Raw genomic sequence first — 56,492 nt, 5'->3', positions numbered from 1 at the left:
GCTACTGCCCTGGCTGCCAGTGCGCTGCTCACCACGCTGTGGCAACGGCGCTTGCGCACGGTGACACTTTCGGTGTCGTTGCTCTTGGTGCTGTACGTCGGGCACGCGGAGACCGTGGTTGGTTTCCTGGGCGCGCTGATCGGCTTGGCCGCCGGGTGGTGGATGCAGAGCAGCCAAGGACATCTCCATCTCCATCGGTCCACGGGGAGGGAAGTACGCAATCTCCTGTCCTTAACGATGGCCATCTTCGCTGTGGGTCCTATCGTGACCGCCGCAGCAAAAAGCCCATCAGGGCCCCTTGCCTTGCTGCGGGATGTCATTCTGAATCCTCTGCCCACGCTCAGCCAGTTGGAAAGCACCTGCGGCGGAACCATTGATGTGGCCTGCTTGGAGGTGGGCCGGCAGGCCTACACAGGCCCGTTCGGTTTGGCCTTGGCAGTGGTGCCCGTGGTCTTGCTTTTGATTTGTGCTGACGGCATGCGGCGCGGACGCAGGCTGGCGTTGGGGATCGCGATCGCAGTCCAACTGGTGGTAGTGGCGTTGTCGGCCATCTACCTTGGCCTGTTTGCCGGGATGCCCAGACTCCAGGGACGTCCCCACGTGCCCATGTTGAACTCTGCTGTGGTTCATCTCCTTCCCCTCGTCCTCGTGCCGCTGGCATTGGCTGTGCTCCTTTTCGCCTACCGTGGGCACTTTCGGGTGATGTCCTCGGATCGCCTCCGGCGCAGGATCTTCTGGCTCGTCGGCCTGACGGGGGCCGGGCTCAGCCTCACCTACACCGGTGTGTGGCTGGCCTCTGGAGGCATGGACCGCGACGGCGGGTTGTTGGGCTTGGCTGCCGAACTTGCCAGGCAGTATCTCCCCGTCCCCCTTCCGGGCGTGTACCGAAAAGTCTTCGCCGAGCGTGACGTCGTGGAGGTTTTCCTCTTCTCCTACTCCGGCACGGTCTTCTGGCTCGTGGCCTTGGTGGCCGTATGGATCTTGCTCGTCCGTGGACACCACGCCGGAGGACTCGACCATCAAGCCCGCGAGAGAGCCCGCAGCCTGGTGAAGGCAGGGGGCGACTCCCTGTCCTGGATGGCGCTGTGGGAGCCGAACAAGTACTGGTTCACCGCGGACGGAACCGGGGGAGTGGCCTACCAGCTGCATGGTCACGTGGCGTTGACGTTGGCGGGCCCGTTTGGTTCAGTCGGGCACCACCTGGAAACAGCCCGGGGTTTCCTGGAGTACTGCTCACAGCAGGCGCTGATACCGTGCTTGTACTCCTGCACCGATGAATTGTGGCCGATGCTGCAGGGGCGTGGGTTCCGCCGCGTGGCCGTGGCACAGGAAACCCGCCTGCGGATCAGGGGCCTGGAATTTCGCGGCAAGGAATGGCAGAACGTCAGGACGTCCTTGAACCGGGCAGCCAAGCTGGGGATCACAGCCAAGTGGGGCCGCTACTCCGAGCTTTCCCACGGTGTCCGGGCCCAGGTTACTGAGGTCTCAGAGGAGTGGGCAGCCCAGAAGAAGATTCCTGAAATGGGCTTCACCTTGGGTGGTCTGGACGAGCTGGAGGACGATGACGTCCTGTGCTGCGTTGCAGTGGATGACGCAGGATTCGTCTATGGGGTCACCAGTTGGCTGCCGGTTTACGAGGAAGGCGAGGTTGTCAGCTGGACGCTGGACTTCATGAGGCGGCGCGGGGACACCTTCCCGGGGGTCATGGAATTCCTGATTGCCTCGGCCATCCTGCACCTGCGTGGCTCTGTGGAGGTCATCTCCCTGTCAGGTTCGCCCTTGGCCCGGGAGAAGGGCGAAATCGAACAGCAAGCGGAAGGGCTGGCCGGAATTCTTGACGTTGTGGGGCAAGCATTGGAACCGGTTTATGGATTCAGGTCGCTGGCTTCTTTTAAGTCGCGGTTCCAACCCGAGTACCGAACGTTGTACATGTATTACCAAGACCCGCTGCACCTTCCTGCAATGGGCCGGGCTCTCAGCCGCGCCTATCTTCCGGGATTGTCGGTACGTCATTCCGCGAGGCTGCTCCGTACCCTCGTTGGTTGAATAGTCAACGCACATTCACAACGACGTTTTGGTGTTTCTTCATGGTTAGTAACAGTCGTTGTTGAAATATCAGACATTATCGGCCTTAAACACGTTGACCCCGGCATAAAAGCCGGGGTCAACGTGTTTGTTGAATCTGCAACAAGCAGGATTCAACAGGTAAGGCTAGACGACGGTAACGCCGGTTGCCTGGGGGCCCTTGGCGCCCTGACCGATCTCGAACTGAACGCGCTGGTTCTCGTCGAGGGTCTTGAAGCCGCCGGTCTGGATCTCGGAGTAGTGAACGAAAACGTCCCCATCCGAGTCATCCGGGGTGATGAAGCCGAAGCCCTTTTCAGCGTTGAACCACTTGACGGTTCCCAGTGCCATGTATTTCTCCTCATTGTGGAACATCAGTCCGATACACCTCGTACCGGCTTTGTTACTCCGCGAGAAGACCTTGGATTCCGGCCGGGCCGGGGCCCGGTTGGTTTCGCAGGAGCTTCACGCTCGCAACTCGTCTTGCGAGCATGAAAACCACCTACACAAAGACTGCTACAACACTTTCATGTGCCCTGCCGGAGGTCAACGGTCTTTTGGGCAATTCGGGAAAATTTTCGGTAAAAAGAAGGTAACGCAGGTGCTTTCAATTCACGCTATGACAACCACGCGCCGTTGCGCATGACGCCGGTGAGTTCCAGATCTTCGTTAGTAACAACGACGTCGGCGCGCAGGCCGCGGCGAAGTCCGCCTATTTCGTCGGAAAGTCCCAGGACAGCCGCGGGCACCGCAGTTGCGGAACAAATGGCGTCAGGAAGTCCGACGCCGGCCGCGACTGTTTTGCGGACAACCTCCAGGAGGGTGGCGGTGCCACCAGCGATGGAACCCGTGGAGTCCAACGTGGCGACACCGTCGCTGACGGTCACCGGGGAGGGGCCCAGCATGTAGCTGCCATCCGAAAGGCCCGCAGCGGCCATGGAGTCCGTTACCAGGACGATGTTGGCGGCGCCAACCAACTGGAAGACGGTGGCAACGGTGCTGGGGTCCAGGTGTGTGCCATCGGCGATCAGTTCCACCACGGCCTTTCCTTCCTGCGCCATCCGAAGGCATGCCGCAACTGGTCCCGGCGCGCGGTGGTGCAGGGGAGGCATCCCATTAAAAAGGTGCGTCACGGTGGGAAGCGAGCTGACGCCGTCGAACCCGGCTGATTCCAGCCCCTCGCGGGCGGCGGCCAGCGAGGCCGCGGCCGTGGCGTCGTCGCAATCCGTGTGGCCCAACGAGGGAGTGACGCCGTGGGAGGTCATCAGGTCAACCAAGGCAGCGGCGCCCGGAAGCTCAGGGGCGTAGGTCATGGTGGCCAGCTTGCCGGCGGCGGCTCCGACGAGCTCTTCCATGAGGTCGAGGTCCGGCTCCAGCAAGTAGTCGGGATTCTGGGCTCCGCAGCGGGCATGGGACAGGAACGGACCTTCGAGGTGTATTCCGGCCACCAGGCCTTCGTCGGCGAGCTTGACGTACAGCTGGATGCCGCGGAGGAGGTCTTCCGGGGGAGCGGTCACCATGCTGGCGAGGAAGGTAGTTGTTCCCGAACGGTGCAGGAAGTCGACGGCTTTACGCGCCGAGGACTCTTCCCCGCCAGGGAAGTCCCCGCCGTTTCCTCCGTGGCAGTGCACGTCCACCAAGCCCGGGATCAGGTAGCTGCCGCTGGGGACGCCCAGGCGCACGGCGCTCTGGAAACCTTCAAAAGCGGCGGGATCAAAGTCGTCCGCCGGGCCGGCGTAAGCGATCCGGTCCCCTTCTATGGCAACGAGGCCGTCCTCCACCACCTCGCCGTCGCTGACAAGCGTTCCTTTGATGATCTGGTGGCTTGGCGCGGAAGATGTGGGCAAACGATCTGCGGCAGTCATGTTCTTGATTCTAGTGGCCTGCAGCACACGCGCCCGGGGAAGGGCTTAGAAGAGCCGCGACTCGCTGTCATCCACGCCCCGCATGGCGTCATAATCAAGCGTGACGCAGGCGATTCCACGGTCATTGGCCAGGACCTTGGCTTGGGGCTTGATCTGCTGGGCCGCGAAAATCCCGCGGACCGGAGCCAGCAGGGGATCGCGGTTAAGCAGTTCCAGATACCGCGTGAGCTGTTCCACGCCGTCGATGTCACCGCGCCGCTTCAGTTCAACGGCCACCGTCGCGCCGTTGGCATCCCTGGCCAGGATGTCCACCGGACCGATTGCCGTGAAGTATTCGCGGCGGATGAGGGAGTAGCCTGCTCCGAGTGTCTCGATCTGTTCTGCCAGGAGTCGTTGGAGGTCCGCTTCGACGCCGTCCTTGATGAGGCCGGGGTCGGTGCCGAGTTCGTGCGAGGTGTCGTGCAGGTGCTCGTAGATATTGATGATGAGGCGGTCATCGGTCTTGGCGGACTGGACGGTCCACTGTTCCACCACCCCTTCTTCGACCTCGGTCTCCTCGGGCGTGGTTACCCTCAGGGTGGCCGGCGGGCTCATCCAGTTCAGCGGCTTGTAGGAGCCGCCATCGGAGTGCACCAGCACAGAGCCATCGGCCTTGACCAGCAGCAGCCGGGTGGCGAGGGGGAGGTGGGCCTTGAGGCGGCCAACGTAATCAACAGAACAACGGGCTATGACGAGTCGCACCCGCCCCACATTACCGTCTCACCATCTGCAACAGCGTGGCTGGGGCAGAATGGAAGCATGCCCCGCTCCAACCGCCCTCGTCGCAACGCGCCCAGCAGACGCTCCGGCAGTGCCGGTGGCAAATGGGCGGAGCCGGCGCCTGAGCTGGACCTTGAAAGGGCCAGGGGTGGAATTGCCCGTCGCGAAAGTGCCCCCGATGGGGACTGGATAGTGCGCACCATGACCGCCAGGAAGGCGGAAAAGCAGTACATCTGCCCGGGCTGCTCGACGCCCATCCTGCCGGGCATCGAGCACCTGGTGGTGTGGTCGGACAGCCACCTGTTCGGACAGGCCGCTGGGCTGGCCGAACGCAGGCACTGGCACAGCAACTGCTGGACTGGCCGGACGTATCGCTACCGCTGATTCGCTAGGCTTGGAAGCATGACTTTCGACCCCGCCTCGTTCGTGTTCGCCCCGCAGGATGCGCCCTCGGAGATCCGTGCTTCAACGGTCCTCCCTGCCCGACGCGAGAATGTGGAGTTCACCACCGAGGACGGCAAGGTGCTGCTGGGGGAGTTGGCGTTGCCGGAATCGGGAGAAATCACCGCGACGCTGATCACCCTCCACCCGCTGCCCACGCACGGAGGGTTCATGGATTCCCATGTCTACCGCAAGGCTTCGTACAGGCTCCCGGCGCTGGCTGGAGTGGCGGTGCTCAGGTTCAACACCCGCGGGACCCAGTCCCCGCGCGGGACCAGCGATGGCCAGTTCGAAGAAGGCCTGGGCGAGCGCTACGACGTGGAGGCGGCCGTCCGGTTTGCGGTGGAACGCGGTCTGCCGAACCGCTGGCTGGTGGGATGGTCTTTCGGTACTGAACTTGCCTTGATGTATGGCGCTGTGGAGCCCGTGGCTTCGGAGATCGAAGGTGCTGTGTTGCTGTCCCCGCCCTTGCACCGCGCCACGGATGTCCACCTCAAGGAGTGGGCCGCGTCCGGCAAGCCGCTCACGGTCCTGGTGCCCGAACACGATGACTACCTGCAGCCGGCCGAAGCAGTTCAGCGGTTCAATCTGGTTCCGCAGGCGCGGCTGGTCGGCGTCGACGGCGCCAAGCACCTTTGGGTAGGCGAGAAGTACGCTGCGCGGGTCCTGAATGAAATCGTCGACGACGTCACTCCGGCAGGTGCGGGCGTTGCCGGCCTGCCCCGCGAGTGGGCGGGGCCGGTTGCAAGCGCCTAGCCCGGTTGCAGCGCCTAGCCCGGTTGCAGCGCCTAGCCCGGTTGCAAGGGCCTAGCCCGCTTGCAAGCGCCTAGCCCGGTCGGTCCGGTTCGTCTAAAGATCATGCCCCTCAACCATGTGGTTAAGGGGCATGATCTGTTCAGAAGGCCAAGGGGGTTAGTGCCGGTCCTGGCGGACGATGAAGACTTCCTTGATCAGCAGCATGATGGCCGCCGCCGTTGGAATGGCGATCAGTGCGCCCAGGACGCCGAGCAAGCTGCCGCCGGCAATCACCGAGATCACGGCCACCGCTCCGGGGACTGCCACCGCGCGCTGCATGATGCGCGGGGAGATGAAGTACGCCTCGAACTGCAGGTAGGCAAAGTAGGCGATCGCGTAGATGACGGCGGTCTGCCAGCCGGCGGTGAGGGCCACCAGGATGACCACGACGGCGGCGATCATGCCGCCCACCAGGGGAATGAAGGCGAGCAGGGCCACGACAAAGGCAAGCAGGACGCTGAAGGGGATTCCGAGGATCGTCATGACAATGAAAGCGAAGATCGCGTTCAGCAAGGCGACACAGGCCTGGCCGATTACGTAGTTGCCCACAGAATCGGTGATTGCCTCAGAGAGCGCCTCAACCCGGGGCCGGCGGGACCGGGGAGCGAGACGGTAGGCCCATTTCTTCATGGAAGGCAACGCCGCCAGGAAGTAGAGGCTGAGGACCAGCACGATCAGGGAGCCGAACAGGCCGTTGGCCACCGTGGATCCGAAACCCACGACACCGCCGAAGATGCCGCCCATGGCCTCGGGGTCCTTGACGAACTTATCCAGTTCGGTGGTGATCCGGTCGCGGACACCGAATTGGCTGTCGGCGTTGCGGAAGAAGTCCGAGTCGAGGAAGCCCCGGATCCATTCCGGGGCCTGGCGGACAATTTCCGATACCTGTTCAACGATGGTCGGAATCAGTGTGGCGAAGAAGCCGGCGACCGCCAGGACCAGGGCTGAAACGGAGATCAGGATGCCGGCCGGCCGGGGGACCCTGCGGGACTCAAGCCAGCGGACCACCGGGTCAAGCCCGAGGGCAATGAAGAGGGCGGCGACGATCCACAGGATGAGCTGGGTGGTGTTGCTGGCGATATAGAACACAGCCAGCGCGATGCCGACGCCCGCGGTCCCCATGAAGCCGACATACAGCGGGTGCTGGGATGACATTCGGGGCCCCGGGGAGCCGAAGCCATGGTCGTCCTCGGGCCGGAGGCTGCCTGCCCCCTCATCTGTTTCGTCTTCGGGAGGCATTTCGAAGCGAACGCGGTTGCGGGCTCCAGGGATGGGCTGCCTCAACCTGCGTCCAAGGGCGGCAAGTCGTCCAGTGCGAACTGGAACTGTTGCGGCGGTGCCATCCGAGGGAGCATCCACCGCACTTGACCCGGGCTCATCGGTGGGACGGGGCTCCAAGTGGTCTTTCACGCGGTTTTGCTGCCTTTTCGGTAGAGGTAAAGGGCTGAATCAGGCGCCAAAAGGCCCGGATATCATGATCATCGCCACACTATCAGGAGCGCGGAATGGCGCGAGGGCGGCGCGATGGCGGGGTTTTCCGGATGTCGGGGAGATCACCTCGATCTGACTCTCTGATAACAAAACGGTTACCCTTGAAGTTCAACGACCGCTGATGATAGGTGATCCTGTGCGTTTGAAGACTGCAGCCTTGCTGGTGCTGCTGGGCCTGCTGACGATGCTGGCCGGCATTGGCCAGCTGACATTCTGGGCCCCCGCCGAGACCGTGACTGCCTCGGTTCCCAGCGATACCAAAGCTGCCCCGCTGACCGTGATCGACCAAAAGTTGATTGCCCTCCATGACGGGCCGGTGAAGATCAAGATCCAAGGTGAGGGCAACTTCATGGTTGCTACCGGACGCCCCGATGACGTGGAAGCCTGGGTGGGTGAAACTGCCCACACTACGCTGACCGGCGTGTCCGCAGACCAGAAGTCCCTTGAAGCTTCATCCGTCGACGGGGAAGCCACGGCGCCCTCCCCGGCCGGCTCCGATCTTTGGGTCAGCACAGAAGACGCCAGCGGCGAGCTGGACTACACCTGGAATCCTCCGGCCGATGGCGAGTGGTCCCTGCTGGTAGCCAGCGACGGAACCAAGCCGGCGCCGTCGTCGATTTCCATGACGTTCCCGAACAACGCCACTACGCCTTGGGCAGTGCCGCTGATTGTTCTGGGCATCATCATCATCCTGGTGGGAGCAGCCCTTCCGTTCATCGCGAAAGCGCTCAGCAACCGCCGCAAGGACGGCCAGGGCGATGGGCCGCATGATGGTGGGGAAACCACCACCCTGCCCGTCCAGTCGCCTTCAGGTGACGCCGGACGCAGCCGCAGTTCCGAAACCGAGGGTCCGGCGCTCCGCGTAACAGCCCTTGCTGCCGCCCTGGCAGCAGTGTTGGTGGGTGGCACGGCCGTGTCGGCTCAGGCAACCACGACGCCGGAGCCAACGGCTTCCTCGTCGTCCGCGGCAGCTTCCGAAGATGAGGGCACACCCGTCCTGCTGGAGTCGCAGCTGCAGCGGATCCTTGAACAAGTCGCCAGCACGGTGGATGCCGCCGATGCTGCCAAGGATGCCGCCAAACTGGCTCCCCGCGTAGACAAGATGGAACTGCAGGTCCGTACGCAGAACTACAAGATCCGCACTGCCGTATCTGCCTACGAGGCACGTATGCCCGTCCGGGCCACGAAGCTGCAGAGCAGCGTTATCAGCACCAAGCGCGAGTGGCCCCGTACGGTCTTCGCCCTGACGCAGGGTGACGGCAACGTCGTGCCGCAGGTCCTGACGCTGGTTCAGTTGTCTCCTCGTGAAAACTACAAGCTCTGGGGCACTGCCCCGCTGCAGCCGGGTACCAACTTCCCGTCCTTCCCGGTTCCCCGCGAAGGAACCGAGTCTGTACCCGCCGGTGACAACACCGGACTGGCATACAGCGGAAACGAGGCTTTGGGCATCCTTGCAGAAATGCTGACCACGCCTGATTCCCCGAACCGGAGCAAGCTGGCCGACGGCCAGGCGTCGCCGTACATCGCAGGCGCCTTGGCCTACCAGGCGGACACCGTGAAGAACGGGACCAGCGCCAACTTCAAGTTCACGCACACCCCCGTCACCAACCAGACCGTCGTGCTGCGCACAGCCGACGGCGGCGCACTGGTAGTGGGTCGCTTGGACTTTGCCTTCGAGGGTACGCCCAAGGCTGCTGGCGACAAGCTCCTGCTCGAGGACGATTCCGCTGTCTTCGCCGGGGGCAAGGAGACGACCACCGGCATGGTCCTGAACTTCGCTGAGTCGGTTGCCGTCTACATTCCGCCGGCAGGTTCTGCTGATCCCATGAAGCTCGTGGCAGCTACCCGCGGGCTGGTGGGAGCCAGCTTCAAGTAGGCATTGCCGTGGCAGGGCAGCGGCTAGAGTGGACGGTATGAGTTCGCCCGGATACCGACCCACTCCAGCCGCTGCCAGCCAGCTCAACCTTCGCGGCGCCGTAGACCTCTCGTCGCTGCGCCGCCCGGCCACGCCCCCGGCACCCCCCGCTTCCGCGGACGGTGGTGCGCCCACCGGTGGTGCCGCCGGCGGGGCCCCCACCGGCGAGGCCGGCAGGGCACCCCTTCGCGTGGATGCCACTGAAACCAACTTCCAGGATCTGGTGCAGCTTTCTGCGCAGATTCCGGTGCTGTTCCTCCTTTGGTCGCGTTACGCGGCGGAATCGCCGGCAGTGCTGGACGCCGCCGAACGCGTGGTGGAAAGCTACGGAGGCCGTCTGGTTCTTGCCGCGGCCGATGTTGATGCCTTCCCCCAACTGGCACAGGCCTTCCAGGTCCAGGCTGTCCCCACGGCTGTTGCAGTGGTGAAGGGCCAGCCCGTTCCCCTGTTCCAGGGTCCGGCAGATGATGCCCAGATCAGGGACCTGGTGGAGGAGCTCCTGAAGGTGGCCGCCGCCAACGGGGTTACCGGGAGCATTGGTGACGCCGCCCAGGACCAGGAAACCGAACCTGAACCCCTCCCGCCGCTCCACCAAGCGGCCCTTGACGCCATCGAGGCAGGCGACTATGCCGCTGCCGTGGCGTCGTACAAGCAAGCCCTCCTCGAACAACCGGCCGACGCTGACGCCAAAGCCGGCCTCGCCCAGGTGGAGCTGATGGCCAGGCTGGAGAGTCTCTCCGCTCCCGATGCGGAAAACCTCCGTGATCTTGCCGCCCAGGAGCCGGACAATCTCGAGGCCCAGCTGGGTGTTGCCGACCTCGACGTTTCCGGTGGTCACATCGAGGACGCCTTCAACCGCATCATCACCTTCATTGGCAGGAACTTCGGCCCGGAGCGCGAGACTGCGCGCGTAAGGCTTCTTGAGCTTTTTGAGGTCGTGGGCACCCGGGACGAGAGGGTAGCCAAAGCCCGCCAGGGGCTCGCGAGGGTTCTTTTCTAGTGCCGTCCGCGCTGTTCTCCCCACTGCAGCTGCGTTCACTCACCATCCCGCACCGCGGGTGGGTCTCGCCGATGTGCCAGTACAGCTGCCATCCCGGGACCGGAGAGGGCGTCCCCAACGACTGGCACCTGATGCACCTGGGTTCTTTCGCAACCGGCGGAGCAGCCCTGATCATGAGCGAGGCAGCAGCGGTCAACCCTGCGGGCAGAATCAGCCCCTTGGACGCGGGCCTGTACACGGATGAGCAGGCCGCCGGCTGGCAACGCGTTGTTGATTTTGTCCACCGGCATGGTGCGGTCGACTGCAAGATCGGGGCCCAGCTGGCCCACGCAGGGCGTAAGGCGTCGACGTATTGGCCCTTTTCCGATCGCTCCGGGTCCGTCCCGGCGTCGGACGGTGGCTGGCCCACCGCAGGGCCTACCACCCAGCCGTTCGATGGCTACGCAGCACCGGAAGCCATGAGCGAGGAAGACATCCGCGGTGTGATCGCCGACTTTGCCTCTGCAGCCGCGCGTGCCGTTGCCGCGGGCTTCGACACTGTGGAGATCCACGGAGCCCATGGATATTTGCTGCATCAATTCCAAAGCCCCCTCATCAATACCCGGACTGACAGTTGGGGTGGAAGCGAGGAGGGGCGGAACAGACTCATGCTCGGGGTGGTGGACGCCGTGCGCGGGGCCATTCCCGACTCCATGCCGCTCCTGTTGCGGATCTCCGCGTCGGATTGGGCCGATGGGGGAGTGGATGTCAAGGCGTCAGTCCGGCTGGCCCGTTCTGCCGCCGAGCGCGGCGTGGACCTGGTGGATGTCTCGTCCGGTGGCGCTGTGGCCCACCAGAAGATCAGGGCCGTTCCCGGCTACCAGGCCGGGTTTGCCGAGCAAGTAAAGCGCGACGCCGGTGTTCCCACCGGCGCGGTGGGGCTGCTCACGAGCGCTGCCCAGGCTGAAGACATCGTTGCCAATGGGCGGGCGGACGCTGTGTTCATGGCGCGGGCGGCCTTGCGCGATCCCCACTGGTGGCTCAGGGCAGCCTACGAGCTCGGCCACGACATCCCGTGGGTTCCGCAGTATCAACGCGCTGTTCCCCGCCACGGCTTCTAGAACCGGCTCCACCTTCCGTGCGCGAGGTTAGGCTGGACACATGACGGAATCACGCCATGAACCCACGCCCATTTCCCCGCCACCGCCGGTTGCCGCGCCACCACAAGGTCCCGCAGAACCCGCACCGGCATCCCCGGCAGCACAGCCCGACGCTGCGGTATTTCCGCACGGAGGCTCGTCTGCGGATGCGCCGCTGTCTGCCCTGTCGATCCGGGGCCTGGCCAAGCGCTTCGGGGACAAGATCGCGGTAGACGGCGTGAGCCTGGAGGTTCCCGCGGGTTCCTTTTACGGCATGGTCGGTCCCAACGGCGCCGGCAAGACCACGACGCTGTCCATGGCGACCGGGCTCCTGCGTCCGGACTTTGGCACAGCATTGATCCATGGCGTCGATGTCTGGGCGCGGCCGCTGGAGGCCAAGAAGCTCATGGGCGTCCTTCCCGATGGGGTACGCCTTTTCGACAGGTTGACGGGCGAGCAACTGGTGACTTACTCCGGACTCCTCCGTGGCATGGACCGCGAGGTTGTCGGATCACGGGTTCACGAGTTGCTGGCTGCCCTTGACCTGGAGGCCGATGCCGGATCTTTGGTGGTGGACTACTCCGCTGGAATGACCAAGAAGATCGCCTTGGCCTCTGCACTGATCCATGCACCGCGCCTCCTTGTCCTCGACGAGCCTTTTGAGTCGGTAGACCCGGTTTCGGCCGCCAATATCCGGGGCATCCTGGAGGGCTATGTTTCCTCGGGAGGAACCGTCATCGTCTCCAGCCACGTCATGGACCTGGTGCAGCGCATGTGCAGCCACGTTGCCGTGGTTGCCGGGGGTCGCGTTTTGGCGGCGGGCTCCGTGGACGAGGTCCGGGATGGTTCGTCGTTGGAAGAACGCTTCGTCCAATTGGTGGGCGGCGGACACCGGACGGAGGGGCTGGAATGGTTGCGCACCTTCTAAACCTGAAGTGGCGTCTGCTCCTTAACGGGTTCAAGCGCAGCCCATGGCAGTTGGTTGGCATGGCGCTGGGACTTCTTTATGCCTTGGGAATGCTGGTGCTCCTGATTGGAGGCCTCATAGCGCTGCGGTGGGCTGATCCGGAGATCGCCCACACCGTGGTGGTATTGGGTGGAGCGGCCACTGTTCTTGGATGGGCCATCATCCCGCTGGTTGCCTCTGCGGTCGATATGACCCTGGATCCGGCCCGCTTCACCACGTTCGCGATTCCTTCGCGCCAACTACTGACCGGGTTGGCCCTCGCTGGATTCATCGGTATTCCAGGCCTGGCCACGCTGCTTGCTGCTTTGGGCACGGTAGGGACATGGTGGCGCAGCGTTCCAGCGGTCACCGGCGCGGTCCTGGGCGCCGTCCTGGGTGCCCTGACCTGCATTGTGTTGTCCAAAGTCGTGACGACGGCGACCGCCGGCCTCGCAGCGTCACGGCGCTTCAAGGACGTCAGCAGCATCATTGTCTTCATACCCCTGGTGCTGATGGGCCCCATCATGGTTGGTGTGGTGGACGGCGTCCGCGATAGTGCCGACTATTTGGCAACGCTCGCCCGAACAGTGTCGTGGACGCCGCTTGGTGCGGCCTGGTCCCTTGGTGGTGACGCCGAATCCGGTAATTTTGCGGCAGCGGGATTGAAGTTCCTGATCTCCGCGGCCACTATTGCCGTCCTCCTCGTATGCTGGCATCTCCTCCTTAAACGCGCCCTGGTGACGCCCCCGTACTCTGGTGGGGCGGCCAGGAAAGGCGGGAAGCTGGGGCTGTTCGGCCGGCTTCCCGGGACGCCGGCAGGGGCTGTTGCTGCCAGGGCGTTGATTTACTGGTTGAAGGATCCGCGATACGCAGCGTCCTTGGTGATTGTTCCGTTGTTCCCTGTGCTCTTCTTTTTCAGCGGGTCGCAGAGCGGCAGTTATGGGCTGCTCATGATCCTGGGGCCTTTGACGGCCTTCGTCATGGCGTGGTCCATTTGCGCTGATGTTTCCTATGACAACACCGCCTTTGCCCTCCACCTGGCGGCGGGGGTCCGCGGCGTTGACGACAGGCTGGGGCGGGCGTTGGCATGCCTGGCAATCTCTCTTCCCATCGTGTTGATCTTCACCATCGGGCCGCTCTACGTGACGGGGGATTGGCAGTGGCTGCCCAACCTCCTGGGATTGTCGCTCGGGACGCTCTTTACGGGGCTCGGGCTTTCCTCGGTCATTTCGGCCCGGTACAACATCGCAGTGCCCCTGCCCGGCGACAGCCCGTTCAAGAAACCGCCGGGAAACGTCGCCCAGACGCTGGCCGTCCAGGCGGTGGGCATGGGCGTCCTGGCTCTCCTGTTGGTGCCGGAACTTGCATTGGTGGCAGTCCAGGCTTTCACGGGTGGCCCGGAGGCTGGCTGGATCAACCTGGTGGCTGGTCCGTTGCTGGGTGCCATCCTGTTCGTTGCAGGTGTGCGCCTCGGTGGAAAATGGTTGGACGCACGAGGTCCGGAAATGTTCGCCCAACTCAGCGTTAATCGTTAGCTGCGTAACAACCATGCTCATAGGTGGGACATGGGATAACGTCTGTGTCAGATAGCTCGAAGCCCCTTACGAAGAAAGGCCGTGACGATGGAAGTTGTCATTCTCCCTGGCACCAAGCAGATCGGCGCGCTTGCGGCCGATGCCATTGAAGCTCTGGTGCGCCGCAAGCCGAATGCTGTGCTGGGCCTGGCCACGGGATCGTCTCCGCTGCCCGTCTATGACGAGCTGGCCCGGCGCTTCGATGCCGGTGGTTTGGACTTCAGCCAGGCACATGGCTTCGCCTTGGACGAGTACGTTGGCCTCGAAGCGGGACATCCGGAGTCCTACCGTGAGGTGATCCGACGTGAATTCACCAACCGGGTGAACATCAAGCCGGAAAACGTCCATGGTCCGGACGGTGCGGCCAAGGACCTGGAGGCTGCCTGCCAGGCCTATGAGGACGCCATTAAGGCTGTTGGCGGCGTGGACTTGCAGATCCTTGGCGTCGGCACTGACGGCCACATCGGATTCAACGAGCCAGGATCCTCCCTGGCTTCCCGGACGCGGATCAAGACATTGATCGAGCAGACCCGCAAGGACAACGCCCGCTTCTTCGACAGCATCGATGATGTCCCCCACCACGTGGTGACGCAGGGGCTGGGGACCATCATGGATGCCCGGCATGTGGTTCTGGTCGCAACGGGTGCCCAAAAGGCGCAGGCAGTGCGCGATTTCGTGGAAGGACCCGTGGCCGCCATCTGCGCAGCATCAATCCTTCAGATGCACCCCCACGCCACGATTCTGGTGGATGAGGCAGCCGCATCATCGCTGAAATTGGCTGACTACTATCGCCACACGTACGACAACAAGCCGGAGTGGCAGGGCATCTAGACGGTAAGATGTTTGGCATGACTACGCTTCCTCCGGATCCATTCGAAAACGACCCCATGCGCGAGCTTTCCGGAGCCGGAACGTCCACTGCCACCATTGAGCGCGAGGAAACGCGCCAGGAAGTGGAACCCGGCGACCGCGAGCGTTTTTCCCACTATGTCCGCAAGGAAAAGATCATGGAGTCGGCTCTGACCGGCGAACCGGTCATTGCCTTGTGCGGCAAGGTCTGGACGCCGGGGCGGGACCCTCAGAAGTTCCCGGTGTGCCCGGAGTGCAAGGAGATTTATGAAGGCCTCCGCCCCGGCAACGACGGTGGAAAAAACGGCGGCCCGGGCAACTCCAAGTAGTGGGTGGGAAGAGAACACAGGTCCCTTCTGATCGTCACCGTTTTGACCTCCATCCCGGCGTTACCGCCGGGCTGGAGGTCATAGCCGCTGCCATCAGGCCGGGGGAGTCAGCATGACAGAGACACTTTTTGGTGGCCCGTCCCTGCCTCCGGCGTATCCCGAACGGGCCGCCTGGGGTACTGCGCCTAAGCTTCGTGCCTGGCAGCAGGAGGCCCTGGACGTTTACATGACCCGCAACCCGAAGGACTTCCTCGCCGTGGCTACGCCGGGCGCTGGTAAGACGACCTTCGCACTGCGCATCGCCACCACGCTGCTGGACAGCGGCGTGGTCAACCGGGTCACGATTGTTGCGCCGACCGACCACTTGAAGCGGCAGTGGGCAGACGCCGCGGCCAAGGTCGGCATCGCCATCGATCCGAACTTCAAGAACTCCGATGGCCAGCACGGTCGCGGTTTCGTCGGCGTGGCCGTCACGTACGCGCAGGTAGCGAGCAAGCCCATGCTGCATCGCGCCAAGACTGAAGCGGCGCGCACCTTGGTGATCCTTGACGAAATCCATCACGGCGGAGAAGCGCTCTCCTGGGGCGACGGCCTGCGTGAAGCTTTTGATCCCGCTGCACGGCGCTTGTCCCTGACGGGTACTCCGTTCCGTTCCGATACCTCGCCCATTCCTTTCGTTGAGTACGCGGAGGACCGGGACGGCATCCGGCGATCCAAGGCCGATTACACCTACGGCTATGGCAATGCGCTGCGGGATCACGTGGTCCGCCCCGTGCTCTTCATGGCTTATTCGGGCCAGATGCGCTGGCGGACCAGTGCCGGGGACGAAATGGCCGCGTCGCTGGGTGAAGCAGCCGTCACCAAGGACATCACGTCGCAGGCATGGCGTACGGCGTTGAACCCTACCGGTGAGTGGATCCCCGCGGTTCTGGCTGCTGCTGACAAACGCCTCAGCGAAGTCAGGCGGACGGTGCCGGACGCCGGTGGCCTGGTCATCGCCACGGACCACGACGACGCACGCGCCTACGCGGGCCAACTCAAGAAAATCACAGGTCAGTCGCCCACGGTGATTCTCTCGGATGACTCCAAGGCCTCGAGCAAGATCGAGGAATTCTCCGCAGGAGAACAACGCTGGATGGTGGCTGTCCGCATGGTGTCCGAAGGCGTTGACGTTCCACGCCTGTCGGTGGGCGTCTACGCCACCTCAACCTCGACGCCGTTGTTCTTTGCCCAGGCTGTCGGGCGCTTCGTGCGTGCCCGAAAAAGGGGAGAGACGGCGTCGGTCTTCCTTCCGTCCGTGCCGCCGCTGATGATTCTCGCCAACACCATGGAGGCCGAGCGCGACCACGCCCTGGACCGCCCGGAGAAGGACGAGGACGGTCTTTTCTCTCCCGAAGAGAACCTCATGGCGGAAGCCAACCGCGAGGACAAGGCCTCGGACGAACTCACCAAGGGCAAGTTCGAAGCATTGGACTCCCAGGCCTCGTTCGACCGCGTGCTTTTTGATGGCGGCGAGTTCGGCACGGGAGCTGACATCGGTTCCGACGAGGAACTGGACTTCCTGGGCATTCCCGGCCTCCTGGACGCCGAGCAGGTAGGAACGCTGCTGCGTCAACGCCAGCACGAACAGCAGTCGCGCAAGAAACGCCAGTCTCCGTTGGCGGCTGCGGCTTCACCGGCTGTGCCTGACCACCGGATGCTCATGGACCTGCGCAATGAGCTGGCAAAGAACGTTGCGGCGTGGTCGGCCCGCACCGGCACCCCGCACGGAGTGGTCCACACCAAGCTGCGCGAAGTGTGTGGCGGACCGGCAGTGGCGCAGGCCAACGAGGAGCAGTTGCAGGCACGTTTGCGCAAGCTCCAGGACTGGTTCATCGGCAGGAAATAGCAGGACCAGCCATCAGCCGTTACAACGAAGGGCGCCGCGGTTGCGGCGCCCTTCGTTGTGCATGTTCCGTGGTGTACCGGACTCAGTCCCGTTCGACGTCGACGCCGGCCGCTTCCATTTCCTCCAGCGCCTCCGTGAGGTCTTCGGCGATTCCGGCCGTAAGTCCGGCGATGACCGTGGTGGTGTAACCGGCCTGGACAGCATCCAATGCCGTTGACTTGACGCAGTAATCGGTGGCGATGCCCACTACCACTACTTCTTCGACGTCGTGGCTTTGCAGCCAGTCGTCAAGTCCTATGGCATCCTCGTCCAGTACTTCGGCGACTGTGGCACCGGCCTTCAGGTCTCCCGAGGGAACGTCGTCTTCGGGGGCCAGGACGCCTTCAAAACCGGAGTAGGCCGCCGTGTATTGCCCCTTGCGGAAATAGGCTTGGATGTACTCGGGGTCCAGGTCCTCATGCAGTTCGGCGCCCTTGGTCCGTGCACGGCAGTGCGGAGGCCAGGAGTCCACCATGTCCGGGTCCTCGGAAAAATGGTCCCCGGGTTCGATGTGCCAGTCCTGGGTGGCCACGATGTGGTCGAAGTGCTGCTGGTTGGCGTCCACGTATTCCGTGATGGCGCCGGCGATGGCGGCGCCACCTTCGACGGCCAGTGAGCCGCCCTCGCAGAAGTCGTTTTGGACATCAACGATGATCAGGGCACGTGACATCAGTTCTCCTCGTAGACGGTGGGAATGGCGGCTTCGCCGCGCTGGAGGCGGTTCACGACGGCGGGCAGCTCGGCCATGGTGGCGGCGTGCCTCTCCTTGGCGCGGATCACGCCCTCGGGGCCGGTCCAGCCGGGAAGTACCTCTCCGTTCTTGACGAATTGGTGCAGCAGGGCGCGGTCGTTCCCATCATCTTCGGGACGGTGGCCGATGCCCACGACCTCCTGGGTGGCCCGCCCGCGGTCATTGAGTTTGCGGAGGGCGTACTTGCGTCCACCAACGCTTGTCTTGTTCTTGGCGGCTTTGGCCACCGAGATGAATTCACCGGCGTCGTTGGTGCGGCTGACCAGCTTGTAGACCATGCTGGCCGTCGGGGCGCCGGAGCCGGTCACCAGGGACGTGCCGACACCATAGGAGTCCACCGGGGCGGACTGGAGGGCAGCGATGGCAAATTCGTCGAGGTCAGAGGTCACGACGATCCGGGTGTTGACGTTGCCGAGGTCATCGAGCAACTGCCGGACCCATTGAGCCTGGGCAATGAGGTCGCCGGAATCCAGGCGGACCGCGCCGAGTTTGTCGCCGGCGAGCTCCACTGCGGTGCGGACGGCGGTCTCGACGTCGTAGGTGTCCACTAAAAGCGACGTGCCGGGGCCAAAAGTCGCGATCTGGGCTTCGAAGGCTTCCCGCTCTGTGTCGTGCAGCAGGGTGAAGGAGTGGGCCGCCGTGCCCACGGTCTTGATGCCGTAACGTCGTCCGGCCTCAAGGTTGGATGTGCTGGCGAAGCCGGCGATGACGGCGGCGCGCGCGGCCGCCGTCGCCGATTCCTCCTGGGTCCGCCGGGAGCCCATCTCGATGCAGGGGCGGGTGCCCGCCGCGGAGGTCATCCGTGAGGCGGCGGATGCAATGGCGCTGTCGTGGTTGAGGACCGACAGGATGTAGGTCTCCAGGATGCAGGCCTCCGCGAAGGTCGATTCCACGATCAGGATGGGGGAGTTGGGGAAGTAGGCGTCGCCTTCGGCATAGCCCCAGATGTCACCGCTGAACTTGTAGTCGGCAAGATAGTCCAGGGTTTCCCGGTTGACCACCTTGTTCTGCTCAAGGAAAGCGAGTTCAGCGTCGCCGAACCGGAAGTCGGCGATGCCCTCCAGAAGGCGTCCGGTGCCGCCCACTACGCCGTACCGGCGGCCGTCCGGCAGCCGCCGGGCGAAAGCTTCGAACACCGAACGACGATGCGCTGCGCCGGAGTGCAAAGCGGCCTGAAGCATCGTCAGTTCGTAATGGTCTGTGTACAAGGAAGTTGCGGGATGGTCCCAGGACGTGGCTCTACTCACGAATTCACTCTAGTGCGAGCCGCCCTAGAATGGACAGATGAGCCCTAGCGTTGCGTACGGCACCGACATCGATGAGCGGACGAAAGCTGCAGAGCAGTCGTCCACCGATGTCCTGACAGCCCCCGATATCCCGTGGAACCTTGTGATCTGGAATGATCCCGTGAATCTGATGAGCTACGTAAGCTTTGTTTTTCAGAGTTACTTCGGCTATTCCGAGTCCAAAGCCCACAAGCTCATGATGGAGGTCCATAAGAAGGGCCGGTCCATCGTGGCCCATGGCAGTAAGGAACAAGTGGAGCAGCATGCCGTGGCCATGCACGGTTTTGGCCTGTGGGCCACTGTGGAGAAGGCTGCAAGCGGCAACGAAACACCCGGAAAGGGCGGCCGCCAGCGTGGCTAAGGCATTCAAGTACGGACTCAAGGGCATCACCGGATACCTGGAACCCGCCGAGCGCGACCTCCTGCGCGGACTCCTGGACGACGTCATCTCCATGCTGGAGCAGGACGTGCGGGAGAACGAGGACCCGCTGGCGGCGCTCGTCGGCCTGGACATGGACGTCAAGCAACCCAGCGATCGCGCCCTGCTGCGGCTGTTGCCGAACGTCATGAAGGACGACGACGGCGGCTCGCTGGAGTTCCGGCAACTCACCGAACGCTCCGTGCGGGAAACCAAGATCGGTGCCCTGAAGGCTGCGGCCTTGGGGCTGGACAAAAACGACCTGGTCCTGACACCGGAAGATGCCACCCGGTGGTCCATGGCACTGAACGATGTCCGCTTGGTTCTGGCCGAACGCCTGGACATCCGTGACGAAGCGGACGCCGAACACGTCCACAGCATGCAGGACTGGAGCCAGGCCGAAGACGTCGAGAGCTACCTGGCCTTGGTCTACAACTTCACCACCTGGCTGCAGGAGTCACTGGTGCAGGCCATGATGGCTGCCAGGCAGGCGAAATCCTGATCCGGACGGCCCGGTGGCTCCCACTGCTTGTGACGCATCAGACACGAGGCGGTGACCACAGGTAATGGCCGCACACCATGGGAAGCCTTATTCTCGAATAATTATGACTTCATCATCGGGTTCACCAGGCGGCGCCGCGGGCAGTAACGCCCCCATCAGCACGGGCGAACTCGTGGGGACGCGCCCGATCGGCATTTTCGACTCCGGAGTGGGTGGGTTGACCGTGGCGCGGTCCATCATCGATCAGCTCCCCAACGAGTCAATCCTGTACGTCGGTGACACCGCCAATGGCCCCTACGGCCCGCTGCCCATCGCCGAAGTGCGTGCCAACGCGCTGGGCGTGATGGATGAGTTGGTGGACTCCGGGGTGAAATTGCTGACCATCGCCTGCAATTCGGCGTCCGCCGCTGTGCTGCGGGACGCACGGGAACGCTACACCGCCCGCTACGGCATTCCGGTCATCGAGGTCATCCAGCCGGCAGTGCGGCGTGCCGTCTCGGCTACGCGTTCCGGCAGGATCGGGGTCATCGGAACCTCGGCTACCGTGGGATCGCGGGCCTATGAGGACACCTTCGCAGCTGCTCCGGACCTCACCATCACCTCCGTGGCCTGTCCGGCGTTCGTGAACTTCGTGGAGGCCGGCATCACCACAGGCCCTGAGCTTCTCGCCGCCGCGAACGAGTACCTGGAGCCGCTCAAGGATGCCGGTGTCGACACCGTTGTCCTGGGATGCACGCACTACCCGCTGCTGACAGGGGTGCTCTCCTTCGTCATGGGAGAGGACGTCACGCTCGTGTCCAGCGCCGAGGAAACCGCCAAGGACGTCTACCGCGCCCTGGCCACCCACGGCATCCAACGGACCGAGTCCACTCCGCCGAGCCACGAATTCATCGCCACGGGAGATGCCGACCAGTTCGAAACCCTGGCCCGGCGCTTCCTGGGGCCGGAGGTACTCTCCGTGAAGCACGTGGACCATGTGGCCGCGCAGTACCCCACAGGCAGCCTGGCGCGCATCACGCCCGAGATGCTGGAAGCGGCTCGCTCAGGAGCGGGACTGTCCCGGCGCTCATACTTCGTGCAGCCCGATCCGGCCCTCGACGGCGACGCGGGCACAACCCTGGGGCGTGTGCTGTGAAACTGACCATCGTGGGCTGCACGGGTTCCTTTCCCGGTCCCGGGTCTCCGGCGTCGTGCTATCTGGTAACAGCCCACGACGGCGAACGGGAATGGAAGATCGTCATGGACCTGGGCAGTGGCGCCCTGGGGGCGATCCAGCGATACACCGATCTTGAGGACATTGACGCAATATTCCTCACGCACCTGCACCCGGACCACTGCATGGACTTGTGCGGGCTCCATGTCGCCGTCCGCTGGAAGCCCGGGGGATGGGGACGTGACAGGCTCCCGGTATGGGGACCAGCGGCGACGGCGGACCGGATGGCCACGGCGTACGGGCTTGATCTGGATCCCGGCATGCATGAGGAATTCGACTTCACCAACTGGGCAGAACTCGAACCTGTCACCGTGGGTCCGTTCACTGTGACTCCCTATGCCGTCAACCACCCGGTGGAAGAGGCCTACGCCTTGCGCGTGACGGCCACCGAACCCGGTAAAGACGGGGTGCCCGTGACCAAGATCCTGACGTACTCGGGCGACACTGATTCGTGCCAGGGACTCGAAGACGCGGCCAAGGGCTCTGATCTGTTCCTCTGCGAGGCAGCGTTCGAGGAAGGCCGGGACGATGACATCAAGGACGTCCACCTCACAGGCAAGCGGGCAGGCGAAGCCGCAAGCAATGCCGGGGCCAAACGGCTCCTCCTCACCCACATTCCTGTTTGGACCTCACAGACCAAAGTGTTGTCCGAGGCGAAACCGGTCTTCGCCGGAGACGTGGCAGTAGCCGTCGCCGGAGTCCACTACACGATCTAGCGGGGGATCGGCGTCGGGAGGCGCGCTGGCTTGGCTAAGCTTGAACCATGACTTCTGAAGCTACAGCCACACCCGTCATCCGAGCCGATGGCCGGACACCCGACCAACTGCGTCCCATCAGCATCACCCGCGGCTGGTCCAAGCAGGCCGAGGGTTCGGCGCTGATCGAGTTCGGAAACACCAGGGTCCTGTGCACAGCGTCACTGACCGAGGGCGTGCCGCGGTGGCTTAAAGGCGAAGGCCGCGGATGGGTCACTGCCGAGTACGCCATGCTTCCCCGCGCCACGAACACCCGTTCGGACCGGGAGTCCGTGAAGGGCAAGATCGGTGGGCGAACCCACGAGATCTCGCGTCTGATCGGCCGCTCCCTGCGCTCCATCATCGACACCAAGGCGCTGGGCGAGAACACGATAGTTCTGGACTGCGACGTCCTGCAGGCCGACGGCGGCACCCGGACCGCCGCGATCACGGGCGCCTACGTTGCACTCGCGGAAGCTATCCGTTTCGCCCGCGAGAACAAGCTGATCGCCCGCAACGCCGAGCCGCTGGTGGACACCATTGCCGCTGTCTCGGTGGGCATCATCGATGGGGTACCCATGCTTGACTTGCCCTACGTGGAGGACGTGCGCGCGGAGACGGACATGAACGTCGTGGTCACCGGATCCGGGAAGTTCGTTGAAGTCCAGGGCACGGCTGAAGGCGCCCCCTTCGACCGTGACGAACTCAACGCGCTGCTTGACCTCGCCTTGCTGGGCACCACCCAGCTGTCGGCCATCCAGCGTGAGACGTTGGCTGAGGCCCCGTGAGCGGCACAGTGACAAACGGGGCTCCGCGTCTTGTCCTTGCCACACATAACAAGGGCAAGCTGAAGGAACTCCGCGAACTGCTGCGGGGCCAGGTTCCAGGGCTCGACGTCGATTCCCAGGTGGTGGATGCCGCTGCGGCAGGTGCCCCGGATGTGGCGGAAACCGGTGTCACGTTTGCCGAGAACTCCCTCCTCAAAGCCCGCGCCGTAGCTGAAGCGACCGGCCTGGTGGCCATCGCTGACGACTCCGGACTTGCCGTGGACGTCCTGGGCGGAGCTCCAGGCATTTTTTCGGCGCGATGGTCCGGCACGCATGGGGACGACGCCGCCAACCTGAAGCTGCTGCTGGCCCAGCTCTCCGACGTACCGGAGGCGTTCCGCGGGGCAGCGTTCGTCTGTGCTGCCGCGTTGGCCGTGCCAGGCCCTGATGGTATTGCCCACGAGACGGTGGAGTATGGCCAGTTGGAGGGGACCCTCCTGCGCGAACCCCGCGGCGATGGCGGCTTCGGCTATGATCCCGTGTTGCAGCCGGCCGGGATGGACCGCAGCTGCGCCGAACTGAGCTCAGAGGAGAAAAACGCGATCAGCCACCGGGGACAGGCGTTCCGCGCGTTGCTTCCGGCCATCGTGTCCGCCCTGTCCCGGGACGGCTCCAACTAGTTCCTGTCCTACGCAAAAGGCACCCCGCAACAGCTGGGTGCCTTTTGTTGTTTCGGAACCGTGATCCTTAGTGCTCGCCGTGCTTGCCGCCCTCGTGCTCCTCGATGAATTCCTCCACGGGGTCGGTGCCTTCTGCTGCTGCCTTGCGCTTGGCCATGAATCCGCGGGCCACTTCGATGAAAACGGGAATGACGGAAATCAGGACGATGACGATGAAGATGATGTCCAGGTTGTTGCTGACCCACGGGACACGATCGCCGAGGACGAAGCCCAACAGGGTCACGCCGCCGCCCCAGAGGACGGCGCCGATGACGTTGAACAGAAAGAACTTCCGCTTGTCCATTTGTGCGACGCCAACGATCACGGGCACGAAGGTGCGGATGATGGGAACGAACCGTGCCAGGATCAACGCTTTGCCGCCGTGCTTTTCAAAGAAGGCGTGGGCGCTCTCGATGTTCTCTTTCTTGAAGAGCCTGGAATCGGGGCGGTTGAAGATGGCGGGGCCGGCCTTGGAACCAATGAGGTAGCCGGTCTGGTTGCCGATGATGGCAGAGACGATGATCAGGCCTGCCAAAGCCCAGATGTTGAACTTGATGGTGTCTGTGGCAACGAGCAGGCCGGCCGTAAAGAGCATGGAGTCGCCAGGCAGGAAGAAGCCCACCAGCAGGCCGGTTTCGGCAAAGACGATGCCGCACACCAGCAGGACAACCCAAGGTGCCAGGGCGGGGTCGGCCAGGAAGACCTGGGGATTCAACCAGTCCGGCAGGAATGACGCCATGGACGGTTGCACCGGTCCCGCGCCCCCGATAGTGGATACGGCAAGGTCGCTTATCGCAGAAAAGATCACCCGACAAGCCTACTTGACCGCCGTCGTCGTGGTTTTCGACCAGGGCCTTGACTCATGGCTCATTGCTTATATGGTTAGTTACATGAGTAACGAACCAGTGAGGCGGTGGTGCCCATGATCGACGACAGCAAGCCGATCTTCCTGCAGATCGCCGAACTTATCGAGAACGGCATCGTGGACGGCACCATGGCAGAAGAATCTCAGGTGCCCTCAACCAACGAGTTCGCTGCCTTTCATCGCATCAACCCGGCAACCGCTGCCAAGGGCGTCAACCTGCTGGTGGATTCGAGGATTCTTTACAAACGCAGGGGGATAGGGATGTTCGTAGCAACAGGTGCCCGCGCCCAGTTGATTGCGCGGCGCACCGACGAGTTCGTGGAGCAGTACGTCAAGCCGTTGGCGCTGGAGGCCCGGAAACTGGGCATTTCGGCGGAGCAGCTGAACACCATGATTCACCACGCTTCCGGGCTGGCCCCGGAGCCGGGGACCGACAAGGAAAGGAGCGCGGCCCTGTGAGCGAGACCATCGTCGAGGCCCGTAACCTGAGCAAGCACTACAAAGACCTCAATGCGCTGGACAACGTCAGCCTGAGCCTCTCCGCGAACCGTATCTACGGACTGCTCGGACGCAACGGCGCCGGCAAGACCACGTTGATGTCCATCCTGACCGCGCAGGCTTTCGCCACTTCCGGGGAGGCACTGGTCTTCGGTGCCAGCGCCTACGAGAACGACGCCGTGTTGTCCCGCATCTGCTTCATCCGGGAATCACAGAAATACCCGGATGACTTCCAGCCGCAACACGCCTTCCGCTCCGCCGCACTGTTCTACAAGAACTGGGACCAGGAGTTCGCCCACCGTTTGGCCGATGACTTTCAGCTCCCCGTGAAGCGCCGGATCAAGAAACTCTCACGCGGCCAACTCTCCGCCGTCGGAGTCATCATCGGGCTTGCTTCGCGCGCCGAGCTGACGTTCTTCGATGAGCCGTACCTGGGGCTCGACGCCGTCGCGCGCCAACTGTTCTACGACCGCCTGGTCGAGGACTACGCAGAGCACCCGCGCACCATCATCCTGTCGTCACACCTGATCGACGAGGTCGCCAACCTCCTGGAGCACGTAGTGGTGATCGATCGCGGCCGGATCATCATGGACGCGGACGCCGAAGACATCCGCGGTTCGGCCGTCACCGTCTCCGGATCAGCGGAAAGGGTGGACAAATTCGTGGTCGGACGGAAGGTCTTGCACCGCGAAACGCTGGGCTCTCTGGCATCCGTAACGGTGGATGAGGCGCTCAGCAGCCGTGAACGTGCCGAAGCGCGCGAGTTGGGCATGGAGTTGTCGCCGGTATCCCTGCAGCAGCTGGTGGTCCGGAAGACCATGGCGGGTCCGGAAGTCTCCGGAGCCCTCGCACGTACCCAAGATTTCGCCGATGACACGTTGGAGGCAAGGAGATGAGCAGGACCCTGGCAGTGGCACGGATGCAACTGATCAATAAGTGGACCTACATCGGATGGCCGCTGACGATCCTGGCGGCAGCCTTCCTGATGTCGCTCGCCATCTTCGCGCTCATTCCCGTCACCGAGGGCAAGAACGGGGGCGGAAGCCAGGCGCCCCTGTGGTACTTCATGGTCCTGGGTATCCAAAGCATGACCCTGGTGTTCCCTTTCTCCCAAGGCTTAAGCATCAGCCGCCGGGCGTTCTACGTCGGCACCCTGGGCCTCTTCGCCCTCATCGCGCTGGGAATGACGGGGCTCTACCTGCTGGGCGGAGTCATTGAAAGGGCAACCACCGGCTGGGGCGTCTACGGCTACTTCTTCACTATCCCTTGGGTGACGGATGGACCGTGGTACTCCACGGCGGCCTTCTTCTTTGTCCTGATGATGTTCATGTTCATCATCGGATTCTGGTTCGCCACCATTTTCAAGCGCTGGGGAACCACAGGCACCCTGATCTCCACGCTGGGGACGGTCCTGGCCTTGATCGGCCTGGCCGCACTCACCACCTCACTCGGGTGGTGGGGACATGTCGGAACCTGGTTTGCCCAGCAAACACCGCTGAGCGTCAGCGGGTGGGCGGCGGTGCTGTGCGTACTGCTCGCCGCCGGCTCCTACGCAACGCTTCGCAAGGCCACCCCTTAGGCGCAGAGCTGTAGCGTTCACCACAATGGAGGCGGGAAGGGCCGCCCCGCCGCGGAAATCGGCAGGGGCGGCCTTTGCGGGCTGTAACCTTGTCCAGTGGCATTGGACTTTACGGCGATCGACTTTGAAACAGCCAACGGATTCCGCGGGTCGCCGTGTTCGGTAGGCCTCAGTAAAGTCCGCGGCGGAGTGGTAGTCGAAGAGGCTTCCTGGCTGATGCGCCCGCCGGAGAACCATGATCACTTCGAGTACCACAACACCCGCATCCACGGCATCCGGGCCGAAGACGTTGCCGGACGCCCGCGCTTCGGCGAGCTGTTCCCTGAAATCGGTGCCTTCATCGGTGACGACGTCCTCGCCGCGCACAATGCGGCCTTCGACCTTGGCGTCATCCGGTCCGGCCTGGAAGTTTCCGGTCTTGCCGGACCTGCCTATGACTATGTGTGCACCGTCATGCTCTCCCGTCGCTGCTATTCACTGGTGTCCAACTCCTTGCCCTATGCCGCGGAGGAAGCCGGAGTGCCCCTGGTCAACCACCACGATGCCGCGGAGGACGCCCGTGCCTGCGCCGGCATCCTGGTGGACATTGCCCGGCGCAACAACGCCAACAGCATCGCCGAACTGTACCTCTCCCTCGGCCTGAACCTTCCCCAGCAACCGGCCTTCGATCCCGCACTGGGCCTGTCCAAAGCGACGCTTTCCGCGCTCGCGGCCAGAACGGGGAGCGCTGCTGAAAGCGGGCTGGAACGGGCGGTTGGTGGTCCCAACGGATGGTCGGCCTGGCCCGAGGAAGGGCCAAACCCCTTGCCGAATCCCGCAGCAGAGCCCGGCCATCCGCTCTTCGGACAGACTGTGGTTTTCACGGGCGATCTGGCCATCACGCGGCCGGAAGCGAAATCGAGGGCGGCGGAGATGGGGGCCAGGCCGGAAAGCCGGGTCACGGCCAGGACCACCGTGCTCATAGTCGGCGATGGCTTTGTAGCCGGCGACCTGCAGGCCGGGCGACTTACCGGCAAAGCCAAGCGGGTCCTGGAGCTTCACGCCAAAGGCCAACAGATCGAGGTTGTCTCGGAAGGCGAGTTCCTGCAAATGGTGGGCGGGGCCTGAACGGGCGCCCAGGCGGCGTGAACGGTCATACTGCGCAACAATGCTTCCTGCCGGAAGAGCGCCGCTCCTAGCCTTGGGGTATGACCAAGCCAACCCTTCACCCGCCGGTTCCCCGGCAAAGCGATGGTCCCGTGCATCGCGGGGTCGACTGGAGGGCTGTTTTCGAGTTCCCCAACCCCGTCAACGAATACGCAGCCCGCATCACTGCTGGACTGGTGGTCGTGCTGGCCATCGCAACACTGTTGACCGGCTGGGGTTGGGGGCTGATCGCACTGGCGGCCGGCTTCTGGCTTCGAGTGCTGTTCGGTCCCCGGATCTCGCCGCTGGCCCTGCTGTCCGTCAAGGTACTGGCGCCGAGGATCGGGCACGCCAAGTTGGTCGCCGGGCCTCCCAAGCGGTTCGCCCAAGGCATCGGTGCCGCCTTGACGAGTGCCGCCGTCGTGCTGTTCTTTGCCGGCCACGAGCCGGCCGCCTGGATCCTGCTGGCTCTTCTGATCGTGGCAGCCTCCCTGGAAGCATTCGTCGGCTTTTGCCTGGGATGCGCCATCTTCGGGTTCCTGCAGCGCCGCGGACTCATCCCGGCCGATATCTGCGAGGCCTGCAACAACATCACCTTGCGCACCTCCCCGGATGTGCGCAAGGCGTTAAAAGACCCTAGCCAGTGGTGACGGCGAGCAGCCTGTCGGCCATGCCCCGGATGACCTCCGGTGCTTCCAAGGCCTCCAGCCAGTCGCCCGGCAGGCATTCTTCGCCGTAATAGGCTCCGAGGATGTTTCCGGCGATTGACCCTGTCGAGTCGCTGTCGCCGCTGTGGTTGATGGCCACGGCGATTGCGTTGCGGAAGTGCTCGGCCGGGGAGCTGCCACCGGTGGCCAGTACCGCATAGAGCCCGACGGCGAGTGCTTCCTCGGCGATCCACCCCTCACCGAGCGCTGCGGTCAGGTCTTCCGGGTTCAGCACGGTGGGCTGCAGGGACAGCTGCAAAGCCGCTTCCAGTCGTTCCCCGAGTTCGGGTGCCTTGGTGGGAACGTTGTTCACGTAGCCGAGGGCCTCGTTGGCAGCGCTCCGCACGTCGCTGCCTGCCACGATGTTATGGATCAGCAGGCTGAACGCCGCAGCACTGAGTCGCGCCGATGGATGCCCGTGTGTCAGGGATGCGGCGTCGGAGCTCAGCTTGTAGACGGCCTCCCGGGAGATATGGGGGATGAGCCCGAACGGCGCTGAGCGCATCACGGTGCCACACCCCTTTGACTCGGGATTAACGGGGCGCGCCACCGTGCCCATGTCGCCGGTAGCAAGGCCGCTGAGGCAGGCGTTTCCCGGCGCGCGGCGGTGCCGCAACACCTCCTGGGCATCGATCCACCGCGGTTGGGGCACAGGGGCCGATCCTGCCACGGCAACGTCCTGGGTGCTGAGCCAGCGCAGGTAGGCCAGCCACAGGCAGGCGATCTCGTCGGCCGCGACACCGTCGTTGGCCCATTCGAGGGCTTCCACCAGGCCGTCAACGGTGTACAGCGTCATCTGGGTATCGTCCGAGAAGTGGCTGTCGCCGTCGAGCTGACCAAAGGACGTCAGTCCAGCGGAACCGTAGCGCGCCTGAATTGCCGCGAGGGAATCGAACTCCACTGCGTAGCCCAGGGAATCACCCATGGCGCCGCCCAAAAGTGTGCCCTGGACACGGGATTCGAAGGACGGCGCAGCGGGGGAGGAAGGTTCAACACTCATGCCAGTAACTTACCGTGCCCGCGCATCCCCGCTGATATGGTGGGGAAGCTGCCCGGCACCGATGAAACCTTTGGAGGGACACCGTGCGAGAACCCTCGTGGCGACGCACAGGCAAGACGCCTGACTACAGGTTTTCGCTCGCCAACGAACGTACTTTCCTTGCATGGATCCGCACCTCCCTGGCTTTGCTGGCCGGCGCGGTCGCCGTAGACCAGCTGGCGCCGAACATCGCGCCGACTCCCGTCCGGCTGGTCCTGTGCGTACTGCTGGCGCTTGTTGGGGCAGGCCTGGCCGCCTTGTCCTATCGCCGGTGGGGACAAATGGAAGCGGCCATGCGCAACGACCAGGCGTTGCCCTTCTCCCGCGTCATGCTGTTCATGACGATCGTGGTGGCGGTTGCGGCGTTCGCGTTCGCGGTGCTGATCCTGGTGGCCCGGTAGGCATGGAAGTCCGCGATCCCGGCCTCCAGCCCGAACGAACCACCCTGGCATGGCGCAGGACCCTGATCTCCCTGGTGGTAGTGGACCTGTTTATTTGGCGGAGTTGGCTAACGTCCGAGCCGTCCACGGGAAACCTTGTCGCTGGCCTTCCCGGACTCGATTACCAAGGGATCTGTGCGCTCATGGCAGCTGCGGCCACCGTGGTCCTTGCTGCCGCAGTGTGGGTTCGATCACGCCAGCTCCATGGTGGCAACGGGGCGGCATCGGCCAGGCTGGTCCTGGTCAGCACGCTGGCCGTGATGGGCCTGGGCGGCACCGCGATCGCGGCCATTGCCTTGGGCGGATAAGCTCGGAGGCGGGATTCAGCAACTGCCCAGACTCGGCTGGCACAATGCTCAAGAGCCCCGGCTTCACGCCTGTCGCGCATCCATACCAACCGTAAGGACACATTCACCATGACCTCTCCTGTGCAGGCCACTTCCGACTACCAACCGGGACTTCCTGCCCGGCTGTCGGCTGAAGCTGTGGGCTCGATGTTCGTTGTAGTGGTTGCGGTGGGCGTGGGGATCTTTTCCAATCCCAGCGGGGCACCCTTGCCGGTGGCCCTCGCCGCCGGCCTCACAGTGACGGTGGCCATGCTGGCCTTCGGGCATGTCTCCGGGGGACACTTCAACCCGGTGATCACCTTGGGCAACCTGATTGCGGGCCGGATCCGCGCCGTTGCTGCCGTTGCGTACCTGGCAGCACAGCTCATTGGCAGCGTGGTGGGTGCTGCGCTGATCTATTTCGTGGTGACCACCGTGCCTGTCCTGACGGACGCCCGGGCTGCCTTCGATGTCGTGGCACCCGGTTACGGCGAGCATGCCGCCGCCCAAACGCAGATGGCAGGAGTCCTGCTGGTCGAAATTCTTGGTTCGGCCCTGCTGGTCGCAGTGTTCCTGGGGGCCACCGCCGGCCGCCGGGCCATTCCCGTCCTGGCTCCCTTTGCGGTGGGCCTGGCCACGGCCGTGCTCCTTCAACTCGGCCAGGTCCTGGGCAATCTTCCCTTCAACCCGGCCCGGGCAACGGCCCAGGCATTCTTCAGCTCGCCGTGGGCCATTGAGGGATTGTGGCTCTTCTGGGTGGCACCGTTGATGGGTGCGGCGCTTGCCGGGCTTGTCTTCCGTGGCTTCCAGGTCCTGGCGGGTGCCAAGGACGCAGCGCCGGACGACTTCCGGACCGGCACCGACGACGGCGTCCATGACGCGTTCGACGCTGACGACGACCTCACGGAGGACACAGCCGGAATCGCTGGAGACAAGGCCCCGCAGGCGCCCGTGAAGAAGAACGTGTCCTCTGGACCGGCTTCCCCTGCGGCTGCGAGCGATGACGCCCGGGACTTCTTCGACGGCAAGAAGGGCTAGCAGCCGGACAGGATCGACGCCGGGCGGCTTGCCTGCGCTTTATTGTCGGTGCCCCCGGTTAACTTGGAAATATGCGGTTACTTCATACTTCGGACTGGCATCTCGGCCGGTCATTCCACGGCGTTGGCATGCTCGATGCCCAACGCAACTTTGTGGACCAGTTGGTGCGGTTCGTTGAGGCCAACTCGGTGGATCTCGTCCTGATAGCGGGCGATGTCTATGACCGCGCTTTGCCCGGCCTGGATGTCGTCAAGCTGCTGGATGACGCCCTTGTCCGGATCACGCAGGCAGGGGCCGCCGTTGTCCTGACCAGCGGCAACCACGACTCCGCCATCAGGTTGGGCTTTGCTTCCCGCCTCTTGGAGCGCGGGGGAGTGCACTTGCGCACGAGGGTGGAAGAGCTGGACGTCCCTGCGTTATTCCCTGTGGGAACGGACAGCGCCATCCCGGGCCACGTGGCAATCTATGGCGTTCCTTATCTTGAGCCCAGGCTCGTGGCGGAGCGACTTGGCGTAGAGAATGCACACCATTTTGACGTTACGCACGAAGCTATGGAGCGCATCAGGGCCGATGTGGAGCGCCGCCGCGAATCCGGCCCTGTTTATCCGGTGGTTCTGGCGCATACCTTTGCCAGCGGCGGTATCACGTCCGAGAGTGAGAGGGACCTCAGCATCGGAGGACTGGGCGCCGTGCCACTGGACCTGTTCGACGGATTCACCTATACGGCGTTGGGCCACCTTCACGGGCGGCAGCAATTGTCCGAAAATGTCCGGTACTCCGGCTCGCCGCTGGCCTATTCCTTCTCCGAAGCCAAGCACCACAAGGGTGCCTGGCTGGTGGACATCGATGAATCCGGAGGGGTCGACGTCCGGGACGTCGGGTGGGATGCACCCAAGGCCCTTGCCGTACTCCGTGGCACGCTGGACGGCCTTTTGGAATCGGAGGAGTATGCCTGGGCGGAGCCTGCATTCTGCCAGATCACCCTGACCGATCCACAACGGCCGGCACAGGCCATGGAACGGCTCCGGGTGCGCTTTCCGGACACCTTGGTCCTGGCCTTCGATCCCGAAGGTGCCGAACCCCGGACCACCACCAGCTACAGTAAGCGGCTCGCGGAGGCCAGGGACGACCTCGGCGTCTGCTGCGGCTTTCTGGAGCATGTCCGGGACCGTGGTGCCACTGCAGCCGAAGAAGCTGCGCTTCGCGAAGCACTTGAGGCCATTCGCTTGGAAGAGGCGGAACTGTGAGGATCCATCGCCTGGAGGTTGAAGCTTTCGGGCCCTTCGCCACGGCCCAACATATCGACTTCGACCATTTGGGGGCGCAGGGACTCTTTCTTCTCAACGGTGCCACCGGGGCAGGTAAGACGAGCATTCTGGATGCCATCTGCTTCGCCTTGTATGGAGCAGTACCGGGGGCACGCCAGGAAGGAAAGCGGCTGCGCAGCGATCACGCTGCACCTTCGGCCGAACCACGGGTGGTCTGTGAGTTCACAGCGCGCGGCCGGCGCTTCGAAGTGACACGGTCACCTGCATGGGAGCGCCCCAGTGCCCGGGGCCGGAAGGGATTCACCACCCAGCAGGCAAAGACCCTCCTTCGGGAACGCGTGGCCGGACAGTGGGAGGAGAAATCCTCCAGGAGCGACGAAGCAGGCGCCGAACTTTCCGATGTCCTGGGAATGGACAGGGAACAGTTCACCCGTGTCGTGATGCTTCCCCAAGGTGACTTTGCGGCTTTCCTTCGGTCCAAAGCCAACGACCGCATGGAACTCCTGCAGAAACTCTTCGGCACGCAACGCTTTGAGGCCGTCGAACGCCAGATCGCACGTCAGTCGGCTGAAGCCACCCGTGCGGTGCAGGAGAACGCCTCCGATCTCAAGATCCTTCTTGACCGTGTCGCAGCAGAGCGGGAGCAGCTGGGACTGGCCGATACGCCGGCCGGGGATGCGGCGACCGGAGATGGAGATGCGACCGCGGGACTGGCTGCCGGGCAGGAGCCTGAGGCTTGGCTGGTCCAGGTAGAGGCAGAGGTGAACGCTGCATGGGCCCGCGTGGAGAACGAGGCGGGCCTCGCTGAGTCTCTTTCCTCCCGCCTCGCTGAGCAGTTCCAGCAAGCCCAGGAAAAGTCGCTGCGGCATGGTCGGCTTGGGGCCGCGATGCAGCGGCGGGTCCTCCTCGAGCTGGCCGCGCCGCGTGCACTCGAGAACAAGGACATGCTCGGAAGGCACCGCCGGGCTTCTGTCCTCCGGGGCCAGCTTGACGCTGCCGACGCCGCGGCACGCACGTTGCAGTCCGCCGTCGCCCGCGTCGAGGCCATCCGGAAAAAACTGGATGCGGCAGGCCTCGACGCAACAGACCCCGCCGCGTCCCTGGAAAGCTTGAAGGCGACGTGTGCGGTTCTTGAGGCCCGGCTTCCTGACGAGCAACGCCTGGAGGACCTGGCTGTCCGCCTTGCCGCCAAGCGTGGCGAACAAGCGGCCCGTGAAGCAGCTGCGGTTGAAGCTGAAGCCGTTCTGGCTGGGCTCCGCGAAGAGGCGGCAACCGTGAGCAGCCTGATCGAACCTTTGGAGTCGGTGGCTGATGGCCTCGCGGAGCTGGAGCGGGAAACGGCTGCTGCCGCTGAGCTGGTGGGCATCGTGTCCCGGCATGCCACGGCAGCCAAAGAGCTCGAAGGGATTTCCGCGAAGCACCTGCGTGCCAGGGCCCTCTCACAGGACCACCGGCAGGAGTGGCTTGACCTCCGGGAGCGCCGGCTGGCCAACGCTGCGGGGGAGTTGGCTGCGGCCTTGGAGAGCGGCAAGCCGTGTGCTGTGTGCGGGAGCGAGGACCATCCGCATCCCGCCGCAGCGATACAGTCAGCCCTCTCACTTGCCCAGGAAGAGGAAGAAGCCAGGAAGCGGTTCGAAGCCAGCGAGAAAGCCCTGGGGCTCCTTGCTGAGGAAGTTTCGGCTGCTGCACAGGTCCTCGCCGGCTTGGCTGCCCAAGGCGGGTCACTTGACGCTGACGCCGCGGACTCACGGCTGGTCTCTGCCCAAAAGGCCGCCACGGCTGCGAGAGAGGCGGCCCGGGAACTGGCCCGGCTTCGGGGCAAACAGGAGGCCATCGCCGCCAAGACGCTCCTGGTCCAGGAGGAACACGCGGCTCACGCCGGCGCAGCCACCCAGGCTTCGTCTGCCGTACTGCTGGTGCAGGAGCAATACGCCGCCCTGGAGGCAGACCTGGCGGGCTTGCGGGAAGAATTCCCGAGCCTTCATGAACGTTTGGATGCCTTGGTTGGCGATCGCGGGCTCCTCCAGTCGGCAACTGATGCCGACCGGGAACTCGAACGCGCCGGGCAAGCCCAAGCGGAGGCTGCCGCCACCCTCCGCGAAGCCTTGCCCGACTCAGGGTTCGCCTCGGCCGAAGAGGCACGTCGTGAACTTCTCCCTCCTGCCGATGTGGTGGGGCTGGAGAAAGACGTCGCTGATTTTGAAACGGAAACAGCCCGCCTGGAAGAGTTGTTTGCCAGTGAGGACCTCGTCCTGGCCGCCAAGGAAGTTCATATCGGCGAGCTTCCGTTGCCTGAGGATGAACTCGCCGAGGCGAAGCTCCAGGCGGCCAACGCCGCAGAGAGTGCACGGGCGGCCGCTTTGGCGTCGGCGTTGGCGGGAAGGTCGGCTGAGGCCGTAGCAAGGCTCCGCGGGGAGTACGAGGCATTGGCTCAATCCGGCAGGGAACCACGCAACAAGGCCCGCATCCTGACCGAGCTGGCTGACACGGTTCGTGGTGCCGGTGACAACAACTACCGGATGAGCCTTAACGCCTACGTGCTGGCGGCGCGCTTGGAGCAGGTGGCCCTGGCAGCGTCGGAACGGCTCGTCGCCATGAGCGACGGCCGCTATACGCTGCAGCATACTGATGCCCGGGCTGCCAGGAACCAGAAGTCCGGCCTGGGCCTGGAAGTCGTGGACGAGTGGACCGGCCAGCGGCGCGATACGTCCACCCTGTCCGGCGGTGAATCCTTCATGGCTTCCCTGGCTTTGGCGCTGGGCCTGGCTGATGTGGTGCAGCAGGAGGCGGGCGGCGTCGACATCGAGACGTTGTTTGTAGATGAGGGCTTCGGCAGCCTGGATGAGCAGGCGCTGGAGCAAGTGATGGACGCCTTGGAAGGACTGCGCGACGGCGGCAGGGTAGTGGGGTTGGTCAGCCACGTCGCGGAGATGAAGCAACGCATCCCGCATCAGCTCCAAGTCATCAAGGGCAGGAACGGGTCCAGCGTGCGCATAGCCGAAGCTGTGCCGGTCTGACAGGTATCCGATAGACTTAATCCGTTACACCGGGTCGCGCGCATCGGGAGGAGGGACGATGCGCACTCTTTAGCGAACCCGGATTAATGGAAAAATCTTCAGTGGCTTCCCAGCCCTTGTCATCGGCCCCGACACGAACCTCTCGTCTGCCTGGCCGTTTCGCACGCCTTCCGGAGCTGGCCGGCCCCGGTTTCCTGCCGCTTGGCCTCTTCGCACGGCTTCCCCTCGCCATGTTGACCGTGGGCACCCTGACCCTCGTGACGGCAGTCAGCCATTCGTACGCGATTGGCGGCATGGCTGCCGGAGCGGTCGGCATTGGCTCGGCTTTGGGCGCGCCCATTCTGGGTTCCCTGGCTGATAGGGCGGGACAACGCATCGTCCTGCTGGTGGCGGCCGTCATCAATACGCTGGCTGTTGCCGGGGTGTTGGCCGCCGCCTACCTCACTCCCGCCTACGGTTCCGTGGGCGATGCCGCAGGAGTCCTCATCGCGGCCTTTCTCGCCGGTGCCAGCTGCCCCCAGGTCGGGCCCATGGCCAGGGTCCGCTGGATGGCCCTGACCACCCGCAACCTTGCCCCATCTCCAGCTGGTGGGAGCAGGAGTGTTGCAGCCAACCGGGCTGACTTGGATACCGCCCTTTCCTATGAGGGAACCGCCGACGAGGTCACCTTTGTCCTCGGCCCGGCCCTGGTGGGGGTGTTGGCCAGCGTGGTGGCGCCGTGGCTGCCGCTTGCGTTGGCCGCCGTCATGACCATTACCCTGGTTCCTGCTTTCGCCGTCCACCCCAGCTATCATGCCGTGGTGCCGGCGCCGCGGAAGGCGACTGCCGGCGTCGTGGTTTCGGGAGAACAGGCCACGCAGGCAGGGTCGAAGCGCCGCAATCGCCGGGCAGCCGCTGTGGTGGCTGTGCCGGTTGTCGCCATGGTCTGCATGGGCACGTTCTTCGGTGCGACGCAGAACGCGCTGAGTGCCTTCTCCGCCCAGTACGCTACGGCGGAGATCGCCGGACTCCTCTATGCGGTGATGGGCCTGAGCTCAGCTGTCGCGGCGCTGTCCGTGGCGTTCTGGCCGCAACGGTTCAGTTTGGCTTCGCGCTGGGTTGTGGCCGCGCTGGCCATGTCCGTTTTGTCCCTGTTGCTGCTTCTTCCAACCGGCATGTGGGCCATGGTCGTTGTCTTGCTGATCCTGGGCATCCCGGTGGGGCCGGTCATGGTCACTGTCTTCAGCATCGGCGGCGTTGTTGCGCCGGTCGGACGCATGGCGACGGTCATGACGGCCCTGGCCAGCGGCATCGTCGCCGGAACAGCGTTGGGTTCCTATCTGGCCGGGCAATTGGCGGAAACGCAGGGCGCCGGCGCAGCCTTTGTGGTGTCCATGGCCGCGGCGGCAGGTCTCTTGCTGCTGGGCATTGTCACCTCGCTGGTGATGAAGCGACAGCCTTAGGCGTAGTCGAGCGCTCCGGCGAGGGACAAGGACATGAGTTCCACCAACCGCGTGGACCGTTCTTCGTCGGGGTCGGCCAAGTGCTGCATGCTGATGCCATCGATCCCCGAAATGAACAGGCGGGTGATGTCCTCCAGGTTGGTGGGGACCGGTTCGCTTGCGGCTTCGGCAGCTCCGCGGAACAAATCCAGTGTTGAGCTGACCCAACCGTCGTACATGGAGCGGTTCATGAGCAGGACCTGGGGCTGGTCTTCCGCTTCCACACGGAAGCGTCGGAGCAGCAGTTCGAAGGTGGTGACTTGCTCGTGCGGGTTCTCACGCATGCGGCTCCAGATACGCCGGGCATGGGCGCCGATCATGTGGCGCAGGCCCATCCCCGGGTCCGCCACCGGTTCAAGTGCCTTCGCGTAATCGCGGCTGAGGAAGTTGTACACCTCTTCGAGGAGTTCATCCTTGCTGCGGAAGCAGTAGTGCAAAGCCGCCAGGGGGGCGTCGGCTTCACTGGCGATCCGTCGAGTCGTTGCAGAGGCGAGTCCTTCCTGTGCGATCACCCTGGCTGCCGCTTCGACGAATTGCAGCCGTCTTTCTTCGGCGGGAACCCTGGCCATCCGCTCACCTTCCTCGTACTCGTTCCACTGTGATCCGGTCCTCCGATCCAGCGGTCTCATCGATCCTAGGCGCTCTCCGCCATGACGGCCTTGTGGCCGTGCCGTGGGGTGGAAAAGTCCCGATGGAGAAATTTTACGTCAAAACCTAGTCAAGTGACCCAGTCAAGCGACATACTTCTTTCAAGAACGTTGTCTGCATCACATCTGGATGCGGTGACTTGAGGAGAACCGATGCAAGATTTCGCTGATCTGGTGATCGTGAATGCCTCGGTCCACACCATGGACCCGGCACAACCGCACCGTATGACTGACGCGGTCGCCATCAAGGACGGTCGCATTTCCGGGCTGGGCCACGAAGACGTGAGCCTGTCGATTGGCCCGGATACGCAGGTCGTCGACGCCGCGGGCGGGGCCGTCATTCCCGGCATCAATGACGCCCACCTGCACTTCGTGTCGGCAGCGATGGCTGCCTTCGGGTACGTGCGGCTGGACCCGGACGTGGCACCCGACTGGGCGACCGTCGTCGAGGTCGTGGCGGCAGCGCCGGTTGGGGAGGACGGCTGGGTCCGGGCCCATGGCTGGGACGAAGCGCTGCTGGGACCGGCGGGAGGGTACTTGCTGGATTGCCGGCCCCACACCCCCGTGGTGGCGTTCGACAGCACCGGCCATCAACTCCTGGCAAACGCCGAAGCCCTGCGTCGGGCGGGCATTACAGCCACGACACCGGACACCGAGGGTGGCGTCATCGTCAGGGCAGCAGATGGCAGCCCCATCGGGTTGCTGCAGGACGGGGCCATGGAACTCGTTTCGCGGGCCATGCCCCCGGTTCCATCGGCGACGCTCCGCCCAGCCCTGCTGCACTTCCAGGAGCACCTGCATGCGCTGGGCATCACGTCGCTCACGGAGCCGGGACTCGGACCAGCAAGTGCGGGACTTATGGACGGCGCCGGTTCGACGGCGGCACTGGAGTTGCTGGGCGACCTCGCCGCAGCGGGGGAGTTGACCCTGCGGATCAACGTCCTGATGCTCTTCGCGGGAACCGGGGGAGCCAATGCCAAAGCCATCGACGACGGACTGCGCAGCGGACTGGCAGCAACCTACGCGAACCGCGGCATTGAGCCTGGGCAGTTGAGGATCGCCGGCGTCAAGGTTTTCGCGGACGGCATTCCACGCAGCGGCACCGCTTGGATGAGCGAGCCCTATGGCGCTGTCTGTACGCATGGCCGCCTGGTGATTCAGGGCGCAAGTGACGGAGAAAGGGTGGCTGAACTGAACAGGATCCTGGAACTCATCGACGACGCCGGACTGCAGGCAGGTGTCCATGCCACGGGAGATGCTGCCACTGCCGCAGCCGTAGAGGCAATCAGTGCAGCGAGCAAGGATCCCGGCGGGCATTCGACAAGGGGAAATCGCCACTACGTCATCCATGGGGCGTTCAGTGATCCCGGCATGTTGCGCACCATGGCATCGCAGGGCATCGGGTACAGCACCAACCCCCTGATCCGCCACGAGGCCGGTGACATCATGCGCCAAGTACTCGGTGAGGATCGTTTCTCCCAACACCAGCCGCTGCAGTCAGCCTTGGAGGCCGGAGTCCACCTCAACATTGCATCGGACGCCCCCGTGACCAGTCCGGACTGGCGGCGTACGGTGGTGGCCGCAGTCCGTCGTGCCACCCGGTCCACACCGGGCAACCCCCGGGATCCCGAGCGGATCAGCGGCCTGCAAGCGCTCACAGCCATGACTCTTGATGCCGCTTGGCAAGATCACGCAGAGCACGACAAAGGTTCACTGATACCCGGCATGACAGCAGATCTGTGCTTGCTTTCCAACCCGTGGCCGGCCGATGAGGAGATCGAGAAGCTCCTCGATACAGACGTCCGGCTCACCCTGAGTGGTGGCCGTGCAGTCCACCGCTCCACCAGCTGGAACCATTCCCTTCCGTTCAACCATTCCTGATTCGAGGAGCACCACATGCGACGCACTATTCCTTTGGCCGTGGCCGCAGTCCTATCCATGGCCTTGGCAGCCTGCGGGGGCGGGTCGGGACCGGCAGCCGCCCCCGCTGCGGACGGGACCACCACACTCAAGGTGGGCACCATCGGCATCGGATCCGACGCCGGTATCCGCCTGGCCGCCGATAAGGGCTACTTCAAGGAGCAGGGTCTCAACGTCGAGATTTCTGTCATAGCCAACCCGCCGGCCGGCATTGCAGCGGCCCAGAGCGGACAGATTGACCTCACGTACACGCCTTCCATTCCCCTCCTGAATGCGCTGAGCCAGAACGTGCCGCTGAAGATCATCGCCGCGGCCGACGGCTACAAGGACGGTGCCAGTGAAGGTGCCGACCTTAACCGTGTGGATGACACGGGACTCCTCGTTCAGCAGTCGTCCGCCATCAACCGGCCGAAAGACCTGGAAGGAAAGAACGTCAGTGTCCCGGCCCGCAAAGCACAACTGGAGGTCACGGTCAGCAAACTCGTCAAGGACGACGGCGGCGATCCTGCCAAGGTGAACTGGATGGTCCTCGATCCGTCGTCGGCGCTGCAATCCCTCAATTCGGGGCGTGTCGATGCAGCGTCGCTCGTGGCCCCGTTTACGTCCAAGGCCGCGTCGGAGGGCAACAGGCTTCTGGCTTCGCCCGGCGTCGAGTTCTTCGAGCAGGGCGCCATCGGCCTCTGGGTATCAGGGGCAAACACCGTGAAGTCCAAGGAGAAGGCGCTGCAGGGTTTCAAGGCTGCCATCTACAAGGCGAACGCCTATGCCAACGGCCACATCGATGAAGCGCAGCAGCTCAGTGCCGAGATCACCAAGACTCCGCTGGACGTCGTCAAAACCGGCGCGGTGAATTACTGGCCGGAAGAGGTTCGCCTGGAAGACATCGAGCGCGCCAACAACAATCTTGCCGGGCTTGGCTTCCTGAGCGCACCTGTGAAGCTGCCGGCCGACGTCATTTTCGGCAAGTAGGCAGGAAAACGACGTGGGAGATTCATCATGAAAGCATCCATCCGCCCCTCTGCGTATAGTGCCTTGGGCATCGCGGGTGCCCTGGTGATCTGGCAGGTTCTCGCGGAAGCCAAGGTTGCAGGAAACGCCCTGCCATCAGCTACCACGGTGTTCACCACTCTCGCTGCCATCCTGGGAACCAGCACCTTCTGGTCCTCCTTGGGCGCAACCCTCGGTATCGCCTTGCTCGCATTGGCGCTGGCGGCCGTGGCCGGAGTCGCTGTCGGATTGGTCGTGGGCAGCTTCGAATCCGTGCGGTACGCAACCTTGGCCCTATTGGAGTTCCTCAAGCCCGTCCCGCCGATTGTCATCCTCCCGCTGGCGGTGCTGATCCTGGGGCCCACCGCCGAGATGTCGCTGTTCCTGGTGGTGTTCGGCTGCTTCCTGCCCATTGTCATGCAGACCGTTGACGGTGTTCACGGCACCGACCCCGTGGCCAGGGACACGGCCCGCTCCTACGGCATGGGAGAAGGCGAAATCCTGGCCCGGGTCGTGTTGCCCAGCGCCATGCCCTACATCGGAACTGCAATGCGCGTGGCCGCGCCGGCCGCCTTGGTAGTCACTGTAGTGGCGGGACTCCTCGGTGGCGGTCCAGGCCTTGGCCAAAGCATCTATCAAGCCCAAGCGGCAGGCGACTACGCCAGCCTCTACGGATTGGTGATGGTGCTGGGTGTCATGGGTCTGTTGTTCCAAGGTGCCACGCGACTGGCCGAGCGCCGGGTGCTGCACTGGCATGAGTCCTACCGGAAAGTGGTGCCCTGATGAGAAATGTCCGATTGCGCAACTGGGTGCTTGGAGCAGGGACACCCGTACTGCTGTTGATGGCGTGGTGGTTCTTGTCCGCGGACTCCATCGACCCCTTCTTTCCACCGCTGGAAAGCATCCTTGTCCGCTTCCAGGAACTGTGGCTCTTTGACCACTTCCAGTCCGACGTCCTCCTCAGCCTTGGAAATCTGTTCTTCGGTTTCGGGATCGCGGCGGTGGTGGGGATCGCACTGGGGTTCGCTACCGCCCTGGTTCCTCCGGTGCGTTGGATGATTGATCCCCTAATCCATTTCCTCCGGGGAATTCCGCCGGTGGCGCTGGTGCCGATCTTCATCTCCCTGATCGGCTTCGGTACCCAAATGCGCGTGACGAGCATCGCATTGGCCGCTTTGTTTCCCACCATGATCGCCACGGTGGACGGCATCCGCAGCGTCAGCAACGATCTCCTGGATGTCGCCAGGGTCTACCGCCTGACCCGGAAAGAGCGGGTGCTGAACGTTCTCCTTCCGGCGGCAGGACCGCACATCTTCTCCGGGCTTCAAGTGAGCCTCCAGGTGGCCTTCATCGTGATGATTGCCAGCGAGATGCTGGGCAGTTCGCAGGGTATTGGAGCCATGACCTTGCTGGCCCAGCAAAGCTTCATGACCGCTGACATGTGGGCAGGGATCCTGCTCCTGGGCGTCCTTGGATTCCTGGTCAACCTCCTGTTCAGCCTGCTAAAGCGCAAGGTCTTGTCCTGGTACATCGGATCCCGTCGTTTGGCGCGGGCAGCATGAGCGCCCGTCCGGCCCCTCTTCTTCCCGTCCGAAACAGAAAGTCCACCATGGCACAGCAACCAGAAACACAAGTCAGTGCAACCACGCCACGGCTTGATGTGGCGCATCTCGCCAAGACCTACGGCAGCGGAGGAAAAGCCCGTACGGTCATCGAAGACCTGACCTTCACCGTGGATGCCGGCGAAATTGTCTGCATAGTGGGTCCCTCCGGCGTGGGAAAGACGACGCTCCTGAAGTGCCTGGCCGGGCTCCAGCCTGCTACCAGCGGACGGGCGGCCATTGACGGGCGGACCATCAGTGGCCCGCCTCCGGAAATGGCCCTGGTCTTCCAGGACTACAACCGTTCCCTGATGCCATGGCTCACCGTCCGGAAAAACCTGGTCCTGCCGCTGCGGCACCTCAAGCTGCCGGCAGCAGAACTCAAGGAGCGCTGCGACAGTGCACTGGCCGCCGTCGGCCTTTCCCATGCCGACAACCAGTATCCATGGCAGTTGTCCGGCGGCATGCAGCAACGTGTGGCGATTGCACGGGCGCTGGCTTACAGGCCCGAAATCCTCATCATGGACGAGCCCTTCGCCTCGGTGGACGCGCAGACCCGCTTTGACCTGGAAGACCTGTGCCTGACGATCCGAAGGGACTTCGCCATGACCATCCTGGTGGTGACCCATGACATCGACGAGGCTGTCTACCTTGCAGACCGCGTCGTGGTGCTGGGGTCCCGGCCCGCACGGGTGCTCAAGGTGGTGGACGTGGACCTGCCCACGCCACGCGACCAGATCACCACGCGTGCGCTGCCCGGGTTCGCCCGGCAGCGCACCGACGTACTGTCCCTCATCAAGAGGCCCGCATGATGCGGCAGCGCGGCAGGGACGAGCATCGCCGGCCCAACGTCCTGTTCATCATCGCTGACCAGTTACGGGCCGACCACGTGGGCTTCGGCGGAAATGCCACTGTCCGGACGCCGAACCTGGACGCGCTCGCAGCCAAGAGCATCGTGTTCGAGAATGCGACGGTGGCCAACCCCACCTGCATGCCCAACCGGGCCAGCTTGCTGACCGGCAGGTGGCCATCAGCGCACGGGACGCGCTGCAACGGCATCACCTTGGACCCGCTCACACAGACAGTTCCAGGGTCCTTGGCAGCCGGGGGATACAGGACCGTGGGCGTAGGAAAACTGCACCATCAAAACATGGGGTGGGAGTTTGAGCCCCACCAGGCCGAGGAGATCCGGGCCACCGACCCCATGCTGTTGGACGCGGGAGCAGCCGACGCCCGCCGTCATGGGTTCTCCCCGGGATGGGATAAGTGGGAGAACCGCGATGCGCACGATGACCGGTTCATTGCGCTGCCCTCCGACTACTACGGATATCAGCACGTGGACCTGGTCATAGGCCACGGGGACAGGCCTGGTGGACACTACGTCCACTGGGCCCGGGAGCGGGGAGTCGACCCGGAATCGCTGGGAGGTCCAGGAAACTCGTCCAGCATGTACGGCGGCTGGGACCAGGTGTACCAGACGGCCATTCCGGCTGAGGTGCACCCCACCAGCTACGTGAGCGAGAAAGCCATCGAACACCTGAAGGATGCCGCGGGCCAGGACCAGCCCTTCTTCATGTTCGTGTCGTTCCCCGATCCCCACCATCCGTTCTCTCCACCGGCCGGCTACTCGGACCTTTACGATCCCGCGGCGCTGCCTCTGCCGCTCGGCTTCGAGCAGGACCATTCATCATCCCCGGCGCACGTGAAGGACATGATTGACCACCGGGGTGAGCCGAATGCCGACCCGACCATGACGTGGGCGGCCACGGAGGACCAATACAGGCATGCCGCTGCCGCGCAGTATGGCCTTATTACCATGATGGATGAGCACATCGGCCGGATTTTGGACGAGCTGGACCGCCAAGGGTTGGCCGAGGACACGATTGTGGTGTTCACCAGCGACCATGGAGACCTCTTCGGGGACCACGGCCTCATGCTCAAGCATTTTGTGCACTACCGCGCCGTGACCAATGTTCCATTGCTGGTCCACCTTCCCGGAGGTTCGCCACGGCGGACCGCAGCCCTGGTTTCCAGCACCGATGTGGCGCCGACGCTTCTTGAGCTCACCGGTTCCAGAGGCTTTCGGGGGATTCAGGGCCGCTCGCTGGTGCCGCTTCTGCAAGGCGATGCCGGCATGCACCGGGACGCGCTCCTGGTGGAGGAAGAACAACCGTTTGGCTTGGAAGGCCTGCCCGGGCCGGTCCGCATACGAACGGTCATTACTGCAGAGGGCCGGCTGACCCGCTACTTCGGCACGGAGATAGCCGAACTGTATGATCACCGCACCGACCCCGGTGAACTGCTCAACCGTGCGGGCGACCCGGCGTACGCAGGGTTGGAGGACCGGTTGCTGCGGACCATGCTCGATGAGATAGCTGCGCTGACCGACCAAGGGACGGCACCGACAGCGGCTGCGTAGCCACACGCCGCATGGCAACAGCCCGACGACGGCGCCTGGGTTTCGGCGCAGGGCGCCGTCAGTGGCTGCTGCGGTAGCCGGTGGGGGAGTTCCCGAAGGCTGCCCTGAAGATTCTGCTGAAGTGGGCGGCATCGGTGAACCCCCATCGTGCGGCGATGGCCGTTACGGGCCGGTCAGCCAGGACCGGATCCCTGAGGTCGCGGCGGCACCGTTCAAGCCGCCGTTGCCGGATGGAAGAGGCCACAGTTGTTCCGATCTCCTGAAAGAGGTCGTGGAGGTGCCGCGTAGAGATGTAATGGGCCGAGGCGATGGTTCCAGGGGAGAGTTCAGGATCGCCAAGGTTGGCCTCGATGTAGTCATGGATCCGCCCCAGCAGCAGAAGGTGCGGATCGCGTCCGGTCTCGATGAGCTGGTCCAACTCGCCGTTGAAGAGCGTGGTGACCAGGTCCAACGCGTTGTGGACCAGCCTGAGCCCGTTGGTCCCCGAGAGGGCTTCCAGGTTGTCGGCGAGCTTCACCAGGAAGGGACTGATGAGCTCGCCCAGGCCTTCGTCTCCTGGAATCCGCAGTGCCGTCACGTGTCCCATGGCTTCGGCCGGCAAGTCGAGCAAAACGTGGGGGAACATCAGCACCAAGGTGCGGAAGTCGTCGTCGAACGTCAACTGGTAGGGGCGGGAGGTGTCGTAGATGGAGAGGTCGCCCGGCCGAAGCACGGCCTCGCGTTCGTCCTGGACCAACCGGCCTGAACCGGTCAGCTGGATGCTGAGCTTGAAAAAGCGCCCGGTGGATTTCGCAATGAGTTCCGGCGTGCGAAGGACGGTATGGGGGCCGGCCGTGATTTCAACGACGGATATCTGACCCAGCACGCGGGCACGCATGGTTCCGTGGAAAGTGGAATCGCGGGGCCCCGTCGCCAAAAGTGGCACAAAGGAAGTGGAGATGGCCCGGCTCCATTCCTGGAAAGACTCCGCCACGACGGTCTGCACAGTGGTGGGGCCCGTTTCAGCCGCGACAGTCATCAAACTCCCTTTCAATGGCCCGCGCCGGCGCCTGTCCTTCGACATATTTGCCGGCCAGGAGGCCGGCGGGGCAGGAGTGAGCTTGCCCACGATTCTACACCGGGGCCCCACGCTCCCAGCGTGCGTGCGTGCACCGACAAACACCCTGCCGTGTGAGACAAGTCACGCCAAGCTCCGACGGTGGAAGATTACGGAATGACCCACACCGTGCCGCGCACATCTCCCGCGGCACCGAGGCAGGAGCACACTATGAGCGTGGACAATCCCGTTAAGGGCAGGACAGCCGGAACCGCAAACACCAAGAGGCTTCTTGGCGTACCGGCTGTGACCTTCATGATTATCGCCGCGTCGGCGCCGCTGACCGTCCTGGCAGGCGGAGTGACCACGACGTTCGCTGTCACCGGAGTGATGGGCGTGCCCCTCTCCTTCCTGATACTGGGTGGCATCCTGGCACTCTTCGCCGTGGGCTACGCCGCCATGAGCCGCTACGTCACCAACGCAGGAGCCTTCTACGCCTACATAGCCCAAGGCATTTCCAGGCCAGCGGGAGTCGGCGCTTCGCTGGTGGCCCTGATGGCGTACAACCTGATGCAAGTGGGCATCTATGGACTGTTCGGCTTCACGGTGTCCTCGCTGCTGTCGGCGCGGCTGGGCGTCGGAGTTCCCTGGTGGATCCCTGTCCTGGTGTGCATCGCCATCGTCGGGTGGCTGGGCGTCAACCGGGTGGACCTGTCCGCCAAGGTTCTGGGGGTGCTGGTCGCCCTCGAGTTCCTGGTGGTCATCATGTACGACGTCATCAGCCTGGCTGTCGCACCCGAAGGTGTCAGTGCGGTGGCGTTCAGCCCCGAGAGCCTCTTCGTGCCCGGGATCGGAGCCGTGCTCTCTTTTGGCATCGCCGCGTTCATGGGCTTTGAATCTGCTGCGATCTATGGCGAGGAATCAAGGGACCCCCAGCGAACCGTCGCACGGGCGACGTTCGCCGCCGTCGGAATCATTGCCGTGTTCTATGCCGTTTCGGCTTGGGCCATGACGGTGGGTGCGGGACCGTCGGCGGTCATCGAATCGGCAGCCGCGAACGGGCCGGACATGATGTTCGCGTTCCTTGGCACCAACGGCGGAGTGCTTCTCAGCGACATTGCGCAGGTCCTCTTTGTCACCAGCCTCTTTGCTGCCCTGGTCAGTTTCCATAACGCAGTGGCCAGGTACTTCTTCTCCCTCGGCCGGGAGCGGGTCCTGCCGCCGGTGCTTGCCAGTGTCCGGCAGGGAAGCGGCGCGCCCTTCGCAGGTTCCCTCGCGCAGACGGTGATTGCCGTCGTCGTGACCGTTGCCTTCGCCATTGCGGGGACCGGTTCCGAGCTTGGCGAACTCTACCCCGTGTTGACGATGTTCACGTGGCTGACCAACAGTGGTGCCATGGGGCTGGTCTTGCTGATGACCGTGGTATCGGTGGCCGTCATCGGATTCTTCCGCCGAAACCGGCATGGTGCCAGCCTGTGGGTCAGGGTGATCGCGCCTGTCCTGGGGTTCGTGCTCCTGGCTGTTGTCTTTGTGCTCATCCTGGCCAACTTCGATGTCCTGCTCGGACAAACTGAAACCACCGCCGTATCGTTTGTCCTCCCGGCCTTGGTTTTGCTGCCGGGAGTGATAGGTGTCGTCTGGGGTTTGCGGCTGCGGCGCTCGCAGCCGGCCCTGTACTCCCGTATTGGCCACGGCTCGGAAGACTAGAAGTCCCTTCGGGACCAGGCAGCCCCGGCGGATTCGACAGAGTCCGCCGGGGCTGTGGTGTGTGCGCGAGTTAGAGGGCGGGGTCCAGATCGGTCCGGTGGTGGGTCATGCTGATCAACCGTCCGTGGGCCCCGAACGTGAAGTGCACAGGTTGCGTGCCCGACTCATCCCAGCCGAACAAGCTTCCGTGGGAACGGATGGCGTTGACATCGCGGTGGTCGGCAATCGTGACGGAGCCGCAAGGAATGACTTTTTCGCGCCAGGTGAAGACGAAGATCCCGGGTCGGACCTGGTACACGGTATTTGAGTCGGTATCTGCCAGTCCGCGCTCCGGCCCGGCGAGGCACTGCCACGTGTACCACGTGGGACTGAGGTAGATGTGCTCGTACGCGTGCGACTCGCTGTAGACCCACTCAACGCGACGTCCGATGAGTCCGGTGCTCTCTGCCATGGGAATTCCGGTGGTGAAACGGTCAAGGGTGCCGGGCCGAAAGTCGTGCTGGACCGCCACGCTGGACGGGGTCGGTTGTCCAAGCCTTGCGCCAATGTACAACGCAGTTCCGTTAGTGAGGTCCAGGACCAGGGAAATGGCGAGTTCCGGCTCCGCCACGCTGTGCCATTGGGCGTAGTAGAGCTGTTCGGCCACGAGGAAGGCCTCGTAGGGAGCTGATCCCGCATGTCCGGCCGCGGTCCACTGCACCTCGTCGTCATCGAATCGGAAAGTCATGGGATCGCCCTTGGCATGGACGATGAATTGTTGCCCCGACAAGTCCTGCACCAATGGGGCCTTGTTGGCATCGAAGCCGGGGGCAAGTCCATCCAGGGGCAGCCAGTTGGAGGTGTCAAGAAGATTCAGGCTCATGGGTTCCTTCTCGTACTCGAAGAGGGACCGGACGGGGTGTCCGGTCCCTCTTCGAGTATTCAGTTCCCGTCACTGCAGGTCTTGTGCTGTGGGGCACGTTGGTTGACCCGTAAGGAATGGCTCAGGCGAGTTGGCCTTCGATGCGCGCGGCGCTGGCGGCGAGCGCCTGGCCCACGGCGTCGGAGTCCTGGTCCAAGCGGATATAGACGACGGCGATCGCTGCCGGCCGCCCGCCCGGAACCTTGATGGGGGCGGCGATGGAGGACAGGCCGGCGATCACCTCGTCATGGCTGGTGGCGTAACCGAGGCGGCGGGCCTCGTGGGCCTCGGCCCGGTAGGGGCTTCCGGGCCCCACTTGCTGCCAGCGCTCCTCCGTCATGGTTGATTGGATGGCTATCCCCGGAGCTCCGGTGCTGACCGGGTGGCGGCTTCCCGGGTGTTGGGCGAGCGCTGCGCCGGAGTGGCGTGGCTCGACGGTGACCAGCGTTACGCATTCCTGGTGGTCCCAGACGGCGACGAATGCTGTCATGTGCAGAGTGTTGGCCAGTTGTGTGAGTTCCGGCAGGGCGGCGGTTTGAAGGTTCCGGGAAACGCCGCTGGCCAGGACAGCCAATCCGGGGCCAGGCTGCACCCGGCCCGAGTCGTCGCGGACCAGGAGGGAATGGTCTTCCAGGGTCCTGAGGATGCGGTAGGCAACGGAGCGGTGGACGCCCAGTGCTTCGGTGAGTTCTGCAATGCTGAGAGGCTTGTCGGCGGCAGCGAGAATCTCCAGTGCTCGGATTCCCCGGGACAGGGTTTGCGACGGCGGAGCTTGCGTCGCGGCTTCCGATGGAGCGTGGACATCGCTGCGGGGAATCATGCGACCCATCCTATGTTGATGTGAACTTCCAAGACGCTGTGCTTTGGGTCACAGGGGTGTAGTATTCTTTCCTAACTGACCGTTCTGTCGGTTAATGCAAGTCAAGCGCCGACCAGTCACTCTCACCCCATGGAGTTCCAATGACCGCAACTTCCACTGTCGACTCTCCGTCAGGACCCAGCAGCAAGCGCGAGGAGCGCAGGGTACTGGCCGGGACACTGGTGGGCACCACCATCGAGTGGTACGACTTCTTCATCTTCGCCCAGCTCACGGCCACCCTGCTGGCGCCCTTGTTCCTTTCTCCTTTGGAGAAGTCGAACCCAGGAGTCGCCCAGCTCCTGTCGTTCGCCACGATCGGCATCAGCTTCCTCTTCCGTCCCCTCGGGGCTTTCGTGGCAGGGCACCTTGGCGACAGGATGGGCCGCAAGGCCGTCCTCGTCATGACCCTGGTCATGATGGGTGCTGCCACGGCACTGATTGGCTTGTTGCCTACCTACGCGACCATCGGTGTGTGGGCTCCTGTCCTGCTGATCACCCTGCGCGTGGTGCAGGGCTTCTCCGCAGGTGGCGAGTGGGGCGGTGCAGCCCTCATGGCTGTTGAGCACGCGCCCGTCAAAAAGCGGGGCCTCTTCGGCGCCTACCCGCAGATCGGTGTGCCGATCGGCATGATCCTCGCCACCGGCCTGCTCTTCCTCCTGCAGTCGGGAATGTCCAAGGAAGACTTCGCTGCCTGGGGATGGCGGGTGCCGTTCCTGCTCTCCGTAGTCCTTATCGTGGTGGGCTACCTCATTCGCCGCGCTGTTGGCGAAAGCCCCGTCTTCAAGGAAATCGCCCAGCGCAAGGCCGAAAGCAAGGCGCCACTGGGCGAGCTCTTCCGCAGGAACAAGAAGGAAGTCATCCTTGCTGCACTGATTTTCATCGCCAACAACGCCGCTGGGTACCTGCTGATCGCCTTCTTCATCTCCTATGCCACCAAGACATTGAAGATGCCCACCCCGCAGGTGTTGCTTGCCACGACGGTCGCATCGTTCGGCTGGCTGATTTTCACCATGGTGGGCGGTTGGTTGTCGGACAAGATCGGCCGCGTGAAGACGTTCCTGATCGGCTACGGCTTGGTCTTCGCCTGGATGATTCCCATGTTCGTGCTGATCGATTCCAAGGACATCGTGCTGTACGGAACGGCACTCTTCGTCCTGACCATCGGCCTGGGGCTCTCCTACGGTCCAATGTCCGCCATGTACGCCGAGATGTTCCCGGCCCAGGTGCGCTACTCCGGAATCTCCATCGGGTACGCGCTCGGTGCCATCCTGGGAGGGGCGTTCGCCCCGCTGATTGCCCAAGCGCTGCTGGACTCCACCAAGTGGTCCGGTTCAGTGGGCCTCTACATCATGGGTCTGTGCATCATCTCCGCCGTGGGCGTGATCCTCGCCAAGGAAACCCGTGGACGGCCGCTGGGGTACAGCGTCCACCACTAGAACAGAACCCCGGAAGACGGGTGCGGTCCGCAAGGACCGCGCCCGTTTTTTCGTTAAGGAACGACGGCGGCTAAGCGCGCCCGCCGGCGCCGGCACCTTCCAGCAGGCCCATGACATCGACGTCGGAGAGTTGCTCGAACCGCTCGTAGAAAGCGCCAACGGCGTGGAATTTTCCGGGAGTATGAAGGGCCATGACGGCGTCGCAGACCCTCGCCAACGACGTCGAGGCTTCCAAGGATGCAACGGGCACTGCAGCCACAACGGTGCGCGCGCCGGCGGCACGGACCGCTTCCACGGCCGCCCGCATGGTGGCTCCCGTAGCCAGCCCGTCATCGGCCAGCACCACGGTCTTCCCGCGAAGGTCATGGTCGGTTCCCGGATACTGCCGGGCGCGTCGGAGAAGCTCGGCGCGCTCGTGGGCTTCCACGGCGTCGAGCGCGGACTGGGAGATGCCGTGGGCGAGGATGAGTTCCCTCAGCGGCTTGTTCACGATCCGAAGGACATCGCCACGCGACCAGGCAAGGGCGCCGAAGGCAGTTTCATCACGGCCCGGGATGCCGAGCTTGCGGACCAGGACAGCGCCGAAAGGCAGGTAGAGTTCCGATGCTGCGGCGACTGCTACCGGTACTCCACCGCGGGCCAGGCCAAGCACTATGGTGTCCGGCTGTTCCCTGAGTTGGGGGAGTGCTTCAGCCAGGCGTCGACCGGCTTCCGCGCGGTCCTTGAAACGCATGCCCATCTGCTCCACTTCCACGAAATCCGTTGCAGTTCCAAGCCTACCGTCCAGACCTTGCCCGGTAGCGCCTCCCCTGAAAGCATGGCTTTGTGAACAAGCCGATCGGATATTGGATCAAGAGGCTCGATGCGGCGTTGGAAGCGCAGCTGGACAGCATCCTGGCCCGGATCAAGCTCAGCCGGCGCCAGTGGCAGACCCTCAGCGTTCTATCCGAGGGTGCGATGCTTCCGGACCACCTCGAGGAATCGCTGCGTCCCCTCTGGGGAAGCGACGTCCGGATGAGGGAGAGGGAACTCGCGGCCCTGGTTGGCCGGGGAATGATCACCATGGTCGACGACCGGCTGGTCCTCAGTGACCTCGGACGCGAGAAGTTCCATGAAGCCCAGCGCCTGGTTGAAGCGGCACGTCAGGACCTTTCCATGGGTATCGGCATCGACGAGTATGCCATGGCCTTGAGCGTGCTGGAGCGGATGAGCCATAACGCGGAGCGGCTGGCCCGCTGACCACTGTCAGCCGGGCCAGCCGCCGCCCCGTCCTACACCCCGAGAAACTCCAGGGCAGCTTCCTTGAAGGCCCTGCTGGTGATCACGTTGGTGTGCGTGCGCCCGGGAATCACCAGGGTTTCCACCAGAGCGCCCCGCTTGCCCGCAATGGCAGCGAGCTCGGGCATGGTCGCGGCACGTTCATCCTTTTCGCCGGCAACCAACAACAACGGCATGTGCGGGGCAGCCTCGGCGGGATCGAAAGGTTCCCCCTTGATGGCCTCGATGAGTGACAACATGGCGAACAGGTTGTTGCTGGGGAGCATCTGTGCCATTTTCAGCAGGCCCGCGGTGGATGCGTCCTCCACCGGTGTGCCATCGGCCAGGTGGCGCTGGGCGGCGGCGAGGTCAAAGGCGGCCAGCGGATCGGCCGAGCTCGGTCCTCCCAACACCATGCGATGCACCAAATCCGGCTGCGTGGCGCCAAATTCCCACGCCAACCGTGAACCCAGCGAGTAGCCCACGACGTCCAGGCCCGTGGAAGGGTCACCGTCGCGCAAAGGCCGGGCACCGGCGTCGGTCACTATCTGCAGAAGGTCTGCACGGATGCGGCTGGGCGTGTACGAATCCAGGTCTTCAGGGGAGTGGCTCCGGCCGTGGCCGGGCAAGTCCACGGTGATGACCCGGCGGCCGGCATCCTGCAGTGTGGTGATCCAGCCGCTGTCCGCCCAGTTCAACTTGCTGGAGGAGGAGAAGCCGTGGATCAACAGGACCGAACGCAAGCCCGCATCGGTGGAGGGTTCATGCACTTCGACGAACAGCCCGGGATCGGTGCCCTCCACTGTGTGCCTGTGCTGTTCCACTGTGTGCCTGCCGGTCATGGTGTCAGTCCTCATCGAGTACGGCGCTCAGGCGGACCCGGCGCTTGGGTGCTTCGTCCTTCGGAACAGTGCCCACGATCCCAGCGGTGTCATCCGGAACCTCGAACACGATCAGCGGCTCGCCAACGTTGATGGTGTCACCGGGCGCCCCGTGAATACGCACCACTTTACCCGCCTGCGGGCTGGGCAATTCGAGGGCTGATTTGGTGGTTTCGAGTTCCACGATCGGCTGGTTGCGTTCCACCTGCTGGCCGGGCTCCACCAGCCAGTCCAGCACGGTTGCTTCAATGAGGCCCTCACCGAGATCGGGGAGCGGGAAGGAAATTTCAGCCACGGCGGTACTCCAGTACGCGTTGGATCCCAAAGAGGATGCGGTCGATGTTGGGGATGTATTCGTCTTCCAGGTCACCTGAGGGATAGGGCACGTCAAAGCCGGTGACACGTTCCACCGGCGCCTTGAGCGTCGCGAAACAGCTCTGCGTGATGAGTTGGGCCACTTCGGCACCCAGCCCGGAGGTCAGCGGCGCTTCATGGACGACGACGGCGCGGCGCGTCTTCCCGACGGACCTCGCCAAGGCTTCGGCGTCGATGGGCTTCAGCCAGCGCAGGTCGAGGACTTCGACGTCGATGCCGTCCTCGGCTGCCAGCTCAGCCACCTGCAGGCAGCGTGAGACCATGGCACCCCAGGCGACGAGGGTCAGGTGGCGTCCTTCGCGGGCCACCCGGGCGCCGGTGAGGCTGCCGTCGACGCTGGCGCTGGCGCCGCCGTCGTGGGCTGCTGTGTCCGCGGCCGCGGAGGTGACATCCACCGGCCCCTTCTGCCAGTAGCGCGACTTCGGCTCCATGAAGATCACGGGATCGGGCCGGCTGACCGCGTACTTGAGCAGGTGGTAGGCGTCGTGCGGGGTGGACGGAGAGACCACCTTGAGTCCCGGGACGTGGGCGAAGAGCGCCTCGAGGCTCTCACCGTGGTGCTCGGGAGCACGGATGCCGCCGAAGCTGGGGACGCGCAGCGTGATGGGCATGGGGAGGGCGCCGCGGCTTCGGTAGTTCATCCGGGCGATCTGGCAGACGATCTGGTTGATGGCCGGATAGGCGAAGCCGTCGAACTGGACCTCGGGAATGGGGTGGAAACCAGCCATGGCGAGGCCCACCGACATTCCCAGGATGCCCGATTCGGCCAGCGGGGTGTCGAACACGCGGTCCTCGCCGTGCTTTGCCTGCAGGCCGTCGGTGATGCGGAAGACGCCACCAAGCCGGCCGCAGTCCTCGCCGAAGATGACAGTCTTGGGGCTTTCTGCCAGGACCTCGTCGAGGGCGCGGTTGAGGGCCTGTTGCATGGACATCTGCTGCACGGCAGATGTACCGGCAGGCGCACCGGTGGCAGTGCTGCCCTCCGCGCCGCTCTCAGTGCTGCTATGCAGATCCGTGATGGTCTCAGACATGTTCGGACTCCTCGCGCCACGTCGTGGCCTGGGAATGGAGGGCGGGCGTTGGTTCCTGGAAGACCAGGCTGAACATCTCGGCACCGGGGCGGGGGCCCAGGTCCTCGATGCCGGCACGGATGGCTTCCTCTTCCTTTTCTGCACTGCGTTGTACTTCGGCGAAGAATGCTGCGTCCGCAACGCCCTCTGCCAGCAGCTTCTGCCTGAAGCGCTCCAGGGGGTCATCGCCGGCGTCCTGTCGTTCCTCCTCCAGGGTGCGGTAGCGGCCGGGATCGTCCGCCGTGGAGTGCGGCCCGCGGCGGTAGGTCATGGCCTCGATCACCACGGGGCCGTTTCCGGCGCGGCAGTGGGCCAAGGCCGACCGTGTTGCCTCGAAGACAGCTACGACGTCGTTCCCGTCCACCTGCAGGGACGGGATCCCGTAGCCTGCGGCGCGGGCGGCCACGGAGCCGCCGGCCACCTGGCGTTCGGTGGGGACGGAAATGGCCCAACCGTTGTTCTGGATGAAAAAGACCACGGGGGCTTTCATGACAGCTGCGAAGTTCATGGCTTCGTGGACGTCGCCCTGGGACGACGCGCCGTCGCCGAAGTACGTCATCGCGACGCCCATGTCGCCCTTGGGGTGGCCGGCGAGTGTTTGGCCATGGGCCCACCCCACAGCGTGCAGGACCGAGCCCGCCACGACAGCCTGGATCGGAGCGAACCTGGATTCCAGCGGGTTGTACATGCCACCGTGCCAGGTGGCTTTATGCGTGGACATGTAGCCCACCATGTCCAGGCCCATGGCCCGGGCAACGCCCATTTCGCGATACGTGGGGAATACGAAGTCGCGGGACCGGTCCACGGCGTAGCCGCTGCCCACCTGGGCGGCTTCCTGGCCGAGCTCCGGCGCGTAGCCGGGGATGATGCCTTGCCGTTGCCAGGCAACGGCTGAGGTGTCCAGGTGCCGGACCGCTGCCATGAGGGTGTACAGCTCCCGGAGTTGATCACGGGTAAGCGGGGCCGCGTCGTCGTCGACGGCGGCCAGTACGGGTTGAGTCGTCATGGCTGTGACCCTAGTCACCGATGTGTGGCGTGCGCAATCAGCTCAGTTCCAGCGGAACACTTTGTACAATTTGGGCATACAAAGAAGCCCTGCACAGTACAAACTGTGCAGGGCTTCTTTCGAGTGCTAAGCAGGCAGCTACTTGACTGTTGTGGTCTGCTTGGCGGCTTTGGCTCTGGCGTTGATGAAGCAGCCGGCGGCAATGGCCAGGATCAGGATGAAGGTGCCGATCAGCTGTCCGGCGCTTTCGGGGTTGGCGAAGCCCACCACCAGGATGAGGCCCAGCAATATGAGGCCCAGGATGGTGAGGAAGGGGAAGCCCTTCATGCGCAGCGGCAATTCAGTGCCTTCCCTGTCAGCCCTGCGGCGCAGGATGAACTGGGACACCAGGGCAGTACCCCACACCACAAGGCAGGTGGATCCGACGAGGTTCAGCAGGGCCGGAAGGATCTTCTCAGGGAACAGCAGTTCCAGGACCGTTGCGATGAAGCCGAACGCGACGGAAACGACGACGGCGGCTACAGGAACCTTGGAAGCGCTCAAGCGCGAAAGCAGGCGGGGAGCTTCGCCGCGTTCGGAGAGGGAGAAAATCATCCGGGAGGCGCCGTACAGGTTGGCGTTGAGCGCCGACAACAAGGCGACCACGGCAACCAAGGTGATGGCAGCGCCGGCGCCGGGGATTCCTGCGAGGTCCAAGACTCCGGCGAAGGGAGATTTCAGGCCCTCTGAGCCCACCGGAAGGATGGCAGCGATGACGAAAACGGAACCGATGTAGAAGACCAGGATGCGCCAGACTACGGTGCGGATGGCCTTGCCTACGCTGTGGGCCGGGTTCTCGGTTTCGGCGGCAGCAACGCTGACGATCTCTGTCCCACCGAAGGCGAAGATCACGACGAACAGGGCAGCAGCGATGCCGCCGATGCCGTTGGGGGCGAAGTCGCCAAAAGCTGAGAAGCCCGGCGATGGGACGTTTGGCAGCCAGCCGAAGAGGAGGGCCGCGCCAATCAGCAGGAAGATGACGATGGCCGCGACCTTGAGGATGGCGAACCAGAATTCAAACTCGCCGAAGTTGCGGACGCCTACGAGGTTGATGCCTGTGAAGACAACCATGAACACCAAGGCGAGGATCCATACGGGAATGACGGGCCAGACGGAGTATAGCAACCCGGCAGCGCCGATTGCTTCTGCGGCGATGACCACCACCAGCTGGAGCCACCATAGCCAGCCGATGGTGCCGCCGGCTGTCTTGCCCAGGGCTTTCTCCGCGTAGACGGAGAAAGCTCCGCTGTTGGGATTGGCCGCTGCCATCTCGCCGAGCGCCCACATGACCAGGATGATCAACGTGCCGGCGACGAGGTAGGAAATGAGAACTGCCGGGCCGGCGGCCTGGACGCCCGCGCCGGAGCCCAGGAAGAGGCCTGCGCCGATCGCGCTGCCGAGCCCCATCATGGTGAGTTGGCGCGGCTTGAGCGCATGGCCGAGGCCGGTTGTTGGCGCAGCAGCCGCGATGGACTTCGTTGTCATACGTGTCTACCTTCTATGGA

General features: G+C 64.0%; 55 protein-coding genes (1 of these 55 cut by a window edge). 37 read left to right on the top strand and 18 right to left on the bottom strand.

What is annotated here, in order from left to right:
- Positions 1-2,046: the 3' portion of a bifunctional lysylphosphatidylglycerol flippase/synthetase MprF gene (locus QF015_RS09665; protein WP_429388654.1), read on the top strand. 471 nt of this gene lie to the left of the window's left edge; only the last 2,046 of its 2,517 coding nucleotides appear in the window; its start codon lies off the left edge, out of view; it ends in the stop codon at positions 2,044-2,046.
- Positions 2,047-2,211: 165 nt separating this feature from the next.
- Here the strand turns inward: QF015_RS09665 and QF015_RS09660 are convergent, their stop codons facing one another.
- The 3 genes from QF015_RS09660 to nucS all read right to left on the bottom strand — a co-directional run bounded on the left by QF015_RS09660 (position 2,212) and on the right by nucS (position 4,670).
- Positions 2,212-2,415: a cold-shock protein gene (locus QF015_RS09660; RefSeq protein WP_018776337.1), complete on the bottom strand. Its 204-nt coding sequence runs from the start codon at positions 2,413-2,415 to the stop codon at positions 2,212-2,214.
- Between the two features lie 266 nt (positions 2,416-2,681).
- A complete protein-coding gene (nagA, locus tag QF015_RS09655; protein WP_310208872.1) occupies positions 2,682-3,929 on the bottom strand; it encodes an N-acetylglucosamine-6-phosphate deacetylase in 1,248 nt (415 codons plus the stop codon).
- 45 nt (positions 3,930-3,974) lie between these two features.
- Positions 3,975-4,670 carry an endonuclease NucS gene (gene nucS, locus QF015_RS09650; protein WP_310208870.1) on the bottom strand — a complete coding sequence of 232 codons (696 nt, stop codon included), beginning with the start codon at positions 4,668-4,670 and terminating at the stop codon, positions 3,975-3,977.
- Positions 4,671-4,727: 57 nt separating this feature from the next.
- On the opposite strand from nucS, the gene QF015_RS09645 reads away from it, so the two are divergent.
- Positions 4,728-5,072: an ATP/GTP-binding protein gene (locus QF015_RS09645; RefSeq protein ID WP_429388651.1), complete on the top strand. Its 345-nt coding sequence runs from the start codon at positions 4,728-4,730 to the stop codon at positions 5,070-5,072.
- A gap of 18 nt (positions 5,073-5,090) precedes the next feature.
- Positions 5,091-5,885, top strand: coding sequence for an alpha/beta hydrolase (locus tag QF015_RS09640; RefSeq protein WP_429388649.1), 795 nt, complete (start codon positions 5,091-5,093; stop codon positions 5,883-5,885).
- A gap of 156 nt (positions 5,886-6,041) precedes the next feature.
- On the opposite strand, the gene QF015_RS09635 is transcribed toward QF015_RS09640, so the two are convergent.
- The gene (locus QF015_RS09635) at positions 6,042-7,334 is read right to left on the bottom strand and encodes an AI-2E family transporter (protein WP_310208864.1); all 1,293 of its coding nucleotides are present in this window, start codon (positions 7,332-7,334) and stop codon (positions 6,042-6,044) included.
- A 202-nt stretch (positions 7,335-7,536) separates the two neighbouring features.
- On the opposite strand from QF015_RS09635, the gene QF015_RS09630 reads away from it, so the two are divergent.
- The 8 genes from QF015_RS09630 (at position 7,537) to QF015_RS09595 (ending at position 17,034) form a co-directional block, all read left to right on the top strand.
- Positions 7,537-9,291, top strand: coding sequence for a hypothetical protein (locus tag QF015_RS09630; protein WP_429388647.1), 1,755 nt, complete (start codon positions 7,537-7,539; stop codon positions 9,289-9,291).
- Positions 9,292-9,328: 37 nt separating this feature from the next.
- Entirely contained in the window at positions 9,329-10,330 is a 1,002-nt protein-coding gene (locus QF015_RS09625; protein ID WP_429388645.1) for a tetratricopeptide repeat protein, read from the top strand.
- Entirely contained in the window at positions 10,330-11,430 is a 1,101-nt protein-coding gene (locus QF015_RS09620; protein ID WP_429388643.1) for an NADH:flavin oxidoreductase/NADH oxidase, read from the top strand. Before QF015_RS09625 ends, QF015_RS09620 begins: the two co-directional genes overlap by 1 nt.
- A 40-nt stretch (positions 11,431-11,470) precedes the next feature.
- Positions 11,471-12,376, top strand: coding sequence for an ABC transporter ATP-binding protein (locus QF015_RS09615; RefSeq protein WP_310208856.1), 906 nt, complete (start codon positions 11,471-11,473; stop codon positions 12,374-12,376).
- Positions 12,358-13,929, top strand: coding sequence for a transporter (locus tag QF015_RS09610; RefSeq protein WP_429388641.1), 1,572 nt, complete (start codon positions 12,358-12,360; stop codon positions 13,927-13,929). Before QF015_RS09615 ends, QF015_RS09610 begins: the two co-directional genes overlap by 19 nt.
- A gap of 87 nt (positions 13,930-14,016) precedes the next feature.
- Positions 14,017-14,799: a glucosamine-6-phosphate deaminase gene (gene nagB / locus QF015_RS09605; protein ID WP_310208852.1), complete on the top strand. Its 783-nt coding sequence runs from the start codon at positions 14,017-14,019 to the stop codon at positions 14,797-14,799.
- 8 nt (positions 14,800-14,807) lie between these two features.
- Positions 14,808-15,146, top strand: a complete 339-nt coding sequence (locus QF015_RS09600) for a DUF3039 domain-containing protein (protein ID WP_089595519.1) — start codon at positions 14,808-14,810, stop codon at positions 15,144-15,146.
- A 112-nt stretch (positions 15,147-15,258) separates the two neighbouring features.
- Positions 15,259-17,034, top strand: coding sequence for a DEAD/DEAH box helicase (locus QF015_RS09595; RefSeq protein ID WP_429388639.1), 1,776 nt, complete (start codon positions 15,259-15,261; stop codon positions 17,032-17,034).
- 82 nt (positions 17,035-17,116) lie between these two features.
- On the opposite strand, the gene QF015_RS09590 is transcribed toward QF015_RS09595, so the two are convergent.
- Complete coding sequence (locus QF015_RS09590) at positions 17,117-17,743, bottom strand: isochorismatase family protein (RefSeq protein ID WP_310208848.1); 627 nt, start codon at positions 17,741-17,743, stop codon at positions 17,117-17,119.
- On the bottom strand, positions 17,743-19,071 hold the full coding sequence (locus QF015_RS09585) for a nicotinate phosphoribosyltransferase (RefSeq protein WP_310208847.1): 1,329 nt from the start codon (positions 19,069-19,071) through the stop codon (positions 17,743-17,745). Before QF015_RS09585 ends, QF015_RS09590 begins: the two co-directional genes overlap by 1 nt.
- 37 nt (positions 19,072-19,108) lie before the next feature.
- Here QF015_RS09585 and clpS point away from each other — a divergent pair, with 37 nt between their 5' ends.
- The 6 genes from clpS (at position 19,109) to rdgB (ending at position 23,424) form a co-directional block, all read left to right on the top strand.
- A complete protein-coding gene (clpS, locus tag QF015_RS09580; RefSeq protein ID WP_024817261.1) occupies positions 19,109-19,471 on the top strand; it encodes an ATP-dependent Clp protease adapter ClpS in 363 nt (120 codons plus the stop codon).
- Positions 19,464-20,030 carry a DUF2017 domain-containing protein gene (locus tag QF015_RS09575; RefSeq protein ID WP_310208843.1) on the top strand — a complete coding sequence of 189 codons (567 nt, stop codon included), beginning with the start codon at positions 19,464-19,466 and terminating at the stop codon, positions 20,028-20,030. Before clpS ends, QF015_RS09575 begins: the two co-directional genes overlap by 8 nt.
- Positions 20,031-20,133: 103 nt before the next feature.
- The gene (gene murI / locus QF015_RS09570; protein ID WP_397337295.1) at positions 20,134-21,165 is read left to right on the top strand and encodes a glutamate racemase; all 1,032 of its coding nucleotides are present in this window, start codon (positions 20,134-20,136) and stop codon (positions 21,163-21,165) included.
- Positions 21,162-21,959, top strand: a complete 798-nt coding sequence (locus QF015_RS09565; protein ID WP_310208839.1) for an MBL fold metallo-hydrolase — start codon at positions 21,162-21,164, stop codon at positions 21,957-21,959. The genes murI and QF015_RS09565 overlap by 4 nt, the downstream gene beginning before the upstream one ends.
- 47 nt (positions 21,960-22,006) lie before the next feature.
- On the top strand, positions 22,007-22,765 hold the full coding sequence (rph, locus tag QF015_RS09560) for a ribonuclease PH (RefSeq protein ID WP_011775233.1): 759 nt from the start codon (positions 22,007-22,009) through the stop codon (positions 22,763-22,765).
- Positions 22,762-23,424: an RdgB/HAM1 family non-canonical purine NTP pyrophosphatase gene (rdgB, locus tag QF015_RS09555; protein ID WP_429388636.1), complete on the top strand. Its 663-nt coding sequence runs from the start codon at positions 22,762-22,764 to the stop codon at positions 23,422-23,424. The genes rph and rdgB overlap by 4 nt, the downstream gene beginning before the upstream one ends.
- A gap of 67 nt (positions 23,425-23,491) precedes the next feature.
- Here rdgB and QF015_RS09550 read toward each other — a convergent pair whose 3' ends face one another.
- A complete protein-coding gene (locus QF015_RS09550; RefSeq protein WP_310209267.1) occupies positions 23,492-24,256 on the bottom strand; it encodes a DedA family protein in 765 nt (254 codons plus the stop codon).
- 129 nt (positions 24,257-24,385) lie between these two features.
- On the opposite strand from QF015_RS09550, the gene QF015_RS09545 reads away from it, so the two are divergent.
- The 5 genes from QF015_RS09545 to QF015_RS09525 all read left to right on the top strand — a co-directional run bounded on the left by QF015_RS09545 (position 24,386) and on the right by QF015_RS09525 (position 28,180).
- Complete coding sequence (locus tag QF015_RS09545; protein ID WP_429388634.1) at positions 24,386-24,787, top strand: GntR family transcriptional regulator; 402 nt, start codon at positions 24,386-24,388, stop codon at positions 24,785-24,787.
- On the top strand, positions 24,784-25,722 hold the full coding sequence (locus QF015_RS09540; protein ID WP_429388632.1) for an ABC transporter ATP-binding protein: 939 nt from the start codon (positions 24,784-24,786) through the stop codon (positions 25,720-25,722). The genes QF015_RS09545 and QF015_RS09540 overlap by 4 nt, the downstream gene beginning before the upstream one ends.
- Entirely contained in the window at positions 25,719-26,405 is a 687-nt protein-coding gene (locus QF015_RS09535) for a hypothetical protein (protein ID WP_310208831.1), read from the top strand. The genes QF015_RS09540 and QF015_RS09535 overlap by 4 nt, the downstream gene beginning before the upstream one ends.
- Positions 26,406-26,501: 96 nt before the next feature.
- Entirely contained in the window at positions 26,502-27,512 is a 1,011-nt protein-coding gene (locus QF015_RS09530; RefSeq protein ID WP_310208829.1) for an exonuclease domain-containing protein, read from the top strand.
- An 80-nt stretch (positions 27,513-27,592) separates the two neighbouring features.
- Positions 27,593-28,180, top strand: a complete 588-nt coding sequence (locus QF015_RS09525; RefSeq protein WP_429388630.1) for a DUF4395 domain-containing protein — start codon at positions 27,593-27,595, stop codon at positions 28,178-28,180.
- Here QF015_RS09525 and QF015_RS09520 read toward each other — a convergent pair.
- Entirely contained in the window at positions 28,167-29,237 is a 1,071-nt protein-coding gene (locus tag QF015_RS09520) for an ADP-ribosylglycohydrolase family protein (RefSeq protein ID WP_429388628.1), read from the bottom strand. The two genes, QF015_RS09525 and QF015_RS09520, sit on opposite strands and share 14 nt — an antisense overlap.
- An 83-nt stretch (positions 29,238-29,320) precedes the next feature.
- Here QF015_RS09520 and QF015_RS09515 point away from each other — a divergent pair, with 83 nt between their 5' ends.
- From QF015_RS09515 to QF015_RS09490, 6 genes are all read left to right on the top strand, one after another.
- A complete protein-coding gene (locus tag QF015_RS09515) occupies positions 29,321-29,677 on the top strand; it encodes a YidH family protein (protein ID WP_310208822.1) in 357 nt (118 codons plus the stop codon).
- A 2-nt stretch (positions 29,678-29,679) separates the two neighbouring features.
- Entirely contained in the window at positions 29,680-30,024 is a 345-nt protein-coding gene (locus QF015_RS09510) for a DUF202 domain-containing protein (protein WP_310208820.1), read from the top strand.
- 108 nt (positions 30,025-30,132) lie between these two features.
- The gene (locus tag QF015_RS09505) at positions 30,133-31,080 is read left to right on the top strand and encodes an aquaporin (protein WP_429388625.1); all 948 of its coding nucleotides are present in this window, start codon (positions 30,133-30,135) and stop codon (positions 31,078-31,080) included.
- A gap of 71 nt (positions 31,081-31,151) precedes the next feature.
- Entirely contained in the window at positions 31,152-32,327 is a 1,176-nt protein-coding gene (locus QF015_RS09500) for an exonuclease SbcCD subunit D (protein ID WP_429388623.1), read from the top strand.
- Positions 32,324-35,365: an AAA family ATPase gene (locus QF015_RS09495; protein ID WP_429388622.1), complete on the top strand. Its 3,042-nt coding sequence runs from the start codon at positions 32,324-32,326 to the stop codon at positions 35,363-35,365. Before QF015_RS09500 ends, QF015_RS09495 begins: the two co-directional genes overlap by 4 nt.
- An 86-nt stretch (positions 35,366-35,451) precedes the next feature.
- Complete coding sequence (locus tag QF015_RS09490; RefSeq protein ID WP_429388620.1) at positions 35,452-36,807, top strand: MFS transporter; 1,356 nt, start codon at positions 35,452-35,454, stop codon at positions 36,805-36,807.
- On the opposite strand, the gene QF015_RS09485 is transcribed toward QF015_RS09490, so the two are convergent.
- Positions 36,804-37,475, bottom strand: a complete 672-nt coding sequence (locus QF015_RS09485) for a TetR/AcrR family transcriptional regulator (RefSeq protein ID WP_310208812.1) — start codon at positions 37,473-37,475, stop codon at positions 36,804-36,806. The two genes, QF015_RS09490 and QF015_RS09485, sit on opposite strands and share 4 nt — an antisense overlap.
- Positions 37,476-37,646: 171 nt before the next feature.
- Here QF015_RS09485 and QF015_RS09480 point away from each other — a divergent pair, with 171 nt between their 5' ends.
- The 6 genes from QF015_RS09480 to QF015_RS09455 are packed head-to-tail and all read left to right on the top strand — an operon-like array spanning position 37,647 to position 44,420.
- A complete protein-coding gene (locus tag QF015_RS09480; protein WP_429388618.1) occupies positions 37,647-39,374 on the top strand; it encodes an amidohydrolase in 1,728 nt (575 codons plus the stop codon).
- A 15-nt stretch (positions 39,375-39,389) separates the two neighbouring features.
- Positions 39,390-40,382: an ABC transporter substrate-binding protein gene (locus QF015_RS09475; protein ID WP_429388616.1), complete on the top strand. Its 993-nt coding sequence runs from the start codon at positions 39,390-39,392 to the stop codon at positions 40,380-40,382.
- Between the two features lie 27 nt (positions 40,383-40,409).
- On the top strand, positions 40,410-41,183 hold the full coding sequence (locus QF015_RS09470) for an ABC transporter permease (RefSeq protein WP_429388614.1): 774 nt from the start codon (positions 40,410-40,412) through the stop codon (positions 41,181-41,183).
- Positions 41,183-41,962, top strand: a complete 780-nt coding sequence (locus tag QF015_RS09465) for an ABC transporter permease (RefSeq protein WP_429388612.1) — start codon at positions 41,183-41,185, stop codon at positions 41,960-41,962. Before QF015_RS09470 ends, QF015_RS09465 begins: the two co-directional genes overlap by 1 nt.
- A complete protein-coding gene (locus tag QF015_RS09460; protein WP_429388610.1) occupies positions 41,959-42,813 on the top strand; it encodes an ABC transporter ATP-binding protein in 855 nt (284 codons plus the stop codon). The genes QF015_RS09465 and QF015_RS09460 overlap by 4 nt, the downstream gene beginning before the upstream one ends.
- On the top strand, positions 42,810-44,420 hold the full coding sequence (locus QF015_RS09455) for a sulfatase family protein (RefSeq protein WP_429388609.1): 1,611 nt from the start codon (positions 42,810-42,812) through the stop codon (positions 44,418-44,420). Before QF015_RS09460 ends, QF015_RS09455 begins: the two co-directional genes overlap by 4 nt.
- Before the next feature lie 58 nt (positions 44,421-44,478).
- Here QF015_RS09455 and QF015_RS09450 read toward each other — a convergent pair whose 3' ends face one another.
- Entirely contained in the window at positions 44,479-45,438 is a 960-nt protein-coding gene (locus tag QF015_RS09450) for a helix-turn-helix domain-containing protein (RefSeq protein WP_429388607.1), read from the bottom strand.
- A gap of 249 nt (positions 45,439-45,687) precedes the next feature.
- Between QF015_RS09450 and QF015_RS09445 the strand changes: the two genes are divergently transcribed.
- Entirely contained in the window at positions 45,688-47,163 is a 1,476-nt protein-coding gene (locus QF015_RS09445; RefSeq protein ID WP_429388605.1) for an APC family permease, read from the top strand.
- Between the two features lie 70 nt (positions 47,164-47,233).
- Here QF015_RS09445 and QF015_RS09440 read toward each other — a convergent pair whose 3' ends face one another.
- A complete protein-coding gene (locus QF015_RS09440; protein ID WP_429388603.1) occupies positions 47,234-48,025 on the bottom strand; it encodes a MoaF C-terminal domain-containing protein in 792 nt (263 codons plus the stop codon).
- A gap of 121 nt (positions 48,026-48,146) precedes the next feature.
- Positions 48,147-48,893 carry an IclR family transcriptional regulator gene (locus QF015_RS09435; RefSeq protein ID WP_429388601.1) on the bottom strand — a complete coding sequence of 249 codons (747 nt, stop codon included), beginning with the start codon at positions 48,891-48,893 and terminating at the stop codon, positions 48,147-48,149.
- A gap of 131 nt (positions 48,894-49,024) precedes the next feature.
- Between QF015_RS09435 and QF015_RS09430 the strand changes: the two genes are divergently transcribed.
- The gene (locus QF015_RS09430) at positions 49,025-50,359 is read left to right on the top strand and encodes an MFS transporter (protein ID WP_310208791.1); all 1,335 of its coding nucleotides are present in this window, start codon (positions 49,025-49,027) and stop codon (positions 50,357-50,359) included.
- 70 nt (positions 50,360-50,429) lie between these two features.
- Here QF015_RS09430 and QF015_RS09425 read toward each other — a convergent pair whose 3' ends face one another.
- Positions 50,430-51,113, bottom strand: coding sequence for a phosphoribosyltransferase (locus QF015_RS09425; RefSeq protein ID WP_310208789.1), 684 nt, complete (start codon positions 51,111-51,113; stop codon positions 50,430-50,432).
- Between the two features lie 71 nt (positions 51,114-51,184).
- Between QF015_RS09425 and QF015_RS09420 the strand changes: the two genes are divergently transcribed.
- Positions 51,185-51,598: a MarR family transcriptional regulator gene (locus QF015_RS09420; RefSeq protein WP_310208787.1), complete on the top strand. Its 414-nt coding sequence runs from the start codon at positions 51,185-51,187 to the stop codon at positions 51,596-51,598.
- Positions 51,599-51,630: 32 nt separating this feature from the next.
- Here QF015_RS09420 and QF015_RS09415 read toward each other — a convergent pair whose 3' ends face one another.
- The 5 genes from QF015_RS09415 to QF015_RS09395 form a co-directional block, all read right to left on the bottom strand.
- Positions 51,631-52,458 (bottom strand): alpha/beta fold hydrolase, encoded by an 828-nt coding sequence (locus QF015_RS09415; RefSeq protein ID WP_310208786.1) that lies wholly within the window; start codon positions 52,456-52,458, stop codon positions 51,631-51,633.
- Between the two features lie 4 nt (positions 52,459-52,462).
- Positions 52,463-52,792 carry a biotin/lipoyl-containing protein gene (locus QF015_RS09410; RefSeq protein ID WP_017200407.1) on the bottom strand — a complete coding sequence of 110 codons (330 nt, stop codon included), beginning with the start codon at positions 52,790-52,792 and terminating at the stop codon, positions 52,463-52,465.
- Positions 52,785-53,903: an alpha-ketoacid dehydrogenase subunit beta gene (locus tag QF015_RS09405; protein WP_429388598.1), complete on the bottom strand. Its 1,119-nt coding sequence runs from the start codon at positions 53,901-53,903 to the stop codon at positions 52,785-52,787. The genes QF015_RS09410 and QF015_RS09405 overlap by 8 nt, the downstream gene beginning before the upstream one ends.
- Positions 53,896-54,948, bottom strand: coding sequence for a thiamine pyrophosphate-dependent enzyme (locus tag QF015_RS09400; RefSeq protein ID WP_429388595.1), 1,053 nt, complete (start codon positions 54,946-54,948; stop codon positions 53,896-53,898). Before QF015_RS09400 ends, QF015_RS09405 begins: the two co-directional genes overlap by 8 nt.
- 138 nt (positions 54,949-55,086) lie before the next feature.
- The gene (locus QF015_RS09395) at positions 55,087-56,472 is read right to left on the bottom strand and encodes an amino acid permease (RefSeq protein ID WP_429388593.1); all 1,386 of its coding nucleotides are present in this window, start codon (positions 56,470-56,472) and stop codon (positions 55,087-55,089) included.
- Positions 56,473-56,492 lie beyond the last annotated feature (20 nt).

It is taken from the genome of Paenarthrobacter sp. TE4293, assembly GCF_050435325.1.
In the GTDB taxonomy this organism is placed as follows: Bacteria; Actinomycetota; Actinomycetes; order Actinomycetales; family Micrococcaceae; genus Arthrobacter; species Arthrobacter nitroguajacolicus_C.
This window is presented reverse-complemented; position numbering and strand designations above follow the sequence as displayed.

What these genes read in the sequence shown, in the direction of transcription:
- QF015_RS09480 (WP_429388618.1), top strand. Translation starts at nt 37,647, where the DNA reads ATGCAAGATTTCGCTGATCTGGTGATCGTGAATGCCTCGGTCCACACC.
- QF015_RS09595 (WP_429388639.1), top strand. Translation starts at nt 15,259, where the DNA reads ATGACAGAGACACTTTTTGGTGGCCCGTCCCTGCCTCCGGCGTATCCC.
- murI (WP_397337295.1), top strand. Translation starts at nt 20,134, where the DNA reads ATGACTTCATCATCGGGTTCACCAGGCGGCGCCGCGGGCAGTAACGCC.
- QF015_RS09630 (WP_429388647.1), top strand. Translation starts at nt 7,537, where the DNA reads ATGATAGGTGATCCTGTGCGTTTGAAGACTGCAGCCTTGCTGGTGCTG.
- QF015_RS09470 (WP_429388614.1), top strand. Translation starts at nt 40,410, where the DNA reads ATGAAAGCATCCATCCGCCCCTCTGCGTATAGTGCCTTGGGCATCGCG.
- QF015_RS09615 (WP_310208856.1), top strand. Translation starts at nt 11,471, where the DNA reads ATGACGGAATCACGCCATGAACCCACGCCCATTTCCCCGCCACCGCCG.
- QF015_RS09520 (WP_429388628.1), bottom strand. Translation starts at nt 29,237, where the DNA reads ATGAGTGTTGAACCTTCCTCCCCCGCTGCGCCGTCCTTCGAATCCCGT.
- QF015_RS09450 (WP_429388607.1), bottom strand. Translation starts at nt 45,438, where the DNA reads ATGACTGTCGCGGCTGAAACGGGCCCCACCACTGTGCAGACCGTCGTG.
- nagA (WP_310208872.1), bottom strand. Translation starts at nt 3,929, where the DNA reads ATGACTGCCGCAGATCGTTTGCCCACATCTTCCGCGCCAAGCCACCAG.
- QF015_RS09640 (WP_429388649.1), top strand. Translation starts at nt 5,091, where the DNA reads ATGACTTTCGACCCCGCCTCGTTCGTGTTCGCCCCGCAGGATGCGCCC.
- QF015_RS09645 (WP_429388651.1), top strand. Translation starts at nt 4,728, where the DNA reads ATGCCCCGCTCCAACCGCCCTCGTCGCAACGCGCCCAGCAGACGCTCC.
- QF015_RS09395 (WP_429388593.1), bottom strand. Translation starts at nt 56,472, where the DNA reads ATGACAACGAAGTCCATCGCGGCTGCTGCGCCAACAACCGGCCTCGGC.
- QF015_RS09475 (WP_429388616.1), top strand. Translation starts at nt 39,390, where the DNA reads ATGCGACGCACTATTCCTTTGGCCGTGGCCGCAGTCCTATCCATGGCC.
- QF015_RS09535 (WP_310208831.1), top strand. Translation starts at nt 25,719, where the DNA reads ATGAGCAGGACCCTGGCAGTGGCACGGATGCAACTGATCAATAAGTGG.
- QF015_RS09490 (WP_429388620.1), top strand. Translation starts at nt 35,452, where the DNA reads ATGGAAAAATCTTCAGTGGCTTCCCAGCCCTTGTCATCGGCCCCGACA.
- QF015_RS09440 (WP_429388603.1), bottom strand. Translation starts at nt 48,025, where the DNA reads ATGAGCCTGAATCTTCTTGACACCTCCAACTGGCTGCCCCTGGATGGA.
- rph (WP_011775233.1), top strand. Translation starts at nt 22,007, where the DNA reads ATGACTTCTGAAGCTACAGCCACACCCGTCATCCGAGCCGATGGCCGG.
- QF015_RS09400 (WP_429388595.1), bottom strand. Translation starts at nt 54,948, where the DNA reads ATGACGACTCAACCCGTACTGGCCGCCGTCGACGACGACGCGGCCCCG.
- QF015_RS09625 (WP_429388645.1), top strand. Translation starts at nt 9,329, where the DNA reads ATGAGTTCGCCCGGATACCGACCCACTCCAGCCGCTGCCAGCCAGCTC.
- QF015_RS09500 (WP_429388623.1), top strand. Translation starts at nt 31,152, where the DNA reads ATGCGGTTACTTCATACTTCGGACTGGCATCTCGGCCGGTCATTCCAC.
- QF015_RS09590 (WP_310208848.1), bottom strand. Translation starts at nt 17,743, where the DNA reads ATGTCACGTGCCCTGATCATCGTTGATGTCCAAAACGACTTCTGCGAG.
- QF015_RS09415 (WP_310208786.1), bottom strand. Translation starts at nt 52,458, where the DNA reads ATGACCGGCAGGCACACAGTGGAACAGCACAGGCACACAGTGGAGGGC.
- QF015_RS09405 (WP_429388598.1), bottom strand. Translation starts at nt 53,903, where the DNA reads ATGTCTGAGACCATCACGGATCTGCATAGCAGCACTGAGAGCGGCGCG.
- QF015_RS09505 (WP_429388625.1), top strand. Translation starts at nt 30,133, where the DNA reads ATGACCTCTCCTGTGCAGGCCACTTCCGACTACCAACCGGGACTTCCT.
- clpS (WP_024817261.1), top strand. Translation starts at nt 19,109, where the DNA reads ATGAGCCCTAGCGTTGCGTACGGCACCGACATCGATGAGCGGACGAAA.
- QF015_RS09455 (WP_429388609.1), top strand. Translation starts at nt 42,810, where the DNA reads ATGATGCGGCAGCGCGGCAGGGACGAGCATCGCCGGCCCAACGTCCTG.
- QF015_RS09545 (WP_429388634.1), top strand. Translation starts at nt 24,386, where the DNA reads ATGATCGACGACAGCAAGCCGATCTTCCTGCAGATCGCCGAACTTATC.
- nagB (WP_310208852.1), top strand. Translation starts at nt 14,017, where the DNA reads ATGGAAGTTGTCATTCTCCCTGGCACCAAGCAGATCGGCGCGCTTGCG.
- QF015_RS09460 (WP_429388610.1), top strand. Translation starts at nt 41,959, where the DNA reads ATGAGCGCCCGTCCGGCCCCTCTTCTTCCCGTCCGAAACAGAAAGTCC.
- QF015_RS09485 (WP_310208812.1), bottom strand. Translation starts at nt 37,475, where the DNA reads ATGAGACCGCTGGATCGGAGGACCGGATCACAGTGGAACGAGTACGAG.
- QF015_RS09525 (WP_429388630.1), top strand. Translation starts at nt 27,593, where the DNA reads ATGACCAAGCCAACCCTTCACCCGCCGGTTCCCCGGCAAAGCGATGGT.
- QF015_RS09510 (WP_310208820.1), top strand. Translation starts at nt 29,680, where the DNA reads ATGGAAGTCCGCGATCCCGGCCTCCAGCCCGAACGAACCACCCTGGCA.
- QF015_RS09600 (WP_089595519.1), top strand. Translation starts at nt 14,808, where the DNA reads ATGTTTGGCATGACTACGCTTCCTCCGGATCCATTCGAAAACGACCCC.
- QF015_RS09465 (WP_429388612.1), top strand. Translation starts at nt 41,183, where the DNA reads ATGAGAAATGTCCGATTGCGCAACTGGGTGCTTGGAGCAGGGACACCC.
- QF015_RS09610 (WP_429388641.1), top strand. Translation starts at nt 12,358, where the DNA reads ATGGTTGCGCACCTTCTAAACCTGAAGTGGCGTCTGCTCCTTAACGGG.
- QF015_RS09435 (WP_429388601.1), bottom strand. Translation starts at nt 48,893, where the DNA reads ATGGGTCGCATGATTCCCCGCAGCGATGTCCACGCTCCATCGGAAGCC.
- QF015_RS09660 (WP_018776337.1), bottom strand. Translation starts at nt 2,415, where the DNA reads ATGGCACTGGGAACCGTCAAGTGGTTCAACGCTGAAAAGGGCTTCGGC.
- QF015_RS09445 (WP_429388605.1), top strand. Translation starts at nt 45,688, where the DNA reads ATGAGCGTGGACAATCCCGTTAAGGGCAGGACAGCCGGAACCGCAAAC.
- QF015_RS09430 (WP_310208791.1), top strand. Translation starts at nt 49,025, where the DNA reads ATGACCGCAACTTCCACTGTCGACTCTCCGTCAGGACCCAGCAGCAAG.